The 57671-nt window shown below is 63.6% G+C and carries 50 protein-coding genes, 2 tRNA genes and 1 pseudogene (1 of these 53 running past the window's edge); 18 read left to right on the forward strand and 35 right to left on the reverse strand.

The genetic code is table 11. From position 1 onward, the window contains the following. Positions 1-279: 279 nt before the first annotated feature. The 8 genes from G3N95_RS30410 to G3N95_RS30445 all read right to left on the reverse strand — a co-directional run bounded on the left by G3N95_RS30410 (position 280) and on the right by G3N95_RS30445 (position 8148). A complete protein-coding gene (locus G3N95_RS30410) occupies positions 280-993 on the reverse strand; it encodes an ABC transporter ATP-binding protein (RefSeq protein ID WP_205973808.1) in 714 nt (237 codons plus the stop codon). Beyond that, positions 990-1769, reverse strand: coding sequence for an ABC transporter ATP-binding protein (locus G3N95_RS30415; RefSeq protein ID WP_205973809.1), 780 nt, complete (start codon positions 1767-1769; stop codon positions 990-992). The genes G3N95_RS30410 and G3N95_RS30415 overlap by 4 nt, the downstream gene beginning before the upstream one ends. After that, entirely contained in the window at positions 1766-3025 is a 1260-nt protein-coding gene (locus G3N95_RS30420) for a branched-chain amino acid ABC transporter permease (protein WP_205973810.1), read from the reverse strand. Before G3N95_RS30420 ends, G3N95_RS30415 begins: the two co-directional genes overlap by 4 nt. After that, complete coding sequence (locus G3N95_RS30425; protein ID WP_205973811.1) at positions 3018-3968, reverse strand: branched-chain amino acid ABC transporter permease; 951 nt, start codon at positions 3966-3968, stop codon at positions 3018-3020. The genes G3N95_RS30420 and G3N95_RS30425 overlap by 8 nt, the downstream gene beginning before the upstream one ends. A 3-nt stretch (positions 3969-3971) precedes the next feature. Continuing rightward, positions 3972-4424 (reverse strand): thioesterase family protein, encoded by a 453-nt coding sequence (locus G3N95_RS30430; RefSeq protein ID WP_205973812.1) that lies wholly within the window; start codon positions 4422-4424, stop codon positions 3972-3974. Between the two features lie 35 nt (positions 4425-4459). After that, the gene (locus G3N95_RS30435) at positions 4460-5608 is read right to left on the reverse strand and encodes an iron-containing alcohol dehydrogenase (protein WP_205973813.1); all 1149 of its coding nucleotides are present in this window, start codon (positions 5606-5608) and stop codon (positions 4460-4462) included. Positions 5609-5684: 76 nt separating this feature from the next. Next, complete coding sequence (locus tag G3N95_RS30440; RefSeq protein ID WP_205973814.1) at positions 5685-6716, reverse strand: low specificity L-threonine aldolase; 1032 nt, start codon at positions 6714-6716, stop codon at positions 5685-5687. A gap of 202 nt (positions 6717-6918) precedes the next feature. After that, positions 6919-8148, reverse strand: a complete 1230-nt coding sequence (locus G3N95_RS30445; RefSeq protein WP_205973897.1) for a YbfB/YjiJ family MFS transporter — start codon at positions 8146-8148, stop codon at positions 6919-6921. A 107-nt stretch (positions 8149-8255) separates the two neighbouring features. Between G3N95_RS30445 and G3N95_RS30450 the strand changes: the two genes are divergently transcribed. Next, positions 8256-9161: a LysR substrate-binding domain-containing protein gene (locus tag G3N95_RS30450; protein ID WP_205973815.1), complete on the forward strand. Its 906-nt coding sequence runs from the start codon at positions 8256-8258 to the stop codon at positions 9159-9161. Between the two features lie 131 nt (positions 9162-9292). Here the strand turns inward: G3N95_RS30450 and alaS are convergent, their stop codons facing one another. Beyond that, complete coding sequence (gene alaS, locus G3N95_RS30455; RefSeq protein ID WP_205973816.1) at positions 9293-11917, reverse strand: alanine--tRNA ligase; 2625 nt, start codon at positions 11915-11917, stop codon at positions 9293-9295. Between the two features lie 305 nt (positions 11918-12222). Between alaS and G3N95_RS30460 the strand changes: the two genes are divergently transcribed. After that, entirely contained in the window at positions 12223-13443 is a 1221-nt protein-coding gene (locus G3N95_RS30460) for a CaiB/BaiF CoA-transferase family protein (protein ID WP_205973817.1), read from the forward strand. A gap of 129 nt (positions 13444-13572) precedes the next feature. On the opposite strand, the gene G3N95_RS30465 is transcribed toward G3N95_RS30460, so the two are convergent. Continuing rightward, positions 13573-14124, reverse strand: a complete 552-nt coding sequence (locus G3N95_RS30465) for an alpha/beta hydrolase (protein ID WP_205973818.1) — start codon at positions 14122-14124, stop codon at positions 13573-13575. A gap of 49 nt (positions 14125-14173) precedes the next feature. Further along, a complete protein-coding gene (ggt, locus tag G3N95_RS30470) occupies positions 14174-16000 on the reverse strand; it encodes a gamma-glutamyltransferase (protein ID WP_205973819.1) in 1827 nt (608 codons plus the stop codon). 510 nt (positions 16001-16510) lie between these two features. On the opposite strand from ggt, the gene G3N95_RS30475 reads away from it, so the two are divergent. Beyond that, complete coding sequence (locus tag G3N95_RS30475) at positions 16511-18232, forward strand: glutamine--tRNA ligase/YqeY domain fusion protein (protein ID WP_205973820.1); 1722 nt, start codon at positions 16511-16513, stop codon at positions 18230-18232. Positions 18233-18367: 135 nt separating this feature from the next. Then, on the forward strand, positions 18368-19282 hold the full coding sequence (locus tag G3N95_RS30480) for a transporter substrate-binding domain-containing protein (protein WP_205973821.1): 915 nt from the start codon (positions 18368-18370) through the stop codon (positions 19280-19282). A gap of 26 nt (positions 19283-19308) precedes the next feature. Here G3N95_RS30480 and G3N95_RS30485 read toward each other — a convergent pair whose 3' ends face one another. Together G3N95_RS30485 and G3N95_RS30490 are read right to left on the reverse strand one after the other, a co-directional pair. Then, the gene (locus G3N95_RS30485; protein ID WP_205973822.1) at positions 19309-19767 is read right to left on the reverse strand and encodes an NUDIX hydrolase; all 459 of its coding nucleotides are present in this window, start codon (positions 19765-19767) and stop codon (positions 19309-19311) included. Continuing rightward, positions 19764-20153, reverse strand: a complete 390-nt coding sequence (locus G3N95_RS30490; RefSeq protein WP_205973823.1) for a hypothetical protein — start codon at positions 20151-20153, stop codon at positions 19764-19766. Before G3N95_RS30490 ends, G3N95_RS30485 begins: the two co-directional genes overlap by 4 nt. A 294-nt stretch (positions 20154-20447) precedes the next feature. On the opposite strand from G3N95_RS30490, the gene G3N95_RS30495 reads away from it, so the two are divergent. Then, on the forward strand, positions 20448-20678 hold the full coding sequence (locus G3N95_RS30495) for a hypothetical protein (RefSeq protein ID WP_205973824.1): 231 nt from the start codon (positions 20448-20450) through the stop codon (positions 20676-20678). On the opposite strand, the pseudogene G3N95_RS30500 reads toward G3N95_RS30495, so the two are convergent. The 3 genes and pseudogenes from G3N95_RS30500 to G3N95_RS30510 form a co-directional block, all read right to left on the reverse strand. After that, positions 20657-21127: pseudogene (locus tag G3N95_RS30500) on the reverse strand (cytochrome-c peroxidase); the annotation flags it as partial. The gene G3N95_RS30495 and the pseudogene G3N95_RS30500 overlap by 22 nt on opposite strands. A gap of 75 nt (positions 21128-21202) precedes the next feature. Continuing rightward, positions 21203-21277: transfer RNA gene (locus tag G3N95_RS30505), tRNA-Arg, on the reverse strand. A gap of 136 nt (positions 21278-21413) precedes the next feature. Continuing rightward, positions 21414-22244: an undecaprenyl-diphosphate phosphatase gene (locus G3N95_RS30510; RefSeq protein WP_205973825.1), complete on the reverse strand. Its 831-nt coding sequence runs from the start codon at positions 22242-22244 to the stop codon at positions 21414-21416. Positions 22245-22813: 569 nt separating this feature from the next. Here G3N95_RS30510 and G3N95_RS30515 point away from each other — a divergent pair. From G3N95_RS30515 to G3N95_RS30540, 6 genes are all read left to right on the forward strand, one after another. Further along, positions 22814-23731, forward strand: a complete 918-nt coding sequence (locus G3N95_RS30515; RefSeq protein WP_205973826.1) for an aldose epimerase — start codon at positions 22814-22816, stop codon at positions 23729-23731. A gap of 142 nt (positions 23732-23873) precedes the next feature. Further along, positions 23874-24590 (forward strand): peptidoglycan DD-metalloendopeptidase family protein, encoded by a 717-nt coding sequence (locus tag G3N95_RS30520; protein ID WP_205973827.1) that lies wholly within the window; start codon positions 23874-23876, stop codon positions 24588-24590. Between the two features lie 188 nt (positions 24591-24778). Continuing rightward, positions 24779-25108 carry a hypothetical protein gene (locus tag G3N95_RS30525; protein ID WP_205973828.1) on the forward strand — a complete coding sequence of 110 codons (330 nt, stop codon included), beginning with the start codon at positions 24779-24781 and terminating at the stop codon, positions 25106-25108. A 210-nt stretch (positions 25109-25318) separates the two neighbouring features. Further along, positions 25319-25570: a hypothetical protein gene (locus tag G3N95_RS30530; protein ID WP_205973829.1), complete on the forward strand. Its 252-nt coding sequence runs from the start codon at positions 25319-25321 to the stop codon at positions 25568-25570. 197 nt (positions 25571-25767) lie between these two features. Continuing rightward, positions 25768-26076, forward strand: a complete 309-nt coding sequence (locus tag G3N95_RS30535) for a DUF2288 domain-containing protein (protein WP_205973830.1) — start codon at positions 25768-25770, stop codon at positions 26074-26076. Continuing rightward, positions 26073-27461, forward strand: coding sequence for an MATE family efflux transporter (locus G3N95_RS30540; protein ID WP_205973831.1), 1389 nt, complete (start codon positions 26073-26075; stop codon positions 27459-27461). Before G3N95_RS30535 ends, G3N95_RS30540 begins: the two co-directional genes overlap by 4 nt. Before the next feature lie 25 nt (positions 27462-27486). Here G3N95_RS30540 and G3N95_RS30545 read toward each other — a convergent pair whose 3' ends face one another. Continuing rightward, positions 27487-27660 carry a hypothetical protein gene (locus G3N95_RS30545; RefSeq protein WP_205973832.1) on the reverse strand — a complete coding sequence of 58 codons (174 nt, stop codon included), beginning with the start codon at positions 27658-27660 and terminating at the stop codon, positions 27487-27489. A gap of 167 nt (positions 27661-27827) precedes the next feature. Here G3N95_RS30545 and G3N95_RS30550 point away from each other — a divergent pair, with 167 nt between their 5' ends. From G3N95_RS30550 to G3N95_RS30570, 5 genes are all read left to right on the forward strand, one after another. Then, positions 27828-28001 carry a hypothetical protein gene (locus G3N95_RS30550; protein ID WP_205973833.1) on the forward strand — a complete coding sequence of 58 codons (174 nt, stop codon included), beginning with the start codon at positions 27828-27830 and terminating at the stop codon, positions 27999-28001. 333 nt (positions 28002-28334) lie between these two features. Next, entirely contained in the window at positions 28335-28493 is a 159-nt protein-coding gene (locus tag G3N95_RS30555; RefSeq protein WP_205973834.1) for a DUF3309 family protein, read from the forward strand. Positions 28494-28602: 109 nt separating this feature from the next. Beyond that, positions 28603-28679: transfer RNA gene (locus tag G3N95_RS30560), tRNA-Pro, on the forward strand. A gap of 248 nt (positions 28680-28927) precedes the next feature. After that, positions 28928-29386 (forward strand): histidine phosphatase family protein, encoded by a 459-nt coding sequence (locus tag G3N95_RS30565; protein ID WP_205973835.1) that lies wholly within the window; start codon positions 28928-28930, stop codon positions 29384-29386. 177 nt (positions 29387-29563) lie between these two features. After that, on the forward strand, positions 29564-30379 hold the full coding sequence (locus G3N95_RS30570; protein WP_205973836.1) for a GNAT family N-acyltransferase: 816 nt from the start codon (positions 29564-29566) through the stop codon (positions 30377-30379). 811 nt (positions 30380-31190) lie between these two features. Here the strand turns inward: G3N95_RS30570 and ppk1 are convergent. Further along, positions 31191-33254, reverse strand: coding sequence for a polyphosphate kinase 1 (ppk1, locus tag G3N95_RS30575; RefSeq protein WP_205973837.1), 2064 nt, complete (start codon positions 33252-33254; stop codon positions 31191-31193). Between the two features lie 276 nt (positions 33255-33530). On the opposite strand from ppk1, the gene ppx reads away from it, so the two are divergent. Then, the gene (gene ppx, locus G3N95_RS30580) at positions 33531-35042 is read left to right on the forward strand and encodes an exopolyphosphatase (protein WP_241019042.1); all 1512 of its coding nucleotides are present in this window, start codon (positions 33531-33533) and stop codon (positions 35040-35042) included. Between the two features lie 869 nt (positions 35043-35911). Here the strand turns inward: ppx and phoR are convergent. The 11 genes from phoR to G3N95_RS30635 form a co-directional block, all read right to left on the reverse strand. Beyond that, complete coding sequence (gene phoR, locus G3N95_RS30585) at positions 35912-37225, reverse strand: phosphate regulon sensor histidine kinase PhoR (RefSeq protein WP_205973839.1); 1314 nt, start codon at positions 37223-37225, stop codon at positions 35912-35914. A gap of 96 nt (positions 37226-37321) precedes the next feature. Beyond that, entirely contained in the window at positions 37322-38023 is a 702-nt protein-coding gene (gene phoB / locus G3N95_RS30590; protein ID WP_006051991.1) for a phosphate regulon transcriptional regulator PhoB, read from the reverse strand. 62 nt (positions 38024-38085) lie between these two features. Continuing rightward, entirely contained in the window at positions 38086-38790 is a 705-nt protein-coding gene (gene phoU, locus G3N95_RS30595) for a phosphate signaling complex protein PhoU (RefSeq protein WP_028367730.1), read from the reverse strand. 34 nt (positions 38791-38824) lie between these two features. Further along, positions 38825-39673, reverse strand: a complete 849-nt coding sequence (gene pstB, locus G3N95_RS30600) for a phosphate ABC transporter ATP-binding protein PstB (RefSeq protein WP_205973840.1) — start codon at positions 39671-39673, stop codon at positions 38825-38827. A gap of 15 nt (positions 39674-39688) precedes the next feature. After that, entirely contained in the window at positions 39689-40585 is an 897-nt protein-coding gene (gene pstA, locus G3N95_RS30605) for a phosphate ABC transporter permease PstA (RefSeq protein WP_205973841.1), read from the reverse strand. After that, complete coding sequence (pstC, locus tag G3N95_RS30610) at positions 40582-41580, reverse strand: phosphate ABC transporter permease PstC (protein WP_205973842.1); 999 nt, start codon at positions 41578-41580, stop codon at positions 40582-40584. Before pstC ends, pstA begins: the two co-directional genes overlap by 4 nt. Before the next feature lie 155 nt (positions 41581-41735). After that, positions 41736-42767 (reverse strand): phosphate ABC transporter substrate-binding protein PstS, encoded by a 1032-nt coding sequence (pstS, locus tag G3N95_RS30615; protein ID WP_205973843.1) that lies wholly within the window; start codon positions 42765-42767, stop codon positions 41736-41738. 330 nt (positions 42768-43097) lie between these two features. Next, positions 43098-44456: a phosphoglucosamine mutase gene (gene glmM / locus G3N95_RS30620; protein WP_205973844.1), complete on the reverse strand. Its 1359-nt coding sequence runs from the start codon at positions 44454-44456 to the stop codon at positions 43098-43100. Positions 44457-44484: 28 nt separating this feature from the next. Next, positions 44485-45369, reverse strand: coding sequence for a dihydropteroate synthase (gene folP, locus G3N95_RS30625; RefSeq protein WP_205973845.1), 885 nt, complete (start codon positions 45367-45369; stop codon positions 44485-44487). 135 nt (positions 45370-45504) lie between these two features. After that, a complete protein-coding gene (gene ftsH, locus G3N95_RS30630) occupies positions 45505-47394 on the reverse strand; it encodes an ATP-dependent zinc metalloprotease FtsH (protein ID WP_028367723.1) in 1890 nt (629 codons plus the stop codon). A 187-nt stretch (positions 47395-47581) separates the two neighbouring features. Further along, the gene (locus G3N95_RS30635) at positions 47582-48244 is read right to left on the reverse strand and encodes an RlmE family RNA methyltransferase (protein WP_205973846.1); all 663 of its coding nucleotides are present in this window, start codon (positions 48242-48244) and stop codon (positions 47582-47584) included. Between the two features lie 251 nt (positions 48245-48495). Between G3N95_RS30635 and G3N95_RS30640 the strand changes: the two genes are divergently transcribed. Beyond that, a complete protein-coding gene (locus G3N95_RS30640) occupies positions 48496-49059 on the forward strand; it encodes a YhbY family RNA-binding protein (protein ID WP_205973847.1) in 564 nt (187 codons plus the stop codon). Positions 49060-49214: 155 nt separating this feature from the next. Here the strand turns inward: G3N95_RS30640 and G3N95_RS30645 are convergent, their stop codons facing one another. The 6 genes from G3N95_RS30645 to G3N95_RS30670 form a co-directional block, all read right to left on the reverse strand. Continuing rightward, complete coding sequence (locus G3N95_RS30645) at positions 49215-49721, reverse strand: DUF4149 domain-containing protein (RefSeq protein WP_205973898.1); 507 nt, start codon at positions 49719-49721, stop codon at positions 49215-49217. 19 nt (positions 49722-49740) lie between these two features. Then, a complete protein-coding gene (greA, locus tag G3N95_RS30650) occupies positions 49741-50217 on the reverse strand; it encodes a transcription elongation factor GreA (protein ID WP_205973848.1) in 477 nt (158 codons plus the stop codon). A gap of 151 nt (positions 50218-50368) precedes the next feature. Further along, complete coding sequence (carB, locus tag G3N95_RS30655; RefSeq protein WP_205973849.1) at positions 50369-53623, reverse strand: carbamoyl-phosphate synthase large subunit; 3255 nt, start codon at positions 53621-53623, stop codon at positions 50369-50371. A 146-nt stretch (positions 53624-53769) separates the two neighbouring features. Further along, a complete protein-coding gene (carA, locus tag G3N95_RS30660; RefSeq protein WP_205973850.1) occupies positions 53770-54924 on the reverse strand; it encodes a glutamine-hydrolyzing carbamoyl-phosphate synthase small subunit in 1155 nt (384 codons plus the stop codon). Positions 54925-55376: 452 nt separating this feature from the next. Next, a complete protein-coding gene (locus tag G3N95_RS30665) occupies positions 55377-56621 on the reverse strand; it encodes an MFS transporter (RefSeq protein ID WP_205973851.1) in 1245 nt (414 codons plus the stop codon). Between the two features lie 245 nt (positions 56622-56866). Further along, positions 56867-57671, reverse strand: the 3' portion of a protein-coding gene (locus G3N95_RS30670; protein ID WP_205973852.1) for a transglycosylase SLT domain-containing protein. 881 nt of this gene lie beyond the right edge of the window; the window shows 805 of its 1686 coding nt (coding positions 882-1686); its start codon lies off the right edge, out of view — the gene reads right to left on this strand; it ends in the stop codon at positions 56867-56869.

Here is a 57671-nt window from a genome sequence, read left to right on the forward strand (position 1 = left end):
CGCGTGAAGCGTAAGAACTGTTGGGGGCCCGCAGGCAGGAACAAGGATTGGCGGTGTGAGCCCGCTTTCTTTGCTTACTTTCTTTGCGGCGGCAAAGAAAGTAAGTGCCGCCCCGCACAGGGGCAACGCCAGCAAACCAGAGACAAACCGCGGATGCCAACGAGAGTGCAAAAGCAAACCGCGGATGCGGGACCCGCGTCGCAAAGGCCTATCGCACGGCGCTTCGCAGACCAGAGAAAGATTGGATCAAACAGCGAACAGAAATGACGCGCTGCGCGATCAGCCCACACCGAGCCATTCCTGCATCACGTCGGCACGGCGCCGAAACGATTCCAGCGTGCCGTCGAACACAATCTCGCCATGTCCCATCACGGCGATCCGGCTCGCGATGCGATCCGCGATCACGAGCCGCTGCTCGATCAGCAGCAGTGAGACGCCGCGCTCGCGCAACAGCTTTAGCGCACCGGCAAGCTGCGCGACGACCTGACCCGCGAGCCCTTCCGCCGGTTCGTCGATCACAACGAGATCGGGATCGCCCAGCAGCGCGCGCGCCACGGACAGCATCTGCTGCTCGCCGCCCGACAACGCCCCCGCTTTCGTGCGTGCGCGCTCGCGCAGCACGGGGAACAGCGTGTGCGCATCGTCGAGCGAGAAGCGCACAGCGCGTTTGCCGTTGCGCGGCTTGATACCGAGTTGCAGGTTCTCACGCACGGTGAGCGTCGGGAACACGTCGCGCTGTTCCGGCACGTAGCCGATGCCGAGCCGCGCGATTTCGAAGGTGCGCTGCCCTTCAAGCGATTTCCCCGCAAAGCACATCGCGCCCTGCGTGCGCACCATGCCCATGATCGCCTTTGCGAGCGTCGAGCGACCCGAACCGTTGCGGCCCGCGAGTGCGACGGCCTCGCCCGCTTCGATCCGCAGGTTCACGCCGTGCAGCGCCTGACTCGCGCCATACCATGCGCACAGATCGCGAATCTCCAACAATGGGGTCATCGCGTGGCCCCCCGCGTCGGCTCGCCGATGTCGCCCACGTCGCCGAGATACGCGGCGCGCACGGCGGGATCGACGCGGATCGCGTCCGGCGTACCCGTCGCGATCACCTCGCCTTGCACGAGCACGCTGATGCGATCGGCGAGACCGAATACGACGTCCATGTCGTGCTCGACCATCAGCAGCGTGCGCCCCGCCGTTGCATTGCGGATCAGTTCGACGGCACGCGCGGCCTCGGCGCGGTTCATGCCCGCCGTCGGCTCGTCGAGCAGCAGCGTATGCGCGCCGCTCGCGAGCGCCAGCCCCAGATCGAGCGCGCGTTGCTCCGCGTAACTCAACGTGCCCGCGATCGCGTCGCGCCGTCCTCCTAGCCCGACCGATTCGAGCACGGCCTCGGCGTGCCCGTCGGCTTCGCGTGTCGTCGTGTAGCGCTGCCACCAGCGCATGCGGTCGCGATTCGCGATCTGCGCGGCACAGCGCAGGTTGTCGAACACGCTGAGCTTCGCGAAGAAACGCGTCGTCTGAAAACTGCGGGCAAGTCCGCGCCGGCAGATCGCGGCGGGCGCGAGTCGCGTGATGTCGGCGCCGTACAGTTCGATGCGCCCCGCGCTCGGCCGCGCCGCGCCCGCGATCAGATTGAAGAGCGTCGACTTGCCCGCGCCGTTCGGACCGATCAGCGCGTGCCGCTCATGCGGTTCGACATGCAGATCGATGCCGCGCAGAATGCGCGTCGCGCCGAAGCGCTTATGGAGGCGGCGCACGGCGATCGCAGGGATCATTCGCGCACTCCCGCAGAAACATCGGCCGCAAGCGCACGATCCCGACGCGCCGCCACGTTCATCGTCAGCCAGCCGATGGCGGCGAGACACGGCACGGCTGCCGCAAGCCAGACAGCATTCATGGAAGCAAAAAAACTCGTGTGCTCTTGCGTGCCGAAACGCCGCGCGTAGGCCCATTGCACCGCGAGCGCGACAGCGAGCGACCACGCGCATGCACTCAAGATGCGACAGGCAAGCCACGGCAGACAGCCCCTCCAGCCGTCGCGCGCGATACGCTCGGCCTGACGCCGCAACCATCCCGCGATGCCGTCAGGCGACACCATCACGACGGCCACGAAGAAGAGCCCGAGATACAGCAGCCACGCGCGCGTCGCGCTCGCCACGACGACGCTGAAAAACGTCAGCACGACGGCGCCCGCGACCGGCCCGAAAAACGCTCCGCTTCCGCCGATCACCGTCGCGATCAGCACCGACCCCGAGCGCAGCATGCCGACGCTTTCCGTCGACACCAGTTCGACATTGATCAGCCCGAGCGTGCCAGCGATGCCCGCAAAAAACGACGACCACACGACCACCTCGTAACGCACGCGGCGCGGATAGCAGCCGATGGCCGCCGCGCGCACCGGGTTGTCGCGCACGGCATTCGCGAGCCGCATGAACGGCGTGCGCGACAGCGCGTACATCGCGATCACGGCGAGCACGCACCATACCGCGATCAACGCATACGCTTCGCGTGCAGGGCCGAACGTGATGCCCGGCAGCGCGATGCCCGACGTGCGGTCGATCGCGACGCCCGCTTCGCCGCCGAACCAGTCCGGCAAGGTCCAGGCCGCGGCGGCAACGAGTTCGCCGATGCCGAGTGTGATCATCGCGAATGCCGTCCCCGAACGGCGTGTCGCGACGAGGCCGTACAGCGCGCCGAACAACGCGCCGCCGATACCGCCCAGCAGTGGCAGCAAGGGCAACGGCAGTCCGAAGCGATTGAACAGTTGCGCGGCGATCAGCGCACCGATGCCCGACGAAGCTGCATGTCCGAACGACAGCAGCCCCGCGCCGCCGAGCAGCAGGTTGTACGACAGCGCGAAGACAATCATCGCGGCCGTCTGCGCGAGCCACGCGACGAGCCAGCTTTGCGTCGACACGCACGGCGGCACGATGAGCAGCAGCGTGAGCGCGGCCCACGGCAGCGCCACGCGCCAGCTCGGCACACGCGAGGAAGCACGCGCCGTGTCGTGTCCGTCGATCTCGTCACGCATCGTCGTCGCGTTGTCCGAAGAAGCCGCGCGCACGAACGGCGAGCATCGCGACCAGCAGCAGATACGGTACGAGCGGCGCAAGCTGCGCGAGCGTCAGCGCGCTCCACGCGGCAGGCAGTGAAGCGCCGGTGTCGCCGCTCAGATCGCCCAGCAGTTCGCCGAGTTGCACATCCGTCGAGACCGCGAAGGTCTGCACGCAGCCGATCACGAGCGACGCCACCAGCGCGCCGCTCAACGACCCCAACCCGCCGATCACGACCACGACGAACACAATCGATCCCACCGATTCGGCCATCGCCGGTTCGACCACGAAGAGCGGCGCGCCGATCACGCCCGCGAGCGCGGCGAGCCCCGTGCCCGCCGCAAAGACCCAGGTGAACACGCGCGGCACGTCATGGCCGAGCGCTTCGACGGCTTGCGGATGCGTCAGCGCCGCGCGCACGATCAGCCCCGCTTTCGACACGCGCAGCATCGCAACCAGCACGATCAGCATCGCGAGCGCGACGGCCATCATGAACGCGCGATAACGCGAAAACGCGAGGCCGTAGACGTCGAACAACGGGCCGTCGAGCGCCGTCGGCACGGCGACGCTCAACGCCTGCAAGCCCCAGACGAGCTTGACGCCTTCGCCGATCAGATAGGCCGCGCCGAACGTCAGCAGCAATTCGGCCAGATGCCCATGCGGCCGCACGCGCCGCAGCAGCCACCGTTCGAGCGCCGCGCCCATCAGCCCGACGGCGAGCGGCGCAACCACGAGCGCCCACCAGAAACCCGCGCGCGCCGCGACGGAAAAACCGACGTACGCGCCGAGCATGTAGAAGCTCGCGTGCGCGAAATTCAGCACGCCGAGCATGCTGAAAATCAGCGTCAATCCCGCCGACAGCATGAACAGCAGCAAGCCGTAGCTCACGCCGTTCAGCGCATCGATCACGAACGACTGCACGCGTCAGTCCGCCTGCGCGGTTTGCACGACGAGCGGTTCGAGCGCGGCACGCAGCGCGTCGGACAGCGCAACCGGGCGGCGCGTCTCGCGATCCACGTAGACATGCACGAAATGCCCTTGCGCCGCGGGTTGAGCGTCGCCTTCCGTGAACAGCCCGACTTCGTAACGCACGCTCGACGTGCCGAGGCGCACGACGCGCAGTCCCGCATCGATGCGGTCCGGGAACACGATCGGCGCAAAGTAGTTGCACTGCGTTTCGACGACGAGACCGATCGTCGTGCTGTGTTCGATATCGAGCGCACCCGTGCGAATCAGATACTCGTTCACGACCGTATCGAAGTAGCTGTAATAGACGACGTTGTTCACGTGGCCGTAGATATCGTTGTCCATCCAGCGCGTGCCGATGGGAAGAAAGTGCGGATAGGCCGTGCGCGGCGCGGGAGCGGGTTTGTTCATGTCGTGTTCGGTTGAATGAATGGGCGGCGTGGCGTCTACATGGACTCCTGAAGCATGCGCCGGTAGTCGTCCGCCGTGGCTTCGCGCGGATTCGTCTTGTGGCAATGATCGGCGAGCGCACCCTTGATCACCTTGTCGAACGCGCTTTCGTCGACGCCCATTTGCCGCAGGCCCGTCGGCAGCCCGAGCCGCGCCGTCATGTCGTGCAGCGCCTGCGCGAGATCGGCATCGTCGGACAGATTCATCACGCGGCGCATGCGCGCATAGCGGCGATTCGCGACCACCGTCTCCGCGCTTTCGTTGAAGTGCAGCACGGCGGGCAGCACGACGGCGTTCAGCGTGCCGTGATGCAGCGACGTGCGTCCGTTGACAGGCACGCCGCCGAGCGGATGCGACAGCGAATGCACGCAGCCGAGTCCTTTCTGGAACGCCATCGCGCCCTGCATCGACGCGCTCATCATGTTGAGCCGCGCGTCGCGGTGCTGGCCGTCGTGCGTCGCGAGTTCGATGTTCGCCCAGGCGCGCTCCAGGCCGTCGAGCGCAATGCCGTCGGCAGGCGGATTGAACGACGGCGCAAGAAACGTTTCGATGCAGTGCGCGATCGCGTCCATGCCGGTGGCGGCCGTCAGCATCGGCGGCAGGCCGAGCGTGAGACCGGGATCGCAGATCGCCGCCTTCGGCAGCAGATGCCACGAATGGAAGCCGAGCTTGCGGCCGTCGTTCAGGATCACGATTGCGCCGCGCGCCACTTCGCTGCCCGTGCCCGCCGTCGTCGGAATCGCGATCAGTGGCGCGGCCTTGTCGGTGATCTTCGCGCTGCCGCCTTCGATGGTCGCGTAGTCCGTCATCGCGCCCGGATGCGTCGCCATGATCGCAACGCCTTTGGCCAGATCGATCGACGAGCCGCCGCCGATGGCGATCAGTCCATCGCAGCCTTCGTCGCGGTAGCGCTGCACGGCCGCCATCACCATCGCTTCCGTCGGGTTCGACGGTGTGTCGTCGAAGATGGGCACGCCGGGCACCTTCAACGCATCGATTGCCTGCTGCGCGACGCCCGCCGCCATCACGCCCTTGTCCGTCACTACCAGCGGCCGTCCGATGCCCGCTCGCTCGCATTCGGCGGGCAATTGCGCGAGCGCATCGTAGCCGAGATGAATGTGCGTCAGATAGTAGATGTAGGCCATGTCGATGCGTCTCCTTTCCTTTGTTATCGCTTGCGGATGACTGGGAACACGACGGCGAACGGCGTTGAGGTCTGTCTCAAGCTGCGCACAGTGCGCGCACTTCGGCGACGAAGCGCTCGACCGTCTCCGGCTGCGTATCCCACGCGCACATCAGCCGGCAGCCGCCCGCGCCGATGAACTCGTAGAACTTCCAGCCTTGCGTGCGCATCGCCTTCGCGACCTGCGGCGGCAGTTGCGCGAATACGGCGTTCGACTCCGTCGGGAACATGATGCTCACGCCCGGAATCTCCGCGAGCCGCGACTCCATCAGCTTTGCCATCGCGTTGGCGTGACGTGCGTTGCGCAGCCACACGTCGTTGTCGAGCAAACCGAGCCACGGTGCGGAAATGAAGCGCATCTTCGACGCGAGCTGGCCCGCCTGCTTAAGGCGATATGCGAAGTCGTCGGCGAGCGCGCGGTCGAAGAACACCACCGCCTCGCCGACGGGCAAGCCGTTCTTCGTGCCGCCGAAGCACAGCACATCGACACCCGCGCGCCACGTGATCTCGGACGGATGCACGTCGAGCGCGGCGACGGCGTTCGCGAAGCGCGCGCCGTCCATGTGGACTTTCAGATGACGCCGCTTCGCGATGGCCGCTATCGCGCGGATTTCTTCCACGCTGTAGACGGTGCCCACTTCCGTCGATTGCGTGAGCGTGACGACCTTGGGCTTCGGATAGTGAATGTCCGCGCGGCGCGTGACGACGGCTTCGATGGCGTCCGGCGTAAGCTTGCCGCCGACGCCCGGCGCCGTCAGCAGCTTCGAGCCGTTCGAGAAGAACTCCGGGCCGCCGCATTCGTCCGTTTCGATGTGCGCGAGTTCATGGCAGATCACCGAGTGATACGACTGGCACAGCGACGCGAGCGCGAGCGAGTTGGCGGCCGTGCCGTTGAAGACGAAGAACACTTCGCAGTCGGTCTGGAACAGAGTGCGCAGGCGGTCGCAGACCTGCTGCGTCCACGAGTCGTCGCCATAGGCCGGCTCGTGGCCGCTGTTGTTGGCGGCGATCAGCGCTTCGAGCGCCTCGGGGCAGATCCCGGCGTAGTTGTCCGACGCGAAATGTTGCATGGCAGGCGGCGCGCCCGGCGATGGGCCCGCGAAGATGACTGGAAAGCGGACATTTTAGTGCGGAGGTGGTGAATTTGTTTCTGGAGGTTGGACGCGGGCCGTGAGATTGGCGGATGACTCTTTTGCGCGGGCTTAGCGAAGCGCCGCGAACCTCTTTGCGCTGCGTGGTCGGACGCGCGCTTTTCGACGCCGGGCGTTTCGCCTAGCCGCGCGGCGCAGGCCGCATCAGCGTCACGGCGACGAGCCCCACTGCGCCGGCCATCAACGCAAACGCCGCCAGCCACAGCGCGGGCGTGAACGAGCCGGTGTGCGCGGCAATCGGCGCGGCGACGAGCGGGCCCGCGATCTGTCCGAGACCGTACGCCGCCGTCGCGTAGCCCATCAGGCCCGCTGCGTTGTCGCCATGCAGCCGGCGCGCTTCGCGCATCGCGAACAGCGTGATCGCCGTAAACGGCAAGCCGATCAGTGCGCTGCCGAGCGCGAAGCCTCCCGCCGTCGGCGACACGATGCCCGCAATGATGCCCAATGCCTGCAGCACGTAGCAGCCGGCCAGCAGCATGCGGTTGTCCCAATGCGACGGCAGACGCGCGCCTGCCAGCGCGCCAGCCACCAGCGCGCCGCCGAACATCGGCCAGAACAGGTCGGGCCAGGGTGAATCGACGGGCAACGCGGCGCGAGCGATCACGGGCAGGAACGTCGCGGTGATGATGTAGCCGAAGCCGGGCACGCCGTAGAGGACGATCAGCCAGAAGGCGTCGGCGCGATGCAGATGTGCATGACCCGCCCGCGACGTGGGGCCCGCGTCCGCATTGATGTTCGGCTTTGCGGTTGCCTGAACCGTCGAGACCGTCCCGAACGCGCGCCACACCAGCGCCACGAGCACGGCCGACACGAGCCCGAAGCCAAGCCAGCCCGCCGTGGCCCCGAGCCCGCCCGCCGCGCTGACCAGCAGACCCGTCCCCGCGATGCCGAAGCCCGGGCCCGTATAGATCACGCCGCCCCATTCGTTCGCGCCCAGCTCGGCGAGCCGCCGCAAGCCCCATTGCGACGCGAACACGAACGTCCACGCGCTCACCGCGCCCGCAACGAAGCGCACCACGGCCCAGACCCAGAACTGGTGCGTGATGCCCATCGCCAGCACCAGCAGCACCGTCGACGCGAGGCCCGTTTTCACGACCCGCGCCGCATCCATGCGCAGCGCCACGCAGCCGATTGCGCCGAGGAAATAGCCGGCGTAGTTGAGCGAAGCGAGCCAGCCGCCGTGTCTGATGTCCAGCTCGCCACCATGCAGCATCAGCGGCAACAGCGGCGTAAAGGCGAAACGCCCGACGCCGAGCGCGACGGCAAGCGCAGCCATGCAGGCGAGCGCGGCGCGACGGGCGTCGCCGGGTGAAGCGCGGTGCGCAAAAGCGCGGGAGGCGAGATCGTTCATCGAGGACATGACATGGCGACAAGGTGCTTTCAGGATCAAATCCTAGCTTGACCAATCAATCTCATAAAATGAATAATACGGATAGATCGAATCTCACGGAGAGATCAATGGATCTTGCCGCCCTCACGATCTTCCGCGCGGTCGTGCGCGAAAACGGCGTGACGCGCGCCGCTGCGAAGCTCAATCGCGTGCAATCGAACGTCACGACGCGTATCAAGCAACTCGAAGAACAACTGGGCACCGAACTCTTCACCCGCGATGGCCGGCGGCTCGTGCTGACGCCCGCGGGCGAAACGCTGCTGCCCTATGCGGAACGGCTGCTCGCGCTCGCCGACGAGGCCCGGCATGCCGTCAAGGACGCGCGGCCGAGTGGCCGGCTGCGGCTCGGCACGATGGAAAGCGTCGCCGCGACCCGGTTGCCCGGCCTGCTCGCGCACTATCACCAGACCTGGCCCGACGTCGCGCTGGAACTGGAGGTCGGGACGACGGGCAAGCTGATCGACCGCGTGCGCGAGTTCGAAGTGGACGCCGCGATCGTCGCGACACCGCTCGATCCCGGCTGGATCGGCGACCTGTTCGAGGTCGAGCCCGTGTTCCGCGAAGAACTGGTGATGCTGACGCCGCGCGGCCATCCGCCCATCCGCCAGGCGAGCGACATCACGCTATCGACGCTGATCGCCTTCGAGGCGGGCTGCGCGTATCGCGTGCACGTCGAGAAGTGGTACATGGATCGCGGCCTGCGGCCGGCGCGCGTGCTGGAACTCGGCTCGTATCACGCGATTGTCGCGTGTGTGGCGGCGGGCGCGGGTGTGGCCGTCGCGCCGCGTTCGGTGCTGGCGCTGCTGCCCGAATCGAACGATATCGTCGTGCATGCGCTCGACGAGCTAGGCAGCATCGACACGCTGCTGGTCTGGCGGCGCGGTCATTTTTCGTCGGCGTTGAATGCACTGCGCGGGATGCTGGTTGCAAGCGGCAACCTGCAGGAGAAAGCGGCGGAAGGAGCGGCCGTCTGAGCGGTTCGCGAGCGCAGCCGTCGCGTGATCGATAAAAAAGCCGCGCGTCGAGGAGACGCGCGGCTTTCCTTTATGCAGATGCGGATGCGGCTGCCAAGCAACCTTTGCGGGGCCGATACCCCGCATTGCGTTTATAGCTGTGCTTCCACCCAGCCCTTCACGCCTGCCAGCGCAGCCGGCAGATTGGCCGGCTCGGTGCCGCCCGCCTGCGCCATGTCCGGACGGCCACCACCCTTGCCGCCGACCTGCTGCGCGACGAAGTTCACCAGCTCGCCCGCCTTGACCTTCTTGCTCGCGTCGGCCGTGACGCCCGCGATCAGGCTGACCTTGCCGCCTTCGACGGACGCCAGCACGATAGCTGCGCTCTTGAGCTTGTCCTTCAGCTTGTCGACCGTTTCGCGCAGCGTCTTGACGTCCGCGCCTTCGAGCGTCGCCGCCAGCACCTGCACGCCGGCTACCTCGATGGCCTGGCCGGCCAGTTCATCGCCCTGGCTCGCCGCAAGCTTCGACTTCAGCGCGCCCAGTTCCTTTTCCAGCGCCTTCACCTGGTCCTGAACCATCGAAATGCGCTGCGTCAGTTCCGAAGGCTGCGCCTTCAGCGCGGCCGCTGCCGCGTTGATGCGCGTATCCAGTTCCTGCACGAAGCGCACCGCGTTGTCGCCCGTGATGGCCTCCACGCGACGGATACCCGCCGCGACACCACCTTCCATCACGATCTTGAAGAAGCCGATGTCACCCGTGCGGTTCACGTGCGTGCCGCCGCACAGCTCGCGCGAAAAACCCAGATCGAGCACGCGTACTTCGTCGCCGTACTTTTCGCCGAACAGCGCCATTGCGCCGCCCTTCACTGCTTCGTCGTACGCCATCACGCGCACGATACCGGGCGCGTTCGCCAGCACTTCGGCGTTGACGATTTCTTCGACGCGGCGAATCTGGTCGTCCGTCATCGGCGCGTTGTGCGCGAAGTCGAAGCGAGTCTTGTCCGCGTCGACGAGCGAGCCCTTCTGCTGCACGTGGCCGCCGAGCACTTCGCGCAGCGCCTTGTGCATCAGGTGCGTGGCCGAGTGGTTGCGCGCCGTGCGTGCGCGGCGGATCGCGTCGATTTCCGCCTTCACCACGTCGCCGACCTTCAGCGTGCCCTGCTCCAGCGTGCCGTGGTGGCCCACGACGTCGGCCTGCACCTTCAGCGTGTCGACGACGCCAAAGCGGATGCTCGCATTCGCGAGCACGCCCTGGTCGCCGACCTGGCCGCCCGACTCCGCGTAGAACGGCGTGTGATCCAGCACGACGACGGCTTGCTGGCCCTTCGTCACTTCGTTGACGGACGCGCCGTCGACATACAGCGCCGTGACCTTCGCGTCGTCGAACACGATCTCTTCATAGCCGTGGAACGTGGTCTTCGCGCCCGTGTATTCGAGGCCCTGCGCCATCTTGAACTTGCCGGCCGCGCGCGCCTGCTCGCGCTGGCGGGCCATGGCTTCATCGAATGCCGGTTCGTCGACCGTGACGCCGCGCTCGCGGCACACGTCAGCCGTCAGATCGAGCGGGAAGCCATAGGTGTCGTGCAGCTTGAACGCGACTTCGCCGTCGAGCGTCTTGCCGCCCTTCGAATCGAGGTCCGCCAGCGCGCTTTCGAGGATCGACATGCCGTGCTCGATGGTCTCGAAGAAGCGCTCTTCTTCCTGGCGCAGAACGTCGGTGACGCGCTGCTCCGCGTCCTTCAGTTCCGGATACGCGCCGCCCATCTGCGCGACGAGGTCGCCAACCAGCTTGTGGAAGAACGAGCCCTTGCGGCCCAGCTTGTAGCCGTGACGGATCGCGCGGCGCACGATCCGGCGCAGCACGTAGCCGCGGCCCTCGTTGCCGGGAATCACGCCGTCGACGATCAGGAACGAGCATGCGCGGATGTGATCGGCGATCACCTTCAGCGAGTTGTTCGTGAGATCTTCAATGCCCGTTTCGCGCGCCGCCGCCTTGATGAGCGCCTGGAACAGGTCGATCTCGTAGTTGCTGTGCACGTGCTGCAGCACGGCTGCGATACGCTCCAGACCCATGCCCGTGTCCACGCACTGCTTGGGCAGCGGCGTCATGTTGCCCTGGGCGTCGCGGTTGAACTGCATGAACACGAGGTTCCAGATTTCGATGTAGCGGTCGCCGTCTTCTTCCGGCGATCCCGGCGGCCCGCCCCACACGTCCGGGCCGTGGTCGTAGAAGATTTCCGAGCACGGACCGCACGGGCCGGTGTCGGCCATCTGCCAGAAGTTGTCCGATGCGTAGCGCGCGCCCTTGTTGTCGCCGATACGGATGATGCGCTCGACGGGCACGCCGACTTCCTTCGCCCAGATGTCGTGGGCTTCGTCGTCTTCCTGGTAGACGGTGACCCAGAGCTTTTCCTTCGGCAACTGGTAGACGCCCGTCAGCAGTTCCCACGCGTAGTGGATAGCGTCGCGCTTGAAATAGTCGCCGAACGAGAAGTTGCCGAGCATTTCGAAGAACGTGTGGTGACGCGCGGTATAGCCGACGTTTTCCAGGTCGTTGTGCTTGCCGCCCGCGCGCACGCTGCGCTGCGCCGTCGTGGCCCGCGAGTACGGACGCGATTCGGCGCCGAGAAACACATCTTTGAACTGCACCATGCCCGAATTGGTGAAGAGCAGCGTCGGGTCGTTGCCGGGCACGAGGCTCGACGAACGGACGATCGTATGGCCCTTCGATTCGAAGAACTTGAGGAATTTCTCGCGGATTTCGGCGGCTTTCATAGCGTGCTTTGGGGACGGTCCTGGCGTGAGCCGACGGCTGCGGAAGGGTTACCGGCCGTCGCAATGGATTGTTTCCTGAACGGTCGATTATACGGGATCGGCGCTCCCGCGCGGCGGCGCGGGCGGCACCGGCCATCCGGCCAGGTCCCCTTCCCGGCAACGCGCCTGGCCCCGCCTGTCATTCGTCCTATGCCGTCAGGCCGGATAGGCCGGCCGCGGCCGATCGCTTAAGATGCATCACATCGATCGAATCGGGCAGCGCCCGTGCGGCGCGTGCCCCACCACATTGGAGACGTAGACAGAATATGGGCGCACTCAGTCATATCCGCGTACTGGATCTCACCCGCGTGCTCGCCGGTCCGTGGTGCGCGCAAACGCTCGCCGACTTCGGCGCCGACGTGATCAAGGTCGAACGGCCGGGCGCCGGCGACGACACGCGCCACTGGGGGCCGCCGTACCTGAAAACGCCTGACGGCGCGGACACGCGCGAGGCCGCCTACTATCTCGCGGCGAACCGCAACAAGCGCTCCGTGACCGTCGACATCGCCACGCCCGAAGGCCAGCAGATCGTGCGCGAACTGGCCGCACAAAGCGATGTCGTGCTGGAGAACTACAAGGTCGGGCAACTGAAGAAGTACGGGCTCGACTACGATTCGCTGAAGGCCGTGAAGCCGGACATCATCTACTGCTCGGTGACGGGCTTCGGCCAGACGGGGCCGCACGCGCAGCGCGCGGGCTACGACTTCATCATCCAGGGCATCGGCGGCTTCATGAGCATCACGGGCGAGCGCGACGACCTGCCTGGCGGCGGCCCGCAGAAAGCGGGCGTCGCGATCGCGGACCTGATGACGGGCATGTACTCGTCGGTGGCCGTGCTGACGGCGCTCGCGCACCGCGACCGGACGGGCGAAGGCCAGTACATCGACATGGCGCTGCTCGATGTGCAGGTCGCGATGCTCGCCAACATGAATTCGAATTTCCTTGCGAGCGGCAAGCCGCCCGTGCGCTGGGGCAACGCGCACGCGAACATCGTCCCCTATCAGACGTTCCAGACCAGCGACAGCTGGATCATCGTCGCCGTCGGCAACGACGGGCAGTTCCGCAAGTTCGTCGAAGCGGGCAACCGCGCGGGCCTCGCCGACGACGACCGCTTCGCGACCAACCCGGCGCGCGTGCGCAATCGCGAGACGCTCGTGCCGATCCTCGCGGAGATGGTCCGCACGCGCAGCAAGCACGAATGGATCGAAGCACTCGAAGCCGCGGGCGTGCCGTGCGGCCCGATCAACGATCTGGAAGAGGTGTTCGAGAACGAACAGGTGGTCGCACGCGGCATGCAGGTGCAGTTGCCGCATCCGTCGGGCGGCACGGTCAAGCTGGTGCGCAATCCCATCCGCATGAGCGCGACGCCGCCCGAAGCACAGGCGCATCCGCCCACGCTAGGCGAACATACGGAAGCGGTGTTGCGTGAGGTGCTTGGTTACGGCGACGAGCAGATCGACGGGCTGCGGGGCCGGTCGGTGATCTGACGCGTTGCAGCGCTGAATGTGCCGGCGGCGTGCAGGCCGTGGCGACGAAGCTTCGGCCGCCGCCTGCTGCGCGCGCCACGCGTGACTCGAACACGTGACTCACACGCTTGACTCGCGGACGCGTTTCACTCACGCCATCGAAGCCAGCCACCTCTGCCCTTCGTCCCAGTCGCCGAGGCCGCTGTCGGCGTTGATATGACCTCGCGGGCCGATGCTCTCCCAGCGGCTGCCCCACGCCGCCGCGCAGGCCTGCGAGAACGGCACGCCGCCATACGGGTCATCGGTGCTCGCGACGACGATCGTCGGAAACGGCAGTTTCAACATCGGCACGTCGTCGAAACCGGCTGCATCGGCGGGAAATCCGGCGCCGGCCGGATCGGGCACGGCGACCAGCAAAGCGCCCGCCACTTTCGCGAGCGCGTCCTTCGAAGCATGGCGCGCGGCCCAGAACGCGACCGTCAGGCAGCCAAGGCTGTGCGCGGCGAGCAGAACGGGGGCTGTGGCAGCGGCAATCGTCGCATCGAGCGTGTCGCACCATTCTTCGCAGACGGGATGATCCCAGTCGCGCATCGGCGCGCGCGAAAAGCCGGGATACCGCGCTTCCCAGCGGGTCTGCCAGTGCCCGTCGCCCGAGTTCATGTAACCCGGCAACACGATCACGCTCTGCTGCTTCAATGTCATTCGATTCCCCGCTTTTGTGTGTTCATGGAAAGCGGCTGCGCCGCCAGCGCTATTGAATCACACGACCCACGCCGACGCCGCGCGGATCGGCAGCCGGTTGCGGCGTCGTGCCGTCGATGCGGATCATCTGCACGTCGCCGTTGAACAGCTGGCCTTCCAGCGTGTAGCCGCGAGCCTTCAGTTGCTCGGCCAGTTCGCCGTCGATCGGGCGATACGGCTCCCAGTAGATCGTTTTCTGCGGCAGCAGTTGATGGTGGAAGCGCATCGCGGCAAGCGCATCGGCGGGCGGCATATTGAAGTCGTACAGATTCGTCATCACCTGGAAGATCGACGTGAAGATGCGCGAGCCGCCCGGCGTGCCGATCACGAGCGACACCTTGCCGTCCTTGAGCAGGATCGTCGGCGTCATCGACGACAGCGGCCGGCGGCCCGGCGCGATCGTGTTGACGTCGCCGCTCGTTACGCCGAACTGGTTCTGCACACCCGCTTTCACCTCGAAATCGTCCATCTCGTCGTTGAGCACGAAACCGCCGCCGTCGACCACCACGCCCGAACCGAACGGCCCGTTCAGCGTGTACGTGTTCGACACGGCATTGCCCCATTTGTCGACCACGGAGAAATGCGTCGTCTGCGCCTTTTCCGGCATCGAATCGCCGAGACCCGGCTTCACGGGCGCGGCGCCCGGCACTTCGTCCGGCGTGATGCCTTCGGCGCGCTTCGCGAGATACGCGTCGTCGATCAGCTTGTCGACGGGCACACGGTATGAATCGGGATCGCCGAGGTACTGCTGGCGATCGGCGAACACGCGGTCTTCGATCTGCGCGACCAAATGGATATACGGCTCCGAGTTGAGCGTCACGCCATCGAATTGCGGCTTCAGGTCCGCCTTCATCTTCAGCATCTGGATCAGCCCGACGCCGCCCGAACTCGGCGGCGGCGCGGTGACGATCTGGTAGCCGTTCCAGCTTGCCGTCACGGGCTGACGCCACACGGCCTTGTACTGCAACAGATCCGTCTTGGTAACCAGGCCGTGGCCGTACATCTGACGCGCGATCAGGTCGGCCGTCTGGCCTTCGTAGAACTCGCGGCCGCCGTCGGACGCGATCCGCGTCAGCGTCTGTGCCAGCTCGGGCTGGCGGAACACGACGCCCGCCTTCAGGTTCGAGAAATACGGATCGAAATTGGTCTTGCCGCCGAAGCTCTTCGACGCGAATTCACGGCGCTGCTGCAGCCACGGTTCGACCGTGAAGCCGTCTGTCGCGTACTTGATCGCGGGCGCGAGCACCTGCTTCCATTTGAGCTTGCCGAAGCGCTTCTGCGCCTCCCACATGCCGTCGACCGTGCCCGGCACGGCCACCGCGCGATGCCCCACGGTGCTCATGCCCTTGATCACGTTGCCCTTGTCGTCGAGGTACATGTCACGGGTCGCGCTCTGCGGCGCCTTTTCGCGGTAGTCGAGGAAGTACGGCTTGCCGTCCATATACACGGTCATGAACCCGCCGCCGCCGATGTTGCCCGCGTCCGGGTACGTGACGGCCAGCGTGAACGCAACCGCGACGGCGGCGTCGACGGCATTGCCGCCCGCGGCGAGAATCTGCTGCGCGGCATCGGCGGCGTAGCGGTCGGGCACGGCGACCGCGGACGCGTCGAGGACGGGCTTCGGCTGAGGTGTTTTCGCGTCGACGGCGGGCGACGCGACGACGCTCGCGAGCAGCGTGCCCGTGAGCGCCAGCGTCGTGGCAAGACGCGCCCATCCGCGCGCGGCAGACAGGCGCTCGCGGGCAGAACGTGAACTGTCATCGGCGCCCGCATGAGATTCGACATGCCTATCGGCACCAGAAAGCGCGCGCGGCGCGCGCAACGTCGGAAGAGACATCCGAGGAACTCCGGGATCGGTGGACCGGCTCGCCCGTGCGCAGCGCCAAAAACAGCGGGCTCGCGGCAAGGCCTGGTCGCGTGAAGCGGCGGGACGGGCGTCGTCCGCCCGGGCCACGACAGAATAACGGAAATGCAGCGCCTGCCGAAAAACGCGGCCAGGGCGTCGCGAGCGTCGCGAAAGCGCCGGGCAAGCCGGTCGCCGGCTGAAGCGCGGCAAACAAAAATGGCAGAGGAAAGTGGAGACAAACACCACGATCACGCGCACAGTCGAAGGACGGCGCAGCGCGACGCATGCTAAGCGGGTGCGTCGCGCCTGGCCAACGCAATTTACGTCCTGTTACAGCGCGGATCGCGCCCCGAAAACGGGCGGAATACCGACAAAAAGCGGCAGATGTCGGCTGCGCGCCGCACCGCGCAAGCCTAAAGACTGTCGTCGAATGTGTCGTCAGGTAGAATTGACAGACTAACGGACGCATATAGTGTCCAGGACCGACTTTCTCCTTCTCGCATGAACAACGAACGCAAAGACGCCGAGCGCAACGACGCGCCCGTTTCCAATTTCATCCGCAACATCATCGACGACGACAACCGCTCCGGAAAGTGGGGCCAGCGGGTGGAAACGCGCTTCCCGCCGGAACCGAACGGTTATCTGCACATCGGCCACGCGAAGAGCATCTGCCTGAACTTCGGCATCGCGCAAAGCTACGGCGGCATCTGCCATCTGCGCTTCGACGATACGAATCCGGAGAAGGAAAGCTTCGAATACGTCGACTCGATCGTCGACGCCGTGAAGTGGCTCGGCTTCGAATGGAAGGCGGAGCAGCAGGAGCACCTGTACTTCGCGAGCGACTACTACGACAAGCTGTACGAATTCGCCGAGTTGCTGATCACGCGCGGCAAGGCGTATGTCGACAGCCAGAGCGCGGAAGAAATGCGCGCGAACCGCGGCTCGGCGACGGAAGTCGGCACGCCATCGCGCTTCCGCGAGCGCAGCGTCGAAGAGAACCTGGACATCTTCCGCCGCATGAAGGCGGGCGAGTTCAAGGAAGGCGAGCACGTGCTGCGCGCGAAGATCGACATGTCGTCGCCGAACTTCAACATGCGCGACCCGGTGATCTACCGCATCCGCTTCGCCCACCATTACCGGACGGGCGACAAGTGGTGCGTGTATCCGATGTACGACTACACGCATTGCATCTCGGACGCGCTCGAAAACATCACGCATTCGCTGTGCACGCTCGAGTTCGAAGATCACCGTCCGCTGTACGACTGGATCCTCAATGAACTCGCCGACGCCGGCATCTTCACGCGTCCGCTGCCGCAACAGATCGAGTTTTCGCGTCTGAATCTCACGTATGCGATCACCAGCAAGCGCAAGCTGCTGCAACTCGTCAACGAAGGCCATGTCGACGGCTGGGACGACCCGCGCATGCCGACCATCGTCGGCGTGCGCCGGCGCGGCTTCACGCCGGACGGCATCAAGCTCTTCTGCGAGCGCATCGGCATCACGAAGGTCGATTCGTGGATCGACATGAGCGTGTTCGAAGGCGCGCTGCGCGACGATCTCGACGAAAAGGCGCCGCGCGCGACCTGCGTGCTCGATCCGCTGAAGCTCGTGATCGACAACTACCCGGAAGGCCAGACGGAAGAATGCACCGCGCCCGTCCATCCGCATCACCCGGATCGCGGCGTGCGCACGTTCCCGTTCTCGCGCGAACTGTGGATCGAGCGCGAAGACTTCATGGAAAGCGCGCCGAAGGGCTATTTCCGCCTGTTCCCCGGCAACAAGGTACGGCTGAAGTACGGCTATGTCGTCGAATGCACGGGCGCGGAAAAGGACGAGAACGGCAACGTGATCGCCGTGCACTGCAACTACTTCCCGGATAGCCGCTCGGGCACGGAAGGCGCGAACAACTACAAGGTGAAGGGCACGATCCACTGGATCAGCGCGACTCAGGCGGTGCCCGTCGAAGTGCGCATCTACGATCGCCTGTTCAAGGAAGCGCAGCCCGACGCGGGCGGCCGCGATTTCCTCGAAGCGCTCAATCCCGATTCCAAGCGCATCATGCAGGCGTTCGTCGAGCCGGGTCTGCGCGACATCGAGCCGGAACAGCGTTATCAGTTCGAGCGTCACGGCTACTTCGTCGCCGACCGATACGACACGAAGCCGGGCAAACCCGTATTCAACCGGATCGTCAGTCTGCGCGACAGTTGGGGAAAGCCGGCGTAAGCTGATTGTCTGGTTGCGTCATGCGCGGCATGCAGCACTTCTTCCAGCGCATGCCCGCGTGACGCACGATGGACATCGCCATGTCGCGGCATGACGATGCAGCCGGAGTGATTGCTGCCGGCCCCAGGGGGAACAATGAAGGTTGCAATCAAACACAAGCTGGTGGCGATCTCGACCGTCGTGGCCGCGGCGCTTGCGTCGCTCGCGCCCGCCGCGCACGCGGACGAACTCACGGGCACGCTCAAGAAGATTCACGACGACGGCGTGATCACGCTGGGCGTACGCGAAGCATCGATTCCCTTCTCCTACTCCAACGGCGACCGCACGATCGGCTATTCGCAGACGATCGCACTCGCCATCGTCGACGACATCAAGAAGACGCTCGCGATGCCCAATCTACGGGTGCGCGAAGTCCCCATCACGTCGGCGAACCGCTTCATGATGCTGGCCAACAACCAGATCGACCTCGAATGCGGCTCGACCACGCATACGCGCGAACGCGAAAACGTCGCGGCATTTTCGAACAGCTTCTTCCAGTACGCGGTGCGCATGATCGCGCGCAAGAACGCCGGCATCACGGACTTCCCTGACCTCGCCGGCAAGCCGGTCGTCACGACGGCGGGCACGTCGGACGAACGACTCGTGCGCCAGTTGAATAGCGAAAAGCAGTTGAACATGCGGATCGCAAGCGCCAAGGATCATTCCGATGCGTTTGCGGCCGTGAAGGCGGACCGCGCGGTGGCGTTCGTGATGGACGAGCCGATTCTGTACGGCTTTCGCGCAACCGACCCGCGCCCCGACGACTTCATCGTGACAGGCACGCCGCTCGGCTACGAAACCTACGCATGCATGTTCCGCAAGGGCGACGCGCCGTTCCGCGAACTGGTCAACCGGGTCATCTCGAAGATGCAGACGTCGGGCGAGGCCGAGCGGCTTTACAACGTCTGGTTCACGCAGCCGATTCCGCCGCATGGGATCAATCTGAACTACCCGCTGTCGTCGGAAATGCGCACGCTGTTCGCGCATCCGAACGACAAGGCGCTCGACTGACGTTTCGGTCTGCCTCTGTGCGTGGTCTACGCTGCGTTCAGCGACCGGTGCAACTCGGCGAGCGATAGCGTCGTCTGAAAGAGCCGCGTGAGACTGCGGCTCGCGTAACGCTCGACTTCATCGGGCGCGGCCCAGCGGAATGCGTCCATTTCAGGGATCATCGTGCCGTCCGAGCGGCGCGGAAACATCGACGTGCAGATGCAGCGCGTGAGATCGAGTTCGTCGGCACGAGCGCGCGCGGCGAACAGATGCAGATCCTTGTCCCGTCGATATACGAAAAGCCCGAGGTCTTTCAGGCGCTGTGCCTCGACCGTCAGGCCCGTTTCCTCCTCCATCTCACGCAGCGCCGTGACATGCGGCGCTTCGCCTTCCTCACCCTGCCCCTTCGGAATGTCCCAGTGCGTGGTTTCCGTCGCGTGCGCGAGCAGCACGCGCCCGTCGGGATCGAGCAAAACGACGCCGCAAGAAATCGTGCGCGCGCTCAATGCTTCTTCTGCAGCACCCAGCGGCCCGTGCCCTCACGGCAGAACTGCGGGTTCAGATTCATCGACTGGCCCTTGGCGCTCAACACCACATGCATCTGACGACACGTGCGGTCGCCCGTCTTCGACGTGGCGTCGGGCGTCAGTTGCGCTTCGATTTTCGTGCTGTTGCGCAAGCCTTCGTTGTTCCAGGCGGCCGACTCGCCGTCCTGCTTCTTGTCGAGCGCTTCGAATGCGGCCGCTTTCAACGAATCGTTGTCGGCCTGCTTCATGTAGGAAATCGGCGTGTCGTTCAGAAAGCCGAGATTGGCGGCCTGCGCGCCGACAGCGCCGGCGAGCAGCAGCCCGCCCACGGTGAGTTGAAACGCGGCTCGGGTTCGCTTCGACATGTAGTTCTCCGCTGGAATCGGTTCGTGCGCGGCCGTCGAGGCCCGCGATCTGGACCCCAAAAGCATAGCACGCCCGTCCTGCACGCAGGTTCGTTGCGGACGTCACGATGCCGACCCGATCAAGCGCTGCGCATAACCGTCATTGAGATAACGCCGCTCGCGCTGCGCCGCTGCCAGAACGCCCGTTCAGGCGATTTTAGGACGTATCTCATAGGCGCTTTAGCGGGCGCTACCTAACATGGGCCAATTCAATTCAACCGCCCTTCGAACGCTCAGGCGTTGCGACTATCACCGATGGACCTTTCGTTCGCTCTCCAGTTTTTCGCCGCAATGCTGACGCTGATCTGCGTCACGCTGACGGCCATCGTCGTGCGTGTCGATCCGGCGCCGATGCCGACCATCGTGCGTATTCATGGGCTGCGCCGCAGTCGCTGGCCATGCGTGCTGACGCGAGCGGGCCTCACCTGCCTGCTCGCGTCGTTCGTGCTGCTGATCGCAGGCTGTTACCTGCTGCTGACGATGTGAGCGTGCGCGTTCTGCTGAGGCGCGTCGGCTTGATAGCCGTCCGTCAGCGTCTTCAGAAACGTGACCACATCCTTGATCTCTGAATCATCCAACGCAGGCTTGTCACCCGGCTTGCGATCGAACGGCGGGTCGGTATTCAGATTCGTCCAGTACTTCTTCGGCAGATCGTCGAACTTCCGCACCTTCCCCTTCACCTCCGGATAGAACTTCTCCGGGTTCGTATCGCGTTGCGCGTAGAAGCGCTCGACGTCGTCGAGCGAGTGATAGATCCCGTTGTGAACGAACGTCTTGCGTAACGCCACATTGCGCAGCGTCGGCGTGCGGGAAATGCCGCAATACTCGTCTTGTCCCTTCAGGTCCGTGCGCTCCGGGCCACACGCGCCCAGATCGTAGAAATGCGGATCGTGATTCACGGCCAGCGTGCGAGTGCGCGGCACGCCGGGCGCGATGGCTGATTATTGGCCCGAGGTGTGTCGATGACGGCCATTGAGAAAGCGGCACCGGAGATCGGTGCGTGTGATGGGTGGCCCCCCCACGAGGAATCGAACCTCGATTTCAGGTTTAGAAGACCCGTGTTCTATCCGTTGAACTATGGGGAGGCGAAACCGGAATTTTAACCCGGCCTGACCATCGCGGATGGCGGCAGGCCAGGGGCACGAGACGTGCCGTGATGCGCAAACAGAAAGGCCCGGCAGCAATACCGGGCCCGCGATTATAACCGATCGTACTGCGCCGTCAGACCGGCTGGGGATGCGTCATGAACCAGCCGAGAAACACCACACCGGCGATCACACAGTACACGCCGAACGCCGCCAGCCGGCCGCGTCCCTCGAAGTAACGCATCAGGAAACGCACGCTCAGATACGCGGCGATGGCTGTCAACACACCGCCCAGCAGCGCGTCGGCGAGCTGGCCCGGCGCGTGGAACAGTTTCGGCAATTCGAGCACGCCCGCCGCGAAAATGATCGGCGTGCCGAGCAGGAAGGAGAATTCGGCTGCCTTCTCGGCGGTGAGACCCGCGCCATTACCTGCGATCATCGTCAGGCCGCTGCGCGAGAAACCGGGAATCAGTGCGCCGATCTGCGCGAGGCCGACGAGGAACGCCTGCTTGAACGTCAGCTTCTCCGGCGCCTGATGCGCGCGCGAGCGCTGCAGACGGTCGCCGAACCACAGCAGGACGCCGTTGACGATCAGCGCGATCGCGACGATGCGCAGATCGTGAAATACGCGCTCGAGACGCTTTTCGAGCAGCAGACCCACCAGACCGGCCGGAATCGTCCCGATGATGAGCGCCCACATCATATGACCGTCGTCATTGCGCCGACCCGACAGCGACGCGAAAAAGCCGCTTATGAGCGCAATCCAGCGTGCCCGGAAGTACCACAGCAACGCGAACGCGGTGCCGAGGTGGAGCGCGACGAGGAACGGCAGCAGTTGGGGCGCATGCTTGTCGATATGCATGCCGAAGAGAGCGGGAACGAGCAGCGTGTGACCAAGACTGCTCACTGGAAACAGTTCCGTGACGCCCTGCAGCACGCTCAAAAAGATCAAAAACGACAGGCTCACGCGTCGGTCCTTTTGAAATAAGTGGGGAGGATGGACAGCTTGCCGGAGCATGATGTCCGGCATCTGAAGGCGCGTCGATTATGACGGGGCGACCCCGGAGCGCCAAGGACAATAATTCGGCTTTTTGCGCACCTTGCGGCACCGCACCAGATTTGAAAGCGTGATTACGACGATGAAAGCAAAAAGGCCCGCCTGGAAGGCGGGCCTGCGTGCGGAGGCTGCGTGGACCGTCGGTACGTGCCGACGGCTCAACGTGGTATCTCGTCGCCCCGTGTCAGCGTGCAAATTTATAAAAGAAATAAATCGTACTGCCCGTGAACGTCCCGAACAGTGCCACGCTCATTGCCATTGCGAGATCCATCGCCCCTCCCAAAAACCGGTGATCGCGTCCGGCCGGAGCCGGTCTACGTAGACATTATTGATTGCGCCGACTGCACGGCAACACCCGCAATTTCCCCAGAAGGGTTTCCCCGTAGCATAAAGGGGCGCAAAATCGGCGTTCGTCGCGCGCTTCGCGCCAGGATTGTGCACGCCCCCTCCCTTCCCAACCGCTTTCTACTGTCATTGCCATGCCTCAATTCCAGCAACAGGACATCATCGAGATCGCACGCGACGCCTCCCTGCTCCGCGTCGCGCCGCAGGCGGGCGGCCGCCTGCTGTCGTGGGACATCGACGGCCAGTCGGTGATCTTCTGGCCCGACCAGGCGGACTGGAGCCAGCCCGCGCGCGTGCGCGGCGGCAATCCGCTGCTGTTTCCGTTTCTCGGCCGCCATTTCGTCGACGGGCAGATCGGCCGCTGGAAGGACGCGCAGGGCACCGTGCGCGATCTGCCGATGCACGGCTTCGCGCGCGACCTGCCGTTCGAGGCGACCGTCGACGAAGCAGCCCGCTCGATCAGCATGACGCTGACCGACAGCGACGCGACGCGCGCCGGCTATCCGTTCAGCTTCCGCTTCGAAACGAAATACACGCTGGTCGACGCGCACACGCTCGACGTCGACTTCATCACGACCAACACGGGCGCGGCGGGCAGCGCGCCGCTGCCCTACTACGCGGGCCATCACTTCTATTTCACGCTGCCGCACACGCAGCGCGGCGAGACCGTGCTCGAACTGCCGCGCACGGTGCGCCGCCACCAGCTGCCGGACGGCTCGATCACGCCAGGCGAAGCGGGCGAGCCGGATTACCGTCTCGACGATCCGGGCATCCTGGACCGCTTCCATTGCCTCGACGGCGCGCCGGATCATCTGGTGCGCGTGGTCGCGCTCGGCCTGAACCGCAGCATTACGATCGATCTGCAGCGCCCCGGCTCGGTGCCCTGGTACGCCGTCACGACATGGACCGAAAAGCCCGAATCCGGCTTCTTCTGCGTCGAGCCGTGGCTGGGCCTGCCCGATGCGATCCACAACGGTCTCGGCCTGCGGTGGCTCGAAGCGGGCGACACGGAAACAGCGTCGCTGCGCATCGCGGTCGGCACGCTGCCCTGATCGCCGCGCATGGTGCGCGGCCCGTACAGCGGGTCGCGCGTGAAGCCGAAAATGAGTGCTGCCTTGCAAAACCGTTAGAATCTGGCGTTTTGCAACTGCCGCGTGATCGGGATCGGCGCGCGGCGGCGTCTTGCGAGGTCCAATGTTGACAACAAAAATCAGACGGCTCGTCTGCGGGGTGATGGTCGCAGCACTGGCCGCATGCGGCTCGGCCCCCGTGGGCCCGGGCTTCTATCGCGTCGAACGGGGCGACACGCTGTACAAGGTCGCGCGCAGCAACCGCACGTCGGTACAGAACATCGTGCGCTGGAACAACCTGTCGAACCCGGATTCGATCGAGGTCGGCCAGGTGCTGCGCGTCGCGCCGCCGCCCGGCACGGCCACGGCCAGCACGGGTTCCGCGCGTAGCAGCAGTAGCAGCGCGAGCGGGGCGGCGGGAACGTCGTCTTCGTCACGCAGCGCGGCTGCCGACACGCCTTCGACGCCCGCTTCGTCGATCTCGCTGATCTGGCCGGCGACGGGCAATGTGATCCGCAACTTCGACGGCAACAATTCGAAGGGCATCGATATCGCGAATGCCGCGGGCACGCCCGTGTTCGCGGCGGCGGGCGGCACCGTCGTCTATGCGAGCAACGGCTTGCGCGGCTATGGCAACCTGCTGATCATCAAGCACAACGCCGACTACCTGACGGCCTACGCGCACAATCGCACGCTGCTCGTGAAGGAAGGCGAAACGGTGCAGCAAGGTCAGAAGATCGCCGAGATGGGCGATTCGGACAACGACCGCGTGATGCTGCATTTCGAGCTGCGTTACGCGGGGCGCTCGATCGATCCGGCGCGTTCGCTGCCGCCGCGCTAAAAGCGCCGCCCGCCCCGTCACACGGTCGGCGGCGGGCGTCCCTTCGACGCGTGCACATGACGGCATGCGCCGTGTCCGGGAACCCAATGGGCCGTGCGCGGCTCAATCTCAAAGGCGGGCGGGCACGCTCCGTGCCACGTCTGCCGACACCGCGTCCGTACGCGCAACGATACAGAGAGGACACTCCGATGAAATACGCCTTTGCGGCAGTTCGAGCGACGGCGGCGAGCCTCGCGATCGCTTCTCTGGCGAGCCTCGCAGGCTGCGCCAGTTCGGGCTCGACCACGCTCACCTACCTGCCGAACGGCGACACCGGCTTCGCGATCAATTGCAGCGGCAGCGACGCGAGCCAGAACTGGGGCGAATGCTACAAGCGCGCGGGCGAGGCTTGCGGCGCATATGGCTATGACGTGATCTCGAAGGATGTCGATACGGGTGGCACGTCGGGTGGCTCGCTCGGCGGGGTGCTCGGCGCCAACGTGAAGAACCGCTCGATGGTGATCCGCTGCAAGCAGTAGTGGTCCGCTTCGCGTGAGGTCGTCCGATATTCGATGTGTGCGGATAAAAAAAAGGCCCGGCACGAGGCCGGGCAAACGGGGGTTCGGCGCATATCGGCAAAGGACCGGTTCACCATGCGCCGAGACGAAATCTAGCAACGCACCTATACCCACGCAATCGATTAATTGTGCAAATAGTGTGAGTCGGCGCACGGTTGAATGGCGAACTGAATGACGCAGCTGTCAATCTGGAAACCGAATCAACCCATCGCCTGTCATCGAACACTCGCACCGGGCATTACCCCACTGCCCGGAAACCCATGGCCGGCGCGCCTTTCGGACAAACATGAAAATGCCGCGCGTGAATTGATCTGCACTGCCATATACGCCCGATTCACGCATTTCACTTCGATGGCTGCAATCATCGAACTTGGTGCGCCAACGCACCTTTCCATCGCGATTCCTGCGCGCGAATTCATCTGATTTAACCACCGTACGAGCATCGCTTTAATACCCTCTTATACGTGTGACAGCATGATTTTTAATCCGCAAACGTGTGGCGATTAATCAGGGTATTGGCGCCCTGGTGAACGGGCAATCGGCGATCCCGCCGCCGAACGTCCCAGCGTCGCCTATGGTTTATAGTTACGCCCCGTCACGTGCTGCTGGTTCACATCGTCATGACTTCCTCCGACACCCCACAAAGCCCCCTCTATCAGAAGCTGCTCGGCGAGACCGCGAAGATCGGCTGGTCTGAACTCGAACGCTTCTTTGCCCGCGGCATGCTGCTGCGCGTGGCGCGCGACCTCGATCTGGTGAGCGTCGCCGAGGCGATCGCCAGCGACGACGCGGCGCAAGTCACGCAATGGCTGTCGGCGGGACTCGTCGAGCGCGTGCAGTCGGAGACAGCTGCCGACTTCGCCGCGCGCGACCCCGACCTGTGGGCCGTCGTGGTATCGCCGTGGGTCTGCGTGCAGGAGCGCGGTTGAACGATCGCGCCGACGACGCGGCCCCACTGGATACCGCGTCAACCGCCGACGCCGTGCCGACACGCTGGCACCGTCGCGTGCTCACGCTTGCGTTTCCGATCGTCCTCGCCAATCTGACCCAGCCGATACTCGGCGCCGTCGACACCGCCGTTGCCGGGCATCTGGACGGCGCGTCCTATCTCGGCGGCGTCGCGCTCGGCGGGCTGTTCTTCAGCTTCGTGTTCTGGGGCTTCGGCTTTCTGCGCATGGGCACGACGGGGCTCGTCGCGCAATCGTTCGGTGCGGACGATCAGGCCGGCCTGCGGATGAACATCGTGCGCGCAATGCTGCTCGCGTTTGCGATCGGCGCCATCGTGCTCGCGCTACAGGCTCCGCTGATCGACTTCGCGGTGCGCACCATCGGCGGCAGCGACGACGTTCAGCGCCACGCACGCGCGTACTGCCATGCGCGCATCTGGGCCGCCCCGCTCGCGCTCGGCAACTATGTCGTGCTCGGCTGGCTGCTCGGTACGCAGCGCGTGCGTGTTGCGCTCGCGACGCAGGTCTTCATCAACACCGCGAACATCGCTGCCGTGCTGCTGTACGTGTATGCATTCGGCTGGGGCGTGGCAGGCATCGGCGCGGCAACGGCAACGGCCGACGCGCTCGGCTTCGTGTTCGGCGCCGTGCTGCTGTGGCAGATGCGTCCGCGCGGCCTGCCCGCGCTCGAACGCGCCGCGCTGTTCGATTCGTCGGCGCTCAGGCGCATGGTGACGATCAACCGCGACATCTTTGTGCGGACGATGTGTCTGCTCGGCGCATTCGGCTGGTTCGCGCATCTCGGCGCGAAACAGGGCGACGCGACGCTCGCGGCGAACGCGCTGCTGCTCAACTTCCAGACCTTCATGGGCTATGGACTCGACGGCTTCGCGCACGCGGCGGAAGCGCTCGTCGGCGCGGCCATCGGCGCGCGCAATCGCGAGGCGTTCCGGCAAGCCGTCAAGGTGACGCTGCTGTGGTCGGCGCTCGGCGCGCTCGCTTTCTCGCTGGTCTACTGGCTGACGGGCACGTGGATCATCGAACGGCTGACCGATCAGGCCGCCGTGCGCGCGACAGCGGAAGCCTACCTGCCGTGGACGGCGCTCTCGCCCGTCATTTCCGTGTGGGGTTTTCTACTCGACGGCGTGTTCATCGGCGCGACACGCACGCGCGATCTGATGACGTCGATGGTCGTATCGCTCGGCGTGTTTCTTGGCGCTTCGTGGGCGCTCGCCGGCACGCACGGCAACCACGGACTATGGGCCGCCCTGCTGCTCTTCATGGCCGCTCGCGGCCTCACGCTTGCACGGCTGCTGCCGCGCCTTGCACGCGATGTCGGCCCTGCGTGGTCACGCAGCCCTGCCTGAGCGCGAGCGGGCCCGCTAGTCGCGTTTATTGAGGCGCAGCGGGCGTGTTGATCATCGACGGCGGACGGGTATCCGTCGGTACGCCGTGATAGTCGGCCGGGTCTTGCGGCGGCACGTGATGGTGAATGGTCGGATCGTCGGCACACGCCGACAGGGCGAACAGCGAAAGCAGCGAGGCAGCCAGCAGGAAGCGCTTCATAAACTTTTCGGACAAGGTGTGAGCATCGACGGATGACATCGCGGGCCACGAGTCTAACCGCAAAGCGCAATGTGCGCCGCCGAACCTGGGCATCGCCCTCCTTGCGTGATCTTGCGGCACCATGATCTACTATGTAGGCATGGTCGCAGTCGTTGAAGGAGGCCGTCATGGATGCCGAATCGATCGCAGGTCTGGTTGGACTGGCCATAGGCTTGCTGGTGCTCGTGGTGCTGTCCGTTTTCGAGTCACGCACCTATCGCCGCGAACATCACGGCGAAGGCATGATGCATCACTGGCTGGCTGAGCATCACGTCTTCGACAGAATGCGCCGCAGACACTGAAGCCCCATGCGCCGCGCTCGCGGCGCACATTCTGACTGTCCCGAGCGGGTTTCGCCGCAAGGCGAAGCCTGCACGCGTCGGCGTTCAGTCGACGTCAGTCATGTTCCCTTGCTCCCTCGCCTTGGTACGCGCTTGCGCATCAGGGTTCGCACGCCCGCTCCGATCATCCCGTTCCACAATCCGCCGATGCCAGGCACATGCCTTGCTGATTTGTAAGGCATAGAACGCGCATCCCGCGCGCTCGACAATCCGGCCGCCAGCGCGCACCCGCGCTGCCTTCGCGCGCGCTCAGGCGGTCTCCATGTGTGGCCCGGCCATATAAGGAGAGATAACATGACCCTCGGAACCATTCTGTTGATCGTGCTGATCCTGCTTTTGATCGGTGCCCTCCCAAGCTGGCCGTACAGCCGCGAATGGGGCTATCGTCCGACGAGCCTCGTCGGCGTCGTGCTGATCGTGGTGATCGTGTTGTTGCTGATGGGGCAGTTATGACGCGACGGACCTCGACCTGCTGAAGCCCCCGTTTGATAGTTGCTCGTTGCTTCGCGCATTCTTGGTTTGACTCGCGGACAGCAATGCGGATAGAATCCTTGGCTCGCGTCGGAGCGTAGCGCAGCCTGGTAGCGCATCTGATTTGGGATCAGAGGGTCGTAGGTTCGAATCCTATCGCTCCGACCACCAACATGCCGTACACGAAACCCCGCGTCGCCTTCCGGTGTCGCGGGGTTTTGTTTTTCCGCTGCCGTTTTCGCGCGGGGCACGTATGCGATCTGCTCATCCATCGCACTGCCGAAACATACCCGCGTTAATAAGTCACAAACAAGCCACAAACGAATCCACAAACGCAGAACTGGCAAAACCCACTTCGCGTTGCGTTGTCCATACTGTCGATAGATCAACGCGACACGTCCCCTGGAGGCACCGCCATGAACCTGATTCTCTGGCGTCACGCCGAAGCCGAAGACACCGCTTCGAGCGATCTCGCCCGCCAACTGACCACACGCGGCCGCAAGCAGGCGCAGGCGTCCGCGAAATGGCTGCGTGCGCGTCTTCCCGACGACGCCGTGATCCTCGCGAGCCCGGCCACGCGCACCGTACAGACGGCCGAATCGCTGACGGACCAATACCGGGTCGTGCGCGAAATCGCGCCGGACGCGAGCGCCGACGACGTCCTCACGGCGGCCGGCTGGCCGGAAGGCATTGCGCCGACCGTGGTGGTGGTCGGTCACCAGCCGACGCTCGGCCATGTGGTCGCCCGCCTGCTCGCCGATAGCGGCGCGAGCTGGCCGATCAAGAAGTCGGCGGTCTGGTGGATCGAGAGCCGTACCCGCGGCAACGACGAGCAGGCGGTGTTGCGCGCAGCCATCAGCGCGGATCTGATCTGATTCACGCCGCATCGGCGCACAGCGCCGGATAGCGCGCTGCAAAAACAACGAAGGCGCGCCGAAAGCGTCGGCCTTACGGCACGTCATCGAATCGTCACGACGTTGCCACGTGAGCGTCACCAGCCGTTACTACATTGGCGTCGAAGTGAATTTCACATTTTCGACCAGGAACGCCACATGCGAGAACTGCCGACGCCTACCCTGCCCTTCGCATCGATCCTCGAGCCGCGTCGTCGTCTGCCGCGCACGGAAGAAACGGTCACTGCCCAGCATCGTCTGCAAGTCTCGTGGGCGCGCACCGACGAGGAGCTTCGTGAAGCGCAGCGTCTGCGTTACCGGGTCTTCGCCGAGGAAATGGGCGCGCGCCTGTCCGGTCCTGCCGGCCTCGACGTCGATTCGTTCGACGCTTACTGCGATCACCTGATCGTCCGCGATCTCGACACGCTGAAGGTGGTCGGCACGTACCGCGTGCTGCCGCCGCACCAGGCGGCGCGTATTGGCCGCCTGTATGCCGAGGGCGAATTCGACGTGTCGCGTCTCACGCATCTGCGCTCGAAGATGGTCGAGGTGGGCCGCTCGTGCGTGCATCCCGACTATCGCAGCGGCTCGGTGATCATGTCGTTGTGGGCGGGCCTCGGTTCGTACATGCAGCACAACGGCTACGAGACGATGCTCGGCTGCGCGAGCGTCGCGATGGCGGATGGCGGTCACTATGCGGCGAATCTGTATGCGTCGTTGCAGGACGACGCGCTGACGACGCCGGAGTACCGTGCGTTTCCGCATACGGCGCTGCCTGTCGATGAATTGCAGACGGGGGCCAAGGTCGCGCCGCCACCGCTGATCAAGGGTTATCTGCGCCTCGGCGCGAAGATTTGCGGTGCGCCTGCCTGGGATCCTGATTTCAATACCGCCGACTTTTTGACGTTGTTCCGGTTGTCGGAAATCAATGCGCGGTATGCGCGGCATTTTCTTGGGGATGCGTTGGGGCGTTAAGGTTTTCTTGAGCGCCTGCGTGGCGCGGGCGTTTTTTGGTTTTTGCGCGCCTGCGTGGGTGTTTGTGGTTTGGTTTTCCGCTTTCGATGGCATCCGCGTTTTGCTCGTTTGCTTTCGGTGGCATCCGCGTTTTGGTGTTGGTAGGTCATGCGTTGCCCCTGTGCGGGGCGGCACTTACTTTCTTTGCCGCCGCAAAGAAAGTAAGCAAAGAAAGCGGGCTAACACCGCCAGCCCTTGTTTTTGCCTGCGGGCCCCCAACAGTTCTTACGCTCCACGCGGCAACGTGTTATTTCATGCGCGTTGCCAGCGTGCTAACTGCACGCATCACCCGCTTCACGCTCCCGCGTCACGATCTGCGTTACCAGACGTCCATCGCCGCCCAGGTGGCAAACTGTGTGTAGGGTGTCGCGATGGAAGTGCACCACTCCGGACTGAAAAGCGGGATTGGTGTCGTAGGATCGCTAACGCATACGGTGCGACAAGCTACACACAGTTTGCCACCTGGGCAGCGCAGTCGAGTCGCTGCCGCTGGCTGCCTGCGAGTGATTGAAGTGGGTGAGGCGCCTGTTCAGGGCGCTGGCAACGGGCGCAAAACAAAGTGTTGCCGTATGGAGTGCGGGACCCGTTGGGGGCCCGCAGGCGAGTACAAAAGCTAGCGGTGTGAGCGGCTTTCTTTTGCCTACTTTTCTTTGCCGCTGCAAAGAAAAGTAGGTGCCGCCCCGCACAGGGGCAACGCATGAACGACCAACACCAAAACGCGGATGCCAGCGAAGAAAAAACCCGGCAACGCCGCGCCGCAGGCAAAGACCCGTTACGAACAGAACTTGGTCAAAAGACTAAGCTGCGCATTCCGCGAAGACTTGCCGGGCCTGCGCCGGCGATAATGCCCATCGCTCTGCATCAGCCAGGCGGCCTGATTGTCGCCGAGAAACGCCGACAGCCCTTCGGCAATCACGCGCCGCTTCAACCGCCGGTTGTTGATCGGAAACGCCACCTCGACACGCCGGAAAAAGTTGCGATCCATCCAGTCGGCACTCGACAGATAAACCTGCTCGCGACCATTGTCGTAGAAATAGAAAATACGATGATGTTCGAGGAAACGCCCCACGATCGAGCGCACCGTGATGTTCTCCGACAACCCTTCCACACCCGGCTGCAACGCGCACACACCGCGCACGATCAAGTCGATCTTCACACCCGCCTGCGAAGCCTCGTACAGCTCGGCAATCACGGTCGGCTCCAGCAGTGCATTCATCTTCGCAACAATCCGCGCACGCTTGCCCTCGCGCGCATGCTCCGCTTCGGCACGAATCGATTCGACCAACCGCGGATGCAGCGTAAACGGCGACTGCCACAACTCATGCAACGGCAACTCGCCACCGATACCCGTCAACTGCTGGAACACGTGGTGCACGTCCTCGCAGGTCTTCTGGTCGGCCGTCATCAGGCCGAAGTCGGTATAGAGACGTGCCGTGCGCGGATGATAGTTGCCCGTGCCGAGATGCACGTAGCGCTTCAGAATCGATTTACCGCCTTCCGACACGCGCCGCACGATCAGCATCATCTTCGCGTGGCACTTGTGGCCGACCACGCCATACACGACGTGCGCGCCCACTGCTTCCAGCTGCGAGGCCCAGTTGATGTTCGTCTCTTCGTCGAAGCGCGCGAGCAGTTCGACCACCACCGTCACTTCCTTGCCGTTGCGCGCGGCCTGCATCAGCGCATCCATCAGCGGCGAGTCCGTGCCCGTGCGATAGATGGTCTGCTTGATCGCGACGACGTTCGGATCCTTCGCGGCCTGCAGCAGCAGTTCGAGCACCGGCTGGAAACTCTCGTACGGATGATGCAGCAGCACGTCGCCCTGATCGATCACGTCGAACAGGCTCGCGCTGTTGGCGATCTGCGGCGGCGTCGCGGGAATGTGCGGGACGAACTTCAGATCAGGACGGTCGACCATCTCGGGCAACTGCATCAGACGCACGAGATTCACCGGACCGTCGACGTAGTAGCAGTCCTTCTGCGACAAACCGCTTTCGTCGAGCAGACGCCGCACGAGATGCGCCGGCGTATCCGCCGACACTTCCAGCCGAACCGCATTGCCCAGATGTCGCGCAGGCAGTTCACCCTGCAGCGCGACGCGCAGATTCGTGATTTCGTCTTCGTCGACGAACAGTTCGCTGTTACGCGTGATGCGGAACTGGTTGCAGCTGCGCACGAGCAAGGCCGGAAACAGCTCGCCGACATAACGCTGCAACAACGAGCTCAGCAGCACGAAGCCATGCGGATAACCGGACAGATCCTGCGGCATGCGCACGAGGCGCGGCAACGCGCGCGGCGCCTGCACGATGCCCATCACCGCCTGCCGGCCGAACGCATCCTTGCCTTCCAGCTCGACGACGAAGTTCAGGCTCTTGTTCAGCACGCGCGGAAACGGATGCGCGGGATCGAGGCCGATCGGCGTCAGGACGGGCAGCAGTTCATTCAGGAAGTAGTCGCGCGCCCATTGCGTCTGCGCATCGTTCCAGGCTTCCATGCCGTGAAAATAGATGCCTTCGTCTTCGAGCGCGGGCAGCACGGTGTCCTGCAGCATCGTGTACTGACGATGCACCAGCTTCTGCGCGCGTTCGACGACGAGATCGTAGCAATGCTGCAGCGACATGCCGTCGGGCGACAGCGCGCCGGGGTTGTCGCGCATCTGCTCCTGAAGACCGGCCATGCGGACTTCGAAGAATTCGTCGAGATTGCTGCTGGTGATGCAGATGAAACGCAGGCGTTCGAGAAGAGGTACGGCAGGGTCCGCGGCCTGTGCGAGCACGCGCTCGTTAAACCCCAGAATGCCCAGCTCGCGGTTCAGAAGAGGATAGCGGTTGGACATCGGCGGTGAGAATGAAATGTCGGAAGATGACTCGAAAGGACGCTCGGAAATTCTCACAGTATGATGACAGGTGCGTGAAATGACTTGTCACGTGATTTTACGCTTTTGCCGCCCCATGTCGTAAATATGACGCAGGCATGTGTGAGGATATCGCACGACAATGGCGGAGGTGACAGCGTGATGTCCAGTACGCTTAAAATGGCGACTTTGAACCCCGCGCGAACGGGCGCACCCAGCATGGGTGATCTGTTCGTGCGCATGAGGTCCTCACTCCCGATGGTCAACACTCCGCCACTACTTGCCGCCGTCGATCTCGGCTCGAACAGCTTCCGTCTGATCGTGGGCCGCGTCGAGGAAACCGAAGCGGGCAGCCAGATCTATCAGGTCGACGCGCTGCGCGAACCGGTGCGGCTCGGCGCGGGCCTGTCGCGCGAAAAAATGCTCGACCGTGCTTCGCAGGTGCGCGGCTGGGACGCGCTCAAGCGCTTCGGCGAACGTCTGCGCGACTTCCATCCCGACCATGTGCGCGCCGTCGCGACCAACACGTTGCGCGTCGCGAAGAACGCGCAGGAATTTCTCGGCGAAGCGGAAGCGGCGCTCGGTTTCCCCATCGAAGTGATCGCGGGTCGCGAAGAAGCCCGCCTGATTTATGCGGGTGCTGCACATTCGGTGCCGGCAAGCGCGGGCAAGCGGCTCGTCGTGGACATCGGCGGCGGCTCGACGGAATTCATCATCGGTTCGCACTACACGCCGATCCGTATGGAAAGCCTGTACATCGGCTGCGTGAGTCACAGCCGCCAGTTCTTCCCGGCGGGCAACGTCGACGAGTACACGATGCGTCAGGCCGAGCTTGCGGCCTCGCGCGAAATCCAGATCATTTCGGCCGACTACAAGGGCGAGGGCTGGGACCAGGGTATCGGTTCGTCGGGTACGGCGCGCGCGCTTGCCGAGCTGGTCGAAGCAAACGGCTTCAACGACCCGGGCATCACGCATGGCATTTCGCGCGGCGGCCTCGAGCGTCTGAAGCGTGCGTTGATCAAGGCGGAGAACGTCAACCGGTTGAAGCTGATCGCGCTGAAGCCGGATCGCGTGCCGGTGCTGGCGGGCGGCCTGTCGATCATGATCGCGGTGTTCGACGAACTGGGCGTCGACTACGTCGACACGACGGACGGCGCGCTGCGTCTTGGCGTGCTGTATGACCTGCTGGGGCGCTCGCAGCATCAGGACATGCGGACCATCACGGTTGAGGGCTTCATGCGCCGCTATGGCGTCGATCGTGCGCAGGCGAGCCGCATTGGCGAGCTTGCGGTGCACTTCTACGATCAGCTCGACGAACCCGATACGGAAGCGCGCGAAGAGAATCGCATGTTCCTCGGCTGGGCGGCCGCGCTGCACGAAATCGGGCTATCGATTTCACACAGCGCTTATCACAAGCATTCTGCGTACATCGCGAGCAATGCGGACATGCCGGGGTTTTCGCGCACCGATCAGGCGCGTCTTGCGGCGCTTGTCGTCGGGCATGCGGGCAAGCTGGCGAAGCTTGCGCAGACGCGCGATCTCGAATGGAAGCTGCTGTTCTGCCTGCGGCTCGCGGCGCTGTTTTGCCGCCGCCGGGCGGATGCCGGTTTGCCGGAGATCTTCGTTGCCGAGGCGAATGGCGGGTATGAGGTTCGATTGCCCAATTCGTGGGTCGCGAATAATCCGCTCACTGACTATAGCCTCATTCAGGAGGCGGCTGAGTGGGAGAAGATTCGGACATCGTATCGGGTTGTGTATACCGATGATTGAGTTTTGTCTGCGACGCAGTCGCCATTTTTGCCTTCTCGGCGCGGGCTTCGCCTTTTAGGTTTCGCTCTGCAGGTTCGCTGGCATCCGCGTTTTGTCTCTGGTTTGCTAGTGTTGCCCCTGTGCGGGGCGGCACTTACTTTCTTTGCCGCCGCAAAGAAAGTAAGCAAAGAAAGCGGGCTCACACCGCCAATCCTTGTTCCTGCCTGCGGGCCCCCAACAGTTCTTACGCTTCACGCGGCAACGCACTTGCTTTCGCGCGTTACCAACGCGCTAAGGCACGCATCACCCACTCCACACTCCCGCGTCACGGACTGCGTTACCAGACGTCCACTGCCGCCCAGGTGGCAAACTGTGTGTAGGCCGTCGCGACGGAAGTGCACCACTGCGGACTAAAAAGCGGGATCGGTGTCGTAGGAGCGGCAACGCATGCGGCGCGACAACCTACACACAGTTTGCCACCTGGGCGGCGCGGACGATTCGCTGCCGCTGGCTGCCTGCGGGTGAATGGAGTGGGTGATGCGCCTGTTCGAGGCTCTGGCAACGGGCGCAAAACGATGTGTTGCCGTGTGGAGTACGGGACCCGTTGGGGGCCCGCAGGCAATCAAACGGGCTGGCGGTGTGAGCCCGCTTTCTTTGCTTACTTTCTTTGCGGCGGCAAAGAAAGTAAGTGCCGCCCCGCACAGGGGCAACGCATGAAGTACGAAGACATCACGCGGATGCCAGCGAAAGCGAAACCGAAACCGAAACCGAAAGCGCAGGGCAAAACCCAGAAGGCGTAGCCCACGCCGAGAAGGCAACCCCACGCCGAGAAGGCAACCCCACGCCGAGAAGGCAAAAATGGCGACTTCGTCGCAGACAAAAAAGCAGAATCAAGCGGCGGTCGACTGAAGCCGCGCACTCCGGGCAACAGGAAACCGAACGGTAAACGTACTCCCCCGCCCTTCTTCGCTCTTCACCTCAAGCTGCGCATCATGCCGCTGCAACACATGCTTGACGATGGCAAGCCCAAGCCCGGTCCCACCCGTATCACGTGACCGACTCCGATCGACGCGATAGAACCGCTCAGTCAACCGTGGAATATCCGCGGCAGGAATCCCCAACCCGCTATCGCTAACCGAGAACGTGGCCTGCCCGCCCTGAGCGTGCCAGCTCACATTGATCGACCCGCCGTCAGGCGTATACCGAATCGCATTCGTAACGAGATTGCCGAACGCGCTCATGATCTCCGTCTCGACGCCCGTCACCGTCAACGCCTCGTCGGCCTCGAAGCCGATCCGGTGACGTCCACCCGACAGGCTCTGCGCATCGTCCTCCAGATGCCGCAGCACCGCGCGCATATCCACCATCTGGTTGCTCGGCGGCTTGTTGTCGCCTTCGAGCGTCGCCAGCACCAGCAGATCGCTGACGATATGCTGCATCCGCTGCGCCTGCTGCATCATCAGATCGAGATAGCGAACGCGCTCGCTCTCGTCGAGCGGTATCTCTCGCATCGTTTCGAGAAAGCCGGACAGCACCGTCAACGGCGTCTTCAGTTCGTGCGACACGTTGGCCACGAAGTCGCGACGCATCGCATCCGTGCGCTCCAGTTCCGTAATGTCCTGCGACAGCACCAGCTTGCGGTTCTCGCCATACGGAAACACCTGAACGGACAGCACGTTCTGACGCTTCTCGCCCATCCCGCGCATGATCAGCATCTCTTCATAATGATGAGAGTTCAGATAGCGGACGAAGTCGGGATGACGCACGAGATGCGTGATGTGCTGACGCAAATCGCGCTTCGCGTCGAGGCCGAAATGCTCTTCGGAAATCGCGTTGCACCACTCGATCTGATCGTGATCGTCGAGCATCGCGACGCCGTTCGGCGACGCCTGGATCGCCTGAATGAACCGCGAATGCTGCTGCTCGACCTGGCGCACCTGCGCGTGCCAGCGCTTCGCGAGCTTGTGCAGCCGGTAGTAGATTTCGCCCCAGATGCCCGGTGCGCTCGGCACTTCGCCATACACCGGCGCATCGAGCAGACGCCACAGGCGCTGCTTGTGGAACGTGCTGAAGATGCCTTGCGCGAGCAGCGCGAGCACGGCGATCGCCAACGCCGCTTTCGTGTTGACGAAGATGCCGACTGCCACGCACAACACAGCGAGGAGCACAAGCGATACCAGGGAGCGTGCCCAGATGATGTTCATGTGCGACCTTGAAGACGAACCTGAAGACTTCAGAGACAACAAAGCGCGCTGCGTCGAGAACCCGCAGCGCGCTTCGTGTTTTTCGATCAGTTTACCTTATGCGCTTTTGGCCAGGCGATAGCCGCTGCCGCGCACCGTCTCGATCATCGCATCGCAGCCCGCCGGCTTCAGCGCGGCCCGCAGACGTTTGATGTGCACGTCGACGGTACGCTCTTCGACGAACACGTGATCGCCCCACACCTGGTCGAGCAGTTGCGTGCGGCTGTGCACGCGCTCCGGATGCGTCATGAAAAAGTGCAGCAGACGGAATTCCGTCGGACCGAGATCCAGCTTGATCTCGCTGCCTTCCGCATGAGCGGCGACGCGGTGCGTGGCCGGGTCGAGCTTCAGGCCGTTGATCGCGACGACGTCTTCCGTCAGCTGCGGCGCACGGCGGCGCAGCACCGCCTTGATGCGCGCCATCAGTTCCTTCGGCGAAAACGGCTTGGTCACGTAGTCGTCGGCGCCGATCTCGAGTCCGAGCACCTTGTCCTGCTCGTCGCCACGCGCCGTCAGCATGATGATCGGGATGTGCTTCGTGCGCTCGTTGTTGCGCAGGTCGCGCGCGAACGCAATGCCCGATTTGCCCGGCAGCATCCAGTCGAGCAGCACGAGATCGGGAAGCACGTCGCTGATCAGGTTCTGCGCCTGTTCGGCGTTGTACGCACGAATCGGACAATGGCCCGCGTGTTGCAAGTTGACCGAGATCAGCTCGGAAATTGCGGGTTCATCTTCGATAACGAGAATACTGCTGGGCATCGGCGCCTCTTGATAAACGGTATATACGGTTTGGCTGTGCGGATTCGCTGAACGTCAGACGATCAGCTGAGCGCTTCGCGCTCGAGCGCGTCGCGGCCCATGTGGCGCACGTCCGTGCCCTTCACCACGTAGATGATGAACTCGGCGATGTTCTTCGCGTGATCGCCGATCCGCTCGATCGCCTTCGCGATGAAGAGGAAATCGAGTCCCACGGAGATCAGGCGCGGATCTTCCGTCATGTACGAAATCAGCTTGCGCACGAAGGCGCGGAATTCCTCGTCGATCGCCTTGTCGTCGCGCACAATCTGCGCGGCAGCCACGGTATCGAGGCGCGCGAACGCGTCGAGCGCACGGCGCAGGATGCTCACGGCCATATCGCCCGACAGCTTGATTTCGGCGATGTTGATCGTGCGCGATGCACCGTCTTCCGACAGGCGCTTCGTGCGCTTCGCGATCTTCTCGGCTTCGTCGCCGGCACGTTCGAGGTTCGTGATCGTCTTCGAGATCGCCATCACGAGGCGCAGGTCGCGCGCCGTCGGCTGGCGTCGCGCGATGATGTTGCTGCACTCTTCGTCGATCTCGACTTCCATCTGGTTCAGACGGTCTTCTGCGGCGATCACCTGGTCGGCGATGCCGACGTCGAATTCGTTCAGCGCGTTCATCGCGGCGACGATCTGTGCCTCGACGAGGCCGCCCATTTCGAGCACCTTGGATGACACCAGGTTCAGGTCGGCGTCGAACTGGCTGGACAGGTGTTTGTCGGACATGTGTTACTCCTAAGCTCGTGCGTACGCTCAGTGCTTAACCGAAGCGGCCCGTGATGTAGTCTTCCGTTTCCTTGCGGACCGGCTTGATGAAGATCTTTTCGGTGTCGCCGAATTCGATCAGCTCACCCAGATACATATAAGCAGTGTAGTCCGAACAACGCGCCGCCTGCTGCATGTTGTGCGTGACGATCACCACCGTATAGTCGCTCTTCAGTTCTGCGATCAGCTCTTCGATGCGGCCCGTCGAAATCGGGTCCAGCGCCGAGCACGGCTCGTCGAGCAGCAGCACTTCCGGACGGATCGCGATGCCGCGCGCGATACACAGACGCTGCTGCTGGCCGCCCGACAGACCGTAGCCGCTCTGGCCGAGCTTGTCCTTCACTTCGTTCCACAGCGCTGCCTTGGTGAGCGCCCATTCGACGCGATCGTCCATCTCCGAGCGCGACAGCGTTTCGAACATCTTCACGCCGAACGCGATGTTGTCGTAGATCGACATCGGGAACGGCGTCGGCTTCTGGAACACCATGCCGATACGCGCGCGCAGCAGCGAGATATCGCGCTTCGTCGTCAGCAGGTTCTCGCCGTCCATCAGGATTTCGCCTTCGGCGCGCTGCTCCGGATAGAGCGCGTACATCTTGTTGAACGTGCGCAGCAGTGTGGACTTGCCGCAGCCCGACGGGCCGATGAACGCCGTCACCTTGCCTTCGGGAATCTGCAGGTTGATGTTCTTCAGCGCGTGGTACTTGTTGTAGAAGAAGTTCAGGTTGTTGACTTCGATCTTCGGGCGCGAGGGCGCTGCCGCTTGACCGCTCTGCGCCGGGTCGAAACCGGCGGGTACCGCCGGGCGTTCGACGGGATTCAGGTGACTTTCTGCCATGTTCATCGGATCGCTCCGCCCTTACTTTTTCGAAAAGATCGTACGCGCGAGAATGTTGAGACCCAACACTCCGAGCGTGATCAGGAATACCCCAGCCCACGCGAGCGACTGCCACTGCGCAAACGGGCTCATCGCGAACTTGAAGATCGTGACCGGCAGGTTCGCAACCGGCTGATTCATGTCCATCGTGAAGAACTGGTTGGACAGCGCCGTGAAGAGCAGCGGTGCCGTTTCGCCGGCGATACGCGCGATCGCGAGCAGCACGCCCGTCACGATGCCCGCGATCGACGCTTTCAGCGTGATCGACAGCACCATCTTCCACTTCGGCGTGCCGAGTGCGAAGGCCGCTTCACGCAGCGCGTTCGGCACCAGCTTCAGCATGTTCTCGGTGGTGCGGATCACGATGGGGATCTGCAGCAGCGCGAGCGAAATCACACCCGCCCAGCCGCTGAAGTGGCCCATCTTCGCAACGACGAGGGCATACACGAACAGACCGACGACGATCGACGGCGCCGACAGCAGAATGTCGTTGATGAAGCGCGTGATGCTCGCGAGCCAGCCCTTCTGGCCGTACTCGGCGAGATACACGCCCGCCATGATGCCGATCGGCGTGCCGACGAACGTCGCCAGTACGACCAGCATCAGGCTGCCGACGATCGCGTTCGCGAGACCGCCGCCATCCGTGTTCGGCGGCGGCGTCGACTGCGTGAACAGCTCGACGGACAGGCCGCCGACGCCGAGGCGCAGCGTCGTGTACAGAATCCACACGAGCCACAGCAGGCCGAATGCCATTGCGGCGAGCGAGAGCGTCAGCGCGACCGCGTTGGTGGCCTTGCGGCGCTTCTGCAGCTTGTTGCGCATCGCTTCGAGCGCTGCGGCATCCGTGCTGCCCGGCATGTTCAACGAGGACTGGCTCATTTCGCGCCCTCCCCTTTCTCGAGGCGAAGCAGCATGATCTTCGAAATCGCCAGCACGATGAAGGTAATCACAAACAGGATCAGGCCGAGTTCCATCAACGCGGCCGTATGCAGGCCAGGCGCCGCTTCCGCGAATTCGTTCGCGAGCGCCGACGTGATGCTGTTACCCGGCGAAAAGAGCGACACGTTGTCGAGCAGGTTCGTATTGCCGATCACGAACGTGACGGCCATCGTCTCGCCGAGCGCGCGGCCGAGGCCGAGCATCACGCCGCCGATCACACCCGTCTTCGTGAACGGCAGGACGATCTTCCACATCACTTCCCACGTCGTGCAGCCGATGCCATACGCCGATTCCTTCAGCAGCACGGGCGTGACTTCGAACACGTCGCGCATCACCGAGGCGATGTACGGGATGATCATGATCGCGAGGATGACACCCGCGCACAGAATGCCGATGCCGATGGGCGGCCCCTTGAACAGCGCGCCGATGATCGGCATCCCGCCGAGCAGCGTGCCGAGCGGCTTTTCGAACCACGTCGCGAAGATCGGCGCGAACACGAGCAGACCCCACATGCCATAGACGATCGACGGAATCGCGGCGAGCAGTTCGATTGCGATGCCGAGCGGCCGGCGCAGCCACGCGGGCGACAGTTCCGTCAGGAAGAGCGCGATGCCGAAGCTGACGGGCACAGCGATGATGAGCGCAATGATCGACGTCGCAATCGTGCCGTAGATGGGCACCAGCGCGCCGAACTGTTCGGACGGTGGATCCCAGTCGGCGGTCCACAGGAATGCGAGGCCGAATTTCTGGATCGTCGGCAGCGAAGCGACGATCAGCGACACGATAATGCCGCCGAGCAGCAGTAGCGTGACGATGGCTGAAAGCCGGGCGATGCCGCCGAAAATGATATCGCCTGCGCGGCTGGGCGCTTTCTGCGTCGTGCTACCGGGCGGAGTCGACCGGGCCGCGTCAGAAGTGAGAGGGAGGTCGGACATGGGAGCTGATAAACCTGTTTCCGGTTTCCGGTTGCCGCATGGCGTATGCCACACGGCCAGTACTACGGCCGCCGGGCCTCATCGAAGCCGGGCGGCCGGCCGCGCGCAGTTACGTCATGCGCGCGGTGGGTGCTGCTGTTGCTGCGTATCGAGGATTACTCGGCGAGCGACTTGCCCGACGCATCCTTGACCTTGGCCTTCCACTGCGTCTTGATTTCCGACACAACCGATTCCGGCAGCGAGATGTAGTCGAGATCGTTTGCAGCCTGGCCGCCGTTCTTGAACGCCCAGTCGAAGAACTTCAGCGTTTCCGCGCCTTGCGGACCCTTTTCCTGGGTCGTGTGCAGCAGCACGAACGTCGCGCCGACGATCGGCCATGCGTTCTTGCCCGGCTCGTTCGTCAGGATCTGGTAGAACGACTTCGACCAATCCGCGCCTGCTGCCGCCGCCTTGAACGTTTCCGTCTTCGGCTCGACCACCGTGCCCGACGAGTTCTTCATGTCGACGTAGGTCATGTGGTTTTGCTTCGCATACGCCCACTCGACGTAGCCGATTGCGCCCGGCAGACGCTGCACGAATGCCGCGACGCCGTCGTTGCCCTTGCCGCCCGTACCCGTCGGCCAGTTGACCGTCGAACCTTCGCCGACCTTCGACTTCCATTCGGCGTTGACCTTCGACAGGTAGTTCGTCCAGATGAACGACGTGCCCGAGCCGTCAGCACGGCGGACCACGGCGATGTCCGTATCCGGCAGCTTTGCCTTCGGGTTCAGCGCGGCGATTGCCGGGTCGTTCCACTTCTTGATCTTGCCGAGGTAGATGTCGCCGAGCACTTCGCCCGACAGCGTGATTTCGCCAGCCTTCACGCCCGGCACGTTGACGACGGGCACCACGCCGCCGACGACCGTCGGGAACTGGAACAGGCCGTCCTTCGCCAGTTCGTCGTCCTTCAGCGGAGCGTCCGAGCCCGCGAAGTCAACCGTCTTCGCGACGATCTGCTTGACGCCGCCCGACGAGCCGATGCCCTGGTAGTTAACCTTGCCGCCACCCGTCTTCTGGTACGCATCGGCCCACTTCGTGTAGATCGGTGCTGCAAAGGTGCTGCCCGCGCCGGTGATGTCGGCGGCTTGCGCTGCGATCGCAAAGAGAGCGCCAGCCATGCCAGCGAACGCGGTTTGCATCAGTTTCATGTTTTCTCCGTGGTTGTGAGCGTGTGCAACGACACCGCGAAGAATAGTGACCCTTTGTGACAGTCATGTGACTATCCGTGAAGTTACTGTGACAGTCTTATTACGGGCGTGAAAGGCGCTACGCCAGGGTTTCTACTGCTGGAGCAGATGCGTGCTGAATCGGCGCTTTAACGCTCGAAATTGGCGGAGCGACAACGTTTGCGCGTTTCGTCATCGGTGTCGCAATTGTTTAAGTATTTTTTTAATGCTGCGACATCATTCGGGGCGCAAAAAAGGGCGGCATGGAGCCGCCCTTCTTGTGCTTCGGTCCGAAACCGCTTGCGTCGCAGGTCAGGACGTCGCCTGCTTGACGACGGCAGCGATCGTTTCCGCATGGTGCAAGGCATCCTTCTCGCGCGCAGCCTCCACCATTACGCGCAGGACGGGCTCGGTGCCCGAGGCGCGGATCAGCACACGGCCGCTGCCGTCGAGCGCGCCTTCCGCCTCGTTGATCGCACGACGGATCGCGTCGCTGCTCTTCCAGTCCGCGCCCGGCTGCATCCGCACGTTGATCAGCTTTTGCGGGAACAGCGTGACGCCCGCGAGCAGCTGCTCGAGCGAGCGGCCGCTGCGCTGCATCGCCGCGAGCACCAGCAGCGCGGAAACGATGCCGTCGCCTGTCGAATGTCGATCCAGCGACAGGATGTGGCCCGAGCCTTCCGCGCCCAGTTCCCAGCCGTGCTCGCGCAGCTTTTCCAGCACGTAGCGGTCGCCGACCGCGGCGCGCACGAACTGCACGCCCACCTTCTTCAGCGCGACTTCGACGGCCATGTTGGTCATCAGCGTGCCGACTGCGCCTTCGACCTTGCCTTGCGTCGCGATACGGTCCTGCACGAGCACGTAGAGCAGTTCGTCGCCGTTGTAGAGCCGGCCGTTCGCGTCGACGATCTGCAGACGGTCCGCGTCGCCGTCGAGTGCAATGCCGATATCGGCCTTGTTCGCGCGCACCGCGCGCACCAGCGCATCCGGCGCCGTCGCGCCGACGCCGTCGTTGATGTTGAAGCCGTTCGGCGACACGCCGATCGTGATCACGTCCGCGCCGAGTTCGTGGAACACATGCGGCGCCACGTCGTACGCGGCGCCATGCGCGCAATCGACGACCAGCTTCATGCCGCGCAGATCGAACGCCTGCGGGAAGGTGCTCTTGCAGAACTCGATGTAGCGGCCAGCCGCGTCATCCAGACGGCGTGCCTTGCCGAGCCGCTCCGAAGGCGCGCAGTCGAGTGGCTTGTCCAGTTGCTCTTCGATCTGCGACTCGACTTCGTCCGGCAGCTTGTTGCCGTCGGCGGAGAAGAACTTGATGCCGTTGTCGTAGTACGGATTGTGCGACGCGCTGATCACGACGCCTGCCGCGAGGCGCAGCGCACGCGTCAGATACGCGACGCCCGGCGTCGGCATCGGACCGGCCAGCATCACGTCGACACCCGCTGCCGAGAAGCCCGATTCCAGCGCGGCTTCGAGCATGTAGCCCGACACACGCGTGTCCTTGCCGATCAGCACCGTAGGCCGCGAGCCCGTCTTAGCCCAGGTGTCGGCGCCCGCCAGCACCTTGCCGGCCGCGTAGCCGAGGCGCAGCACAAAGTCCGGCGTGATCGGCGCATCGCCGACCTTGCCACGAATCCCATCCGTTCCGAAATACCGACGTGCCATATTGGAATTTTCCTCCCAAGCGTGGAGATCAGGCGCGCCGCGCTGCGTCGCGCGTCGCCGCCCATACTTTCAGTGCATCCACCGTCTGCGCCACATCGTGCACGCGGATGATTGCTGCCCCCCGTTCAGCCGCACACACGGCCGCTGCAATGCTTGCTGCCACCCGTTCGGGCGCGGGCCGGTTCACGACGGCCCCCAGCATCGATTTACGCGACATGCCGGCCAGAATCGGCAGCGGCGTGCCGACAACCGGCGATGTCTCAGGCAAGCGAGCGAGCAGCGCATAATTATGCTCGACCGTCTTCCCAAATCCGAAGCCCGGATCGACGCTGATGCGATTTTTCGCAACACCGGTTCTTATCATCGTATTGACACGTTCTTCCAGAAAGGCGCGGACGTCGGCAATGACATCGTCGTAAACCGGCTCGCCGACTTGCATCGTCTGCGGTTCGCCCAGCATGTGCATCACGCACAGGCCGCATTGGCTGTCACGCACCGCATCGATCGCACCGGGCATTCTGAAGCCCCAGATATCATTGATCAGATCAGCGCCCGCCGCCAGCGCATGGCGCATCACTTCGGGCTTGTAGGTATCGACGGAAACGGGAATGCCTGCGGCGCTGAGTTCCTTGACGAGCGGAATCACCCGCTGCAGTTCCTCATCGAGCGGCACGGGCGGCGCGCCAGGTCGTGTCGACTCGCCGCCGATATCGATGATGTCGGCACCGTCCGCCAATATCTTCTCCGCTTGCATCCGTGCCTTGCCCGGATCGGCATACAGGCCGCCATCGGAAAAGGAATCGGGCGTGACGTTGAGGATGCCCATCACGAGCGGACGTTCGAATGTGAACGTGAACCGGCCGCATTGCATCGGTTCGGGAATCGGATAAAGCGAGGAATCGGAGTTGGACACGAGAATGGGCGTAAGACAAAGGCAAAAGGTTTAGTACACACCGCAACAGAACTGCATCACGATCAGACCAGCATTAGAAATGAAAACGGGCCGGTGTGAAATCACACCGGCCCGTAAAACACCTTTAACCGATTATCAGGTAGCCGGCGCGGTCGCGCTGCCCGGCTTGACTTCCGTGCCCGGGCTGCTGCCGCCCGAAGCATCGCCCGGCGACGGGCTGCTCTTCGGCGAGCGCGGCGGGCGTCCGGCCATGATGTCGTTGATCTGATCGGCGTCGATCGTTTCCCACTCCATCAGCGCGGCAGTCATTGCTTCGACCTTGTCGCGGTTCTCGTCCAGCAGGCGCTTCGCGAGGCTGTACTGCTCGTCGAGCACGCGGCGGATTTCCGCATCCACCTTCTGCTGCGTCGCTTCGGAAATCGTACGCGTGAAGCCGCGGCCGAACGGCGACTGATCGTTCTCGTCGTCGACGTACACCATCGGCCCCAAGGCGTCCGTCATGCCGAAGCGGGCGACCATTGCGCGCGCCGTGGACGTGGCCTTGTTGAAGTCGTCCGAAGCGCCCGTGCTGATCAGGTTCAGGAACAGCTCTTCCGCCACCCGGCCGCCGAACAGAATAGCCAGACGGTCAAGCAGATAGTCCTTCGAATACGTTTCGTTGTCGTGCTCCGGCAACTGCCATGTCACACCCAGCGCACGGCCACGCGGAATGATCGTGACCTTGTGCACGGGATCGGCCTTCGGCAGAAGCTTCGCGATGACCGCGTGGCCAGACTCGTGGTATGCCGTCGCGCGCTTCGCGTCCTCGCGGATCACAGCCGACTTGCGCTCCGGACCCATGAAGATCTTGTCCTTCGCGTCTTCGAAGTCCTGCATTTCAACGATGCGCTTGCCACGGCGTGCCGCGAACAGCGCCGCTTCGTTCACCAGGTTCGCGAGGTCCGCGCCCGAGAAGCCGGGCGTGCCGCGCGCGATCACTGCCGCGTCGACGTCATTCGCGATCGGCACCTTGCGCAGGTGCACCTTCATGATGTGCTCGCGGCCGCGGATGTCCGGCAGGCCAACGTACACTTGACGGTCGAAACGGCCCGGACGCAGCAGCGCCTTGTCCAGTACGTCCGAACGGTTCGTCGCAGCGATCACGATCACACCAGAGTTCGCCTCGAAACCGTCCATTTCGACGAGCATCTGGTTCAGCGTCTGCTCGCGCTCGTCGTTACCGCCGCCCATGCCGGCGCCGCGATGACGGCCGACCGCGTCGATTTCGTCGATGAACACGATGCAAGGCGCATGCTTCTTGGCCTGTTCGAACATGTCGCGCACGCGAGCCGCACCCACGCCGACGAACATTTCGACGAAATCCGAACCCGAGATGCTGAAGAACGGCACTTTCGCTTCACCAGCGATGGCGCGTGCAAGCAGCGTCTTACCGGTTCCCGGCGGGCCGACCAGCAGCACGCCACGCGGAATGCGACCGCCCAGCTTCTGGAACTTCTGCGGATCGCGCAGGAAGTCGACCAGTTCGGAGACTTCTTCCTTGGCCTCGTCGCAGCCTGCGACGTCCGAGAAATTGATCGCGTTGTTGTTCTCATCGATCAGACGCGCACGGGATTTACCGAACGAGAAGGCTCCGCCTTTGCCGCCCCCCTGCATCTGTCTCATCATGTAGAACCAGAATCCGATGATCAGGATGGTTGGTCCGAGGTAGTACAGCGCGGATACCAGCGCGTTCGGCTCGTCATCAGCCTTGCCGCTCACCTGCACGCCATACTTCATCAGGTCGCCGACCATCCAGATGTCGCCCGGCGACACGATCTGATACTTCTGACCGTCGGCCGGCGTCACCGTGAGGTTGCGCCCTTGCACGATCACGCTCTTGACCTTGCCGCTCTTTGCGTCATCCATGAACTGCGAATAGGAAACGCCTTCCTGGACACGGGGCTTGTCGAACTGCTTGAACACCGTAAACAGCACCAGTGCGATAACCAGCCACACTGCTGCTTTCGAAAACATGTTGTTGTTCAAAGCACCACTCCTTCACTCATAGACAAGCGCCTACATTTGCCTTGCGGCACCACTCAGGCATTCTAATCCAGTCCGAAGACCCCTGCCATAAGCATTCGCTACCGCACAAATAGCGTACCGCGCAACCTCAGCGCTCTTATTTTCCGGCGTGCCGGAAATGCGGGCTCACATATCACTGCACCCCAGTTCAACGGGGCCGCTTCAGATGCCTTCCCAAAATGAACGTCTCGGACGACTTGTCCCGGGACGCTTTCGGCTTGCGCGCGGCCACCGTCTTAAACTGATGCTTGAACTTTTCGACAATCTGGCTGTAACCGCTGCCGTGAAAGCATTTGACTAAAAGGGCACCATCGGGTTTCAGGTGGTTTTGGGCAAATTCCAGCGCGAGATCGCACACATGCTCGATCCGCGCGGCGTCCGCCACCGCCACTCCCGACAGGTTGGGCGCCATATCCGAAATTACAAGATCGACATCGCGATTTCCTACTACGTCCTCCAGCTGTTCGAGGACATTGTCTTCGCGAAAGTCGCCCTGGATGAAATGAACGTCGGCGATCGGCTCCATCGGTAGCAGGTCGAGCGCAATGATCGTGCCGTCGATGCCGCCTTCGCGCTGCGCATCGCGGTGCTTGCCCAGCGAAAGCTTGTTGCGCACGTACTGGCTCCAGCTGCCTGGCGCAGCACCGAGGTCCACGATGACCTGACCGGGCCGGATCAGCTTGTCCTGCTCGTCGATTTCCTTCAGCTTATAGGCGGCGCGGGCGCGATAACCCTCCCGCTGCGCCATTTTCACGTACGGATCGTTGATGTGGTCGTGCAGCCACGACGTGTTGAACTTGTTTTTTGCCATTAAACGTTGAACTCTTGCTACGTAATGCCGCGCTTTTAGCGGATAATACGCGTTTCATTCGCGCGGTTGCAGCCAAAGGCCGTGTTCCGCGCCGTGGTTCTGCTTGCTGTCCGCGCTGCCGTCGCACTTTCTGCCGGCGCCGTATTTTCCGCCCGCAGTTTTCTAACTTTTCGCGCGCCGCCTGCCGTTTCGCCGGATCGACCGATCCCTGCTCACGGGCGCCGCCATTTTAGTCGAGTCTTCCACTTCACATGCCCGCCCTCAAAGTTACTTCCGAACAACGCGCCGACTTGCGCTCCCAGGCTCACGCGCTCAAGCCGGTCGTGCTCGTCGGCGCCGAAGGACTGACCGACGCCGTGCTGGCCGAAATCAAGGTCCACCTGAAAGCGCACCAGCTGATCAAGATCCGCGTGTTCGGCGACGAGCGCGAAGAGCGCATCGCGATCTACGAAGAAATCTGCGACCGCCTGAATGCCGCGCCGATCCAGCACATCGGCAAGCTGCTCGTCATCTGGAAGCCAGAAAAGACGGCGACCGAACGCGCTCCGGCGGCGAAAACCAAAGCCGGCGCGAAACCGGCCGCGAAACGCGGCGCGCTACCGAGCGCCCGCGAAGCCGCAGAGGACGCGACGTCGAACAAGGGGCGCGCGCCCCGCGTCGTGAAGGTCGTCAAGGCGACCGACAATCCGCTGCGCCGCCCGAAGCCGCAAAAAGTAATCGTGCGCGGCAATGAGCGCGTCACGGCAGGCGGCAACATCAAGAAAGCCAAGAAACGCCAGACCAGCGCGAAGCGCATGCATCAGACGTCGAAGTAAGACGGAAACGGCGCGGAAAACGGGTTGAACATGTGGACCGCGCCGAACGAAGAGCAATCTTCATGGGCCGCATGATTCTGCAATCATCCGCTGCGGCTCGAGTCGCCTACCTGTCAGATCGCTGAAACCCACTTGCTGCCATCAGCGCGACCGAGTCAGCCCGCCGCCCGACCGGCGCCGCGTCCCGCCCCCTGCTCTACCGGCATCGCGATACCCGCCGGCAGTTTCCAGACGAGCGCGATACCCAGCAGGCTTTCGATCAGATAGAACACACTCGACACGCCGTGCAGCATGCCGAAGCGGCTTGCATAGACGGAGTGACCGACATCCGTGCCCGCTTCCTGCGCGGCAATGCGCAGCGCATTCATGAAAGGCTGCAACGCGAAATAACCGACCAACACGCACACCAGCATGCCGGCGATCAGCCAGCGAAGACGCCGGTATGCATCGCCGCCGCGCCGCACCAGCACATTACACAGCGCGAGCAGCAGCACGCCGCACACCACGCCGATCACGCCTTCGATGCGAAACAACTGCGCGGCAACCGCACCCGCCGTCATCCGGTCGAGCGACGTAAACAGCACGGGCGCCACGGCATAGCCGATGGTCAGCAAACTGCCGACCCACACGACCGTCAGCAGGCGGAACAGGCGATGCGGCATCGAAGACACGACTTCGGCCTCAAATATAACGGACCGCGATGATTTCGTACTCGCGCACGCCGCTCGGTGCCTGCACGGCCGCGACATCGCCTTCCGACTTGCCGATCAGCGCACGGGCGATCGGCGAGCTGACCGAGATCAGGCCGTGTTCGAGATCGGCTTCGTCGTCGCCGACGATTTGATAGGTAACCGAATCACCCGAATCGAGATCTTCGAGATCGACCGTCGCGGCAAACACGACGCGGCCTTCGGCGTCGAGCGCGGACGGGTCGATGATCTGCGCGGCCGCCAGCTTCGATTCGATCTCGGCGATGCGGCCTTCGATAAAGCCCTGCTTTTCTTTCGCCGCGTCGTACTCGGCGTTTTCCGACAGATCGCCCTGGGCACGCGCTTCCGCGATGGAATTGATGACAGCTGGACGCTCAACCGATTTCAAACGCTGCAATTCGTCGCGCAGCTGATCTGCACCGCGCTTCGTCAATGGAATAGTGCTCATAAACAACTCTTTGGCAAAAAACAGCCACAAAAAAAATCACCGCGGTTAAGTGCATCCCATACGGTGCGCAAATGTGGCACGAAGCCCGATCTGACACCTTAGGGACGCCGCTTAACCGCGGCACTTACGTCTTGGACAGAAATCTGAAGCCTTAGTTTAGGCGAGCATGGAGTCCTTGTAAATCATAGACTTCCAGGTCCTTCAGATAGCGCAAACCTTCAACGGCCGCACGCGCACCCGACATCGTCGTGTAGTACGTGACCTTGTTCGCCTGCGCGCTCATGCGGATCGAGCGCGAATCGGCGATAGCGGCACGCGTTTCGTCGACGGTCGTGAAGACCAGCGCGATCTCACCGTTCTTGATCATGTCGACGATGTGCGGACGGCCGTCCTTCACCTTGTTCACGACGCGCACCGGCACACCCGCCGCTTCGATCGCCGCCGCCGTGCCCTTCGTCGCAACCAGCGGATAGCCCAATTCATGCAGCATACGGGCGACTTCGACGGCCTTCGGCTTGTCGGCGTCCATCACGGTCAACAGCACCGTGCCCGACTCCGGCAGACGCGAACCCGCCGCGAGCTGCGACTTGAAGAGCGCCTCGCCGAACGTCTGGCCCACGCCCATCACTTCGCCCGTCGAACGCATTTCCGGTCCGAGCACCGGGTCGACGGCCGGGAACTTGACGAACGGAAACACCGCCTCCTTCACGCTGAAGTACGGCGGAATCACTTCCTTCGTAACGCCCTGCTGCGCGAGCTTCTGGCCGACCATCGCACGCGCCGCGATCTTCGCGAGCGGCAGGCTGGTCGCCTTCGACACATACGGCACCGTACGCGACGCGCGCGGATTCACTTCGAGCACGTAGATGATGTCCTGCTTCGAGCCGTCGGCTTGCGGCACCTGCTGGATCGCGAACTGCACGTTCATCAGGCCGATCACGTTCAGCGCCTTTGCCATCGCGCCCGTCTGACGCTTGAGTTCGGCGACGGTTTCCTTCGACAGTGAGTACGGCGGCAGCGAGCACGCGGAATCGCCCGAGTGCACGCCCGCCTGCTCGATGTGCTCCATCACGCCGCCGATGAACACCGTGTCGCCGTCCGAAATACAGTCGACGTCGCATTCGATCGCATCGTTCAGGAAGCGGTCGAGCAGCACGGGCGAATCGTTCGACACCTTCACGGCCTCGCGCATATAGCGTTCGAGATCGCGCGGCTCGTGGACGATTTCCATCGCGCGGCCGCCCAGCACGTACGACGGACGCACGACGAGCGGGTAGCCGATTTCCTCGGCGAGCTTCAGCGCTTCGTCTTCCGCCCGCGCGGTGCGGTTAGGCGGCTGGCGCAGGTTCAGGTCCTGCAGCAGCTTCTGGAAGCGCTCGCGGTCTTCCGCGGCGTCAATCATGTCCGGCGACGTGCCGACGATCGGCACGCCGTTCGCCTCCAGATCGAGCGCGAGCTTCAGCGGCGTCTGGCCGCCGTACTGGACGATCACGCCGAGCGGCTTTTCCTTGTCGACGATTTCGAGCACGTCTTCAAGCGTCAGCGGCTCGAAGTACAGGCGGTCCGACGTGTCGTAGTCGGTCGAAACGGTCTCGGGGTTGCAGTTGACCATGATCGTTTCGTAGCCGTCTTCGCGCATCGCGAGCGCAGCGTGCACGCAGCAGTAGTCGAACTCGATGCCCTGGCCGATCCGGTTCGGGCCACCGCCCAGCACCATGATCTTCTTGTTGTTCGTCGGGTTCGCTTCGCACTCTTCCTCGTAGGTCGAGTACATGTACGCGGTCCTGGTCGCGAACTCGGCTGCGCAGGTATCGACGCGCTTGTACACGGGGCGCACGTTCAGTTCGATACGGCGCTTGCGCACGTCGGTGCCCGTCACGCCGAGCAATTTGGCGAGACGGCGATCCGAGAAGCCGCTCTGCTTCAGATAGCGCAGTTCTTCCTTCGTGAGGCTCGCGAGCGTGCGGCCGTCGAGCGCCTTTTCCTTGCGGATGATCTCTTCGATCTGCGCGAGGAACCACGGATCGATCGCCGTTTCCTCGAAGATTTCCTGTTGCGTGAGACCCAGACGGAATGCGTCGCCGACGTACCAGATACGGTCCGGACCGGCTTCGCCGATTTCGCGGATCACTTCGTCGCGGCTGGTGGTCTTTTCGTCGAGACCGTCGACGCCGACTTCCAGACCGCGCAACGCCTTCTGGAACGATTCCTGGAACGTGCGGCCGATCGCCATCACTTCGCCGACCGACTTCATCTGCGTAGTCAGGCGCGGATCTGCTTCACGGAATTTCTCGAACGCGAAACGCGGGATCTTCGTGACGACGTAGTCGATGGTCGGCTCGAACGAAGCCGGCGTCTGACCGCCCGTGATTTCGTTCTTCAACTCGTCAAGCGTGTAGCCGACGGCGAGCTTCGCCGCGACCTTCGCGATCGGGAAGCCGGTTGCCTTCGACGCCAGCGCCGACGAACGCGACACACGCGGGTTCATTTCGATCACGATCATCCGGCCGTCTTTCGGATTGATCGAGAACTGGACGTTCGAGCCGCCCGTATCGACGCCGATCTCGCGCAGCACCGCGAGCGATGCGTTACGCAGGATCTGATACTCCTTGTCCGTGAGCGTCTGCGCCGGCGCGACGGTGATCGAGTCGCCCGTGTGAATGCCCATCGGGTCGAGGTTTTCGATCGAGCAGACGATGATGCAGTTGTCCTGCTTGTCGCGGACCACTTCCATCTCGTACTCTTTCCAACCGAGCAGCGATTCTTCGATCAGCAGTTCGCGCGTCGGCGACAGGTCGAGACCGCGCTTGCAGATCTCTTCGAATTCTTCGCGGTTGTACGCGATGCCGCCGCCCGAACCGCCGAGCGTGAACGACGGACGGATCACGATGGGGTAGCCGCCGCTTCCCGTGAACGCGGCGATTTCCGCGTGCACCTGCATCGCCTCTTCCATCGAATGCGCGATGCCCGACTTCGCCGAGCCGAGGCCGATCTTCGTCATCGCGTCCTTGAACTTCTGACGGTCTTCGGCCTTGTCGATCGCTTCCGGTGACGCGCCGATCAGTTCGACCTTGTACTTCTCCAGCACACCGTGGTGATGCAGATCGAGCGCACAGTTCAGCGCGGTCTGGCCGCCCATCGTCGGCAGGATCGCGTCCGGGCGCTCCTTCGCGATGATGCGCTCGACAACTTCCCATGTGATCGGCTCGATGTACGTGACGTCGGCCGTGTTCGGGTCGGTCATGATCGTCGCCGGATTGCTGTTGACGAGGATGACCTTGTAGCCTTCCTCACGCAGCGCCTTGCACGCCTGTGCGCCCGAGTAATCGAACTCGCACGCCTGGCCGATGATGATCGGACCCGCGCCGATGATGAGGATGCTCTTGATGTCTGTCCGCTTGGGCATAACGCTCTCGCTAATGTATTCCTGAGTTCTTACTGTTGGCGCGCCGGCGGTGTGCCGTTCGGATGAGGCCCGAATGGGCCAGCCGAACGGCGTCGCGGAGCGCGCCTTGTTACCGTCGCTATTCGGTCGCTGTTCGCGAGCTGCGCTTATGCCGCTGCCGACTTGCTGCCCTTCGCCTCATCCATCAACGCGGTGAAGCGATCGAACAGATAAGCGATGTCGTGCGGACCGGGCGACGCTTCCGGGTGACCCTGGAAGCAGAAGGCCGGCTTGTCCGTCAGCGCGAAGCCTTGCAGCGTGCCGTCGAACAGCGACACGTGCGTGACCTTTGCGTTCGCCGGCAGCGTGTCGGCGTCGACCGCGAAGCCGTGGTTCTGCGACGTGATCACGACGCGGCCATCTTGCAGATCCTTCACAGGATGGTTCGCGCCATGGTGGCCCGTCTTCATCTTCATCGTCTTCGCGCCGACGGCGAGACCCATGATCTGATGACCGAGGCAGATGCCGAACGTCGGAATGCCGCGTTCAATGAATTCGCGCGTCGCAGCGATCGCGTAGTCGCACGGTTCCGGATCACCGGGGCCGTTCGACAGGAACACGCCGTCCGGATTGAGCGCGAGTGCATCAGCGGCCGTGGCTTGCGCCGGCAGCACGGTGACGTGGCAGCCGCGCTCGGCGAGCATGCGCAGGATGTTGTACTTGACGCCGTAATCGAACGCGACCACACGGTAGCGCGGCGTGTTCTGCATGCCGTAGCCAGTGCCCAGACGCCATTCGGTTTGCTTCCATTCGTACGGCTTCTGCGTCGACACGACCTTCGCGAGGTCCATGCCCGCGAGGCCGGGAAACGAGCGGGCGAGTTCGATTGCCTTCGCTTCGTCATCCGAGCCTGCGAGAATCGCGCCGTTCTGCGCGCCCTTGTCGCGCAGCACGCGTGTGAGCTTGCGGGTGTCGATACCGGCGATCGCGACGACGCCTTCCGCCTTCAGATAATCGGGGAGCGTGCGCTCCATGCGGAAGTTCGACGCGAGAATGGGCAGATCACGGATGATCAGGCCGGCGGCATGGACTTTCGTAGCTTCGACATCTTCGGCGTTCACGCCGACATTGCCGATGTGCGGATACGTCAGCGTGACGATCTGGCGCGCGTAGCTGGGGTCGGTCAGGATTTCCTGATAACCGGTGATGGCGGTATTGAAGACGACTTCGCCGATCGTATGGCCGGGCGCGCCGATCGAGTAACCACGAAAGACCGTGCCGTCGGCGAGCGCGAGCAGAGCGGGAGAAAATGACGGCAACACGGGAGACTCCTTGGGGGAGCACCCTGTTGCCGACCTGTCTATCCGACCGTGCGGGCCGCGGCAGCAGCATCCTGGGATGCGCGCGCAGGCTCGCTCGCGTTGCGCTGTTCGCGGGAAGTCGCATCGGGCCTCGCGGAGCTGGCAGTCGGCCCATCGTGTAGGCGGACTGGCTGGTCACGGGCCGCTTGCGACGGTAGCCGGAAGTATGGACGAAGATACGACCGGGACTACAACGAAACGCGGCGGATGAACGGTGTGGGAGAGGTAGGCGCTAGGGTGCGGGTTGATAAGCTCAAACCTTGAAATTATAGCCTGAAACGACCCTCCTCTTCAAATCCGAGATGGGCGACCGACGGGCGAACAGGACTCAACGGCACGCTCGGGCGCCCTCAGCTTGCTGAAAACGCGCCCTTCGCCGCCCTCTTTGGCTTTATCAGGATACGCCCGGCAACTTACGGCTGATGCTCCGCGTGAACATGCGCAGGATCTTTGGCAAGCACGCGGCTCGGCAGCACGTACCAGACCGCGCTCGCCAGTTGCAGCGCGACGAGAATGCCCCACGCGAGCAGATGCGCGGCGGGCGGATAGTGGCCGTCGACGGGTGTCCAGCGCGACAGCACGGCGCCGACGCCGATCTGGAAGCCGAAGATCAGCAGAAAAATGATCAGCGTTAAAGTCGTATTGGCGCGGCCGATCAGATGCGGCGGGAAATGCCGCGCGAGCACTGCATAGCTGAGGATGCCGACGCCGCCGAAAATCCCGTAAGCCGCCCACAGCAGCCCCGCCGGCAGCGGCGCGCGCAGCATGATCAGCAGTTGCGTGATGACAAACAGGGCCATCCCGACACCGCAAAACGCATACAGCGACAGACCGCGCCGCTCCATGCTGCGGGCCGCCGCGCCAAAGCCCACACAGCCGGCCATCATCGCGAAGCCCAGCACGGATACGAGCGCGGCTGCTTCGTGCGATCCGAAGCCTGATACGTCGCGCAGCCAGGCGCCCACCCACAGCGACTGCATCGCGTAAAAGACGCCCTGCGTGACCACCGAGAACGACGCAATCTTCCAGAACGCCGCGCTACGCAGAATGTGCCAGGTGCCCTTGAACTGGCTGACGAGGCTGGCCTGATGGCGCGTCTCCTGCTTCTCGGGCGCGAACGCCCACAACATCGCCGCGACCACGATCGTGAGGACGACGAGCGCGAAACAGACGGCACGCCAGCTCGCGAAGGTCAGCACCCACGTCAGCGGCGAACCGACCACCACCCCACCGAGACCGCCGACGGCCATCACGAGCCCGTTGATCAGCGGCAGACGCGCAGCCGGGAAATGCTGCGCGAGCGCCTTGAACGCGCCACCCAGACACACCGACACGCCGACGCCGATCAGAAGCCGCCCCACCATCATCGCCCCGACGCCGTGCGCCGCCCCGAACACGCCGATACCGGCGGCCGCGAACAGCAGCATGCCCGCCGTCACGCGACGCGAACCGTAGTGATCGAGCAGCACGCCCGCAGGCAGTTGCGCGCCCGCGAAGCCAAGAAAATAGAGACTGGTCAGCAGACCGAGATCGGTGGCCGACAAGCCGAGTTCATGGGTGATCAGCGGTGCAAAGCCAAGGTTGACGCCACGAAAAACGTACGAGACGAAATAACCGGCAGAGAACAGCAGGAACACACGAAGGGGCGTCGAGGACATGATGCATCAGCAGGATGGCCCGGCGGGCCCGAGGATGAACGATAACGGAATCGTGTCCATCGTGGTGCAAGACCGCGCTTGCCGTACGGAAAACGTCAGGGGAAACGCCGGCGAAAAGGTCGGCGGAAATGAAAAACGCCGTCACTTCATGTGACGGCGTTCAGGAAACGAGGGGAGATCGGAGCGCACTTCACGCGCTGCCCCCGCAGCACGTGTTCGGTCATCCTCGAGAATGCCGTTGTTCTTTACTTGCCCTTCTTCGCGTTGGCCGAGACCTTATGGTGGCTACCTGTCTCAGCCTTCGACGCCTTCCCGGCCGCTTCCGTCGAAACCTTCGTCACCCTGCCTTTTGCGGCAGCAGGCTTGTCGGTCTTGCCGACCGGTTCCGACACTTTCACCACGCCAGCGTGGCCGCGGCCTCGCTTCTTATCGTAGCGCGATTCTGAACGCGTGTCTGCGACCTGAGCGCTGGCCTTCTCCACGCCGCCGCCGACGGGCACCGTGGCCAGCTTCTGCGGGCCCGGCTCGCTCGGCATCGCCTTGCCAACTGGCACGTGCAGCACGACGACTTGGCCTGGCATCACCATGTCGCGCTTCGTCCGGTTCCACGCCTTCAACTGACCGATCGACACGTCGTAGCGGTCAGCGAGCACCGCCATCGACTGCTTGCGGCGCACGCGAATCAGCATCTTGCGCGTATCGGGTACGTCCGGCTCCATCGCGAGCGTGGCGCTTTCGGCGACGTCGGCGCTGATGTCTTCGTCGTCGTCATCGGCGCGCGGCACGACGATCGTCGAGCCCGGTTTCAGGCGCATACCCGCCGGAATCTTGTTCACGGCCATCAACGTATCGGCGTCGACACCGATCTTTTCGGCGATCGCGGCGGGACGGCTGCGCTCGGTGACCGTGTAGGTCGTCCACGACGACAGCGAGCCCGAGTACGACTTCAGATTGCGCTCGAAGGCGCTGGCATTGTCGAACGGCAGCAGGATCTGCGGCTGCGTCGCGCCAAGAATGACCGGCTTCTTGAACGACGGATTCAGTGAACGG

It is taken from the genome of Paraburkholderia sp. Tr-20389, assembly GCF_017104565.1.
GTDB lineage: Bacteria > Pseudomonadota > Gammaproteobacteria > Burkholderiales > Burkholderiaceae > Paraburkholderia.

Excerpts from the sequence above, each read along its gene's own strand:
- G3N95_RS30420 (WP_205973810.1), bottom strand. The coding sequence starts at position 3,025 with ATGCGTGACGAGATCGACGGACACGACACGGCGCGTGCTTCCTCGCGT.
- phoU (WP_028367730.1), bottom strand. The coding sequence starts at position 38,790 with ATGTCCGACAAACACCTGTCCAGCCAGTTCGACGCCGACCTGAACCTG.
- pstA (WP_205973841.1), bottom strand. The coding sequence starts at position 40,585 with ATGAGCCAGTCCTCGTTGAACATGCCGGGCAGCACGGATGCCGCAGCG.
- G3N95_RS30415 (WP_205973809.1), bottom strand. The coding sequence starts at position 1,769 with ATGATCCCTGCGATCGCCGTGCGCCGCCTCCATAAGCGCTTCGGCGCG.
- ggt (WP_205973819.1), bottom strand. The coding sequence starts at position 16,000 with ATGTCTCTTCCGACGTTGCGCGCGCCGCGCGCGCTTTCTGGTGCCGAT.
- G3N95_RS30465 (WP_205973818.1), bottom strand. The coding sequence starts at position 14,124 with ATGACATTGAAGCAGCAGAGCGTGATCGTGTTGCCGGGTTACATGAAC.
- G3N95_RS30435 (WP_205973813.1), bottom strand. The coding sequence starts at position 5,608 with ATGGCCTACATCTACTATCTGACGCACATTCATCTCGGCTACGATGCG.
- G3N95_RS30480 (WP_205973821.1), top strand. The coding sequence starts at position 18,368 with ATGAAGGTTGCAATCAAACACAAGCTGGTGGCGATCTCGACCGTCGTG.
- G3N95_RS30635 (WP_205973846.1), bottom strand. The coding sequence starts at position 48,244 with ATGGCAAAAAACAAGTTCAACACGTCGTGGCTGCACGACCACATCAAC.
- G3N95_RS30490 (WP_205973823.1), bottom strand. The coding sequence starts at position 20,153 with ATGTCGAAGCGAACCCGAGCCGCGTTTCAACTCACCGTGGGCGGGCTG.
- ppk1 (WP_205973837.1), bottom strand. The coding sequence starts at position 33,254 with ATGTCCAACCGCTATCCTCTTCTGAACCGCGAGCTGGGCATTCTGGGG.
- pstS (WP_205973843.1), bottom strand. The coding sequence starts at position 42,767 with ATGAAACTGATGCAAACCGCGTTCGCTGGCATGGCTGGCGCTCTCTTT.
- G3N95_RS30495 (WP_205973824.1), top strand. The coding sequence starts at position 20,448 with ATGGACCTTTCGTTCGCTCTCCAGTTTTTCGCCGCAATGCTGACGCTG.
- G3N95_RS30545 (WP_205973832.1), bottom strand. The coding sequence starts at position 27,660 with ATGAAGCGCTTCCTGCTGGCTGCCTCGCTGCTTTCGCTGTTCGCCCTG.
- pstC (WP_205973842.1), bottom strand. The coding sequence starts at position 41,580 with ATGTCCGACCTCCCTCTCACTTCTGACGCGGCCCGGTCGACTCCGCCC.
- ppx (WP_241019042.1), top strand. The coding sequence starts at position 33,531 with ATGGTCAACACTCCGCCACTACTTGCCGCCGTCGATCTCGGCTCGAAC.
- G3N95_RS30440 (WP_205973814.1), bottom strand. The coding sequence starts at position 6,716 with ATGCAACATTTCGCGTCGGACAACTACGCCGGGATCTGCCCCGAGGCG.
- phoR (WP_205973839.1), bottom strand. The coding sequence starts at position 37,225 with ATGAACATCATCTGGGCACGCTCCCTGGTATCGCTTGTGCTCCTCGCT.
- G3N95_RS30430 (WP_205973812.1), bottom strand. The coding sequence starts at position 4,424 with ATGAACAAACCCGCTCCCGCGCCGCGCACGGCCTATCCGCACTTTCTT.
- pstB (WP_205973840.1), bottom strand. The coding sequence starts at position 39,673 with ATGAACATGGCAGAAAGTCACCTGAATCCCGTCGAACGCCCGGCGGTA.
- G3N95_RS30645 (WP_205973898.1), bottom strand. The coding sequence starts at position 49,721 with ATGCCGCATCGCCTGTTCCGCCTGCTGACGGTCGTGTGGGTCGGCAGT.
- G3N95_RS30515 (WP_205973826.1), top strand. The coding sequence starts at position 22,814 with ATGCCTCAATTCCAGCAACAGGACATCATCGAGATCGCACGCGACGCC.
- phoB (WP_006051991.1), bottom strand. The coding sequence starts at position 38,023 with ATGCCCAGCAGTATTCTCGTTATCGAAGATGAACCCGCAATTTCCGAG.
- G3N95_RS30520 (WP_205973827.1), top strand. The coding sequence starts at position 23,874 with ATGTTGACAACAAAAATCAGACGGCTCGTCTGCGGGGTGATGGTCGCA.
- glmM (WP_205973844.1), bottom strand. The coding sequence starts at position 44,456 with ATGGCACGTCGGTATTTCGGAACGGATGGGATTCGTGGCAAGGTCGGC.
- G3N95_RS30450 (WP_205973815.1), top strand. The coding sequence starts at position 8,256 with ATGGATCTTGCCGCCCTCACGATCTTCCGCGCGGTCGTGCGCGAAAAC.
- G3N95_RS30475 (WP_205973820.1), top strand. The coding sequence starts at position 16,511 with ATGAACAACGAACGCAAAGACGCCGAGCGCAACGACGCGCCCGTTTCC.
- G3N95_RS30535 (WP_205973830.1), top strand. The coding sequence starts at position 25,768 with ATGACTTCCTCCGACACCCCACAAAGCCCCCTCTATCAGAAGCTGCTC.
- G3N95_RS30530 (WP_205973829.1), top strand. The coding sequence starts at position 25,319 with ATGACGCAGCTGTCAATCTGGAAACCGAATCAACCCATCGCCTGTCAT.
- G3N95_RS30460 (WP_205973817.1), top strand. The coding sequence starts at position 12,223 with ATGGGCGCACTCAGTCATATCCGCGTACTGGATCTCACCCGCGTGCTC.
- G3N95_RS30410 (WP_205973808.1), bottom strand. The coding sequence starts at position 993 with ATGACCCCATTGTTGGAGATTCGCGATCTGTGCGCATGGTATGGCGCG.
- G3N95_RS30570 (WP_205973836.1), top strand. The coding sequence starts at position 29,564 with ATGCGAGAACTGCCGACGCCTACCCTGCCCTTCGCATCGATCCTCGAG.
- G3N95_RS30525 (WP_205973828.1), top strand. The coding sequence starts at position 24,779 with ATGAAATACGCCTTTGCGGCAGTTCGAGCGACGGCGGCGAGCCTCGCG.
- G3N95_RS30555 (WP_205973834.1), top strand. The coding sequence starts at position 28,335 with ATGACCCTCGGAACCATTCTGTTGATCGTGCTGATCCTGCTTTTGATC.
- alaS (WP_205973816.1), bottom strand. The coding sequence starts at position 11,917 with ATGAAAGCCGCCGAAATCCGCGAGAAATTCCTCAAGTTCTTCGAATCG.
- G3N95_RS30640 (WP_205973847.1), top strand. The coding sequence starts at position 48,496 with ATGCCCGCCCTCAAAGTTACTTCCGAACAACGCGCCGACTTGCGCTCC.
- G3N95_RS30445 (WP_205973897.1), bottom strand. The coding sequence starts at position 8,148 with ATGAACGATCTCGCCTCCCGCGCTTTTGCGCACCGCGCTTCACCCGGC.
- G3N95_RS30665 (WP_205973851.1), bottom strand. The coding sequence starts at position 56,621 with ATGTCCTCGACGCCCCTTCGTGTGTTCCTGCTGTTCTCTGCCGGTTAT.
- carB (WP_205973849.1), bottom strand. The coding sequence starts at position 53,623 with ATGCCCAAGCGGACAGACATCAAGAGCATCCTCATCATCGGCGCGGGT.
- G3N95_RS30550 (WP_205973833.1), top strand. The coding sequence starts at position 27,828 with ATGGATGCCGAATCGATCGCAGGTCTGGTTGGACTGGCCATAGGCTTG.
- greA (WP_205973848.1), bottom strand. The coding sequence starts at position 50,217 with ATGAGCACTATTCCATTGACGAAGCGCGGTGCAGATCAGCTGCGCGAC.
- G3N95_RS30565 (WP_205973835.1), top strand. The coding sequence starts at position 28,928 with ATGAACCTGATTCTCTGGCGTCACGCCGAAGCCGAAGACACCGCTTCG.